A 46,932-nucleotide genomic window follows, 5' to 3' on the forward strand; every position below is an offset into this window, starting at 1 on the left:
GGTTCCGGTTCCGGTTCCGGTTCCGGTTCCGGTTCCGGTTCCGGTTCCGGTTCCGGTTCCGGTTCCGGTTCCGGTTCCGGTTCCAGGGCAGTCTCGCTCCAGGGCGGCGGTGGGGCATCGGACGCCGCAGGCGCTTCGGCCCCCGCAACGTCGGATGGCACCTCCTCGGAAGCGGCCTTTTCGGCGGCTTCATCCACGGGCATGGGGCGGTCATCCACCACCGGCGCCTCGGGCGGAGGCGCCTCGCCGGCCGGGGCCAGCGCTTCGCCCCCGGCAGCCGCCGCCTCCTTAGAACCCGTGTCGCCACGCAATGGCAGCGGCGTCTGCGGCGGCTTCGGCACGCCCTGGGGGCGGAAGGCCAGCATGCGCAGCAGGGTCATCTCCAGCGCCGTGCGCGGCTCCGGCGCGCTGTCCATGTCGGCACGCCCCTGCAGACCGATCTGGTAGTAGAGCTGAACATCCTCGGCGGTGAAGCGCCCAGCGAGCGCCAGCAACTCGTCGCGGTCACCATGGCCGTTGTCGAGCGCCTCGGGAACCATCTGGGCGATCGCCAGACGGTGGAAGACGCCGGTCAGGTCATCCAGCACGCCGGCGAAATCGGGCCCCTGCTCGGCCAGCGACGCGACCTCGCCGAGTACCCGGGCGGCATCCACTTCGGCCAGCGCCTCGGCCAGCGCCAGCAGATGGCGGTGATCGAGGGTGCCGAGCATTGCCGCCACGTCGGCCCGGCGCAGCTGGCCCTGACCGAAGGCGATAGCCTGATCGGTCAAGCTCATGGCGTCGCGCATCGAGCCTTCAGCCGCCTTGCCCAGCAGCCACAGGGCCGGCGCCTCGTAGGTGACCGACTCGGCCTGCAGCACCCGCTCGAGATGCTCGACGATACGCTCGGGCGGCATGTTCTTGAGCGAGAACTGCAGGCAGCGCGACAGCACCGTTACCGGCAGCTTCTGCGGGTCGGTAGTCGCCAGCAGGAACTTGACGTGCGGGGGCGGCTCCTCGAGCGTCTTGAGCAGCGCATTGAAGCTGTGGGTCGAGAGCATGTGCACCTCGTCGATGAGGTACACCTTGTATCTACCCTGGGTAGGCGCGTACTGCACGTTGTCCAGCAGCTCGCGGGTATCCTCGACCTTGGTGCGCGAGGCCGCATCCACCTCGATCAGGTCGACGAACCGCCCCTCGTCGATGTCACGGCACGTATTGCAGGTGCCGCACGGTGATGAGGTCACGCCGCCTTCGCAGTTGAGGCACTTGGCAAGAATCCGCGCCAAGGTGGTCTTGCCGACACCGCGCGTACCGGTGAACAGGTAGGCGTGGTGCAGACGCCCCTGATCGAGCGCGTTGATCAGCGCTCGCTGAACGTGCTCCTGCCCAACCAGTTCATGGAAGGTGCGCGGCCGCCACTTGCGGGCCAGTACCTGATAGCTCATGCAGCACGGAAGTCCTTGCGACTGGGAACCGGGCCGGCACAGAGCGACCCGTTGAGAATGCGTGATATCGCACTCATTCTAGCGATTCCCGACGAGGGCGGAAAGCTGCCGGGGCACGCTTGGCCAGCGCCGGGAGGGAAACATCAGCCGCCTTGCTGCACCCGATCGAGCCAGCCGCCACACTGAGTGCCGACACCGGACCAGTCGTCACCCAGCCGGCATACGAAAAGCACATCGTGATTGTCGATCAGCTGCATCAACGTGCGCCGCAGCTCGGTGGCATCCTGCCCGGTACGGATCAGACACTGGCCGTCCATGGCCCAGCAGTGGTCAAAGCTTTCCAGGCAGTCGTAGAAGGCTCGGTATTCGCTGGCCTGATAAAGATCGTAACTAATGGAAAATATACCCATTGAGGTCAACCTGCGTACAAAAATGGGAAGTTCTTATAACGCAACTTTTACGCGGCTTGGACAATAACGCAGGCACGATAGCATTCGAGCAGACAGGGTCAATGTTTGCGGCGGACACGCCGGAGTGCGGCGATAAACAGGCAGGATAAATAATACGGAGCACAACGGGAGGCGGCCCCATCAGCCACATCCCGGCACACGCATCCACCACTACCGTTGCTCCCTTCCGGGCCTGGCGGGGTTCGCGGCTTCGCGTTGCGGGAGGACCGACGGGGCCACCACAATCGAATCGACGCCATCGCGCCGACACACTCGAGGTAACTCGTTGAATGCGAAATCGTTTCGCCTCATTTGCCTCGAGCGCCGCAGCACTATAACAGCGCCGGGCCGGCCCCGCAAGCCTGGGAAGGTTCACCGATCGGCGCAAGGCTCAAGGCGAATTTCGACTAGGCTGACTAGAGGGAACCAACGCAATCGACCGGTCAAGGAGAAGGACTCATGAAGAAGAACCCCGACAAGGGCTACGTCGCGCTGCTCGGCTGGAGCCTCAATGCTGTCGAGGCCGCCGAGAACTTTGATCGACGTTACGTGGTGGTCGCACCGGACTGGGCCGAGGACTACTGCCAGAAACACGACATCCCCTACCTGTCCTGGAATTTCGAGCGCCTCAACGACCGCTCCATGGAGATCGCCGAGACACTCAAGGAGATGGGCGTCGATGTGGCGATCCCGCTGTTCGAGGAAACCGTGGAATGGGCCGGTGCCATCAATGCCGTGCTGCTCGACAACCCCCGCCTCTACGGCCAGGCCCTGCTCCTGCGTGACAAGGCGCTGATGAAACGCCGTGCCCAGCTCGGCGGCATCCGCGTGGGCATCTTCGAGGAGGCCCACGACAAGGACGATGTCATTCGCTTTCTCAAGCGCGTCAACCAGACGCTGCTCAAGCTCGACGGCGATCCCAACGACCCGATCCACCTCAAGGCCTTCGACAAGGCCGGCTGCCTGGGTCATCGCGTGATTCGCACCCCCGACGAGATCGACACCATCCCCGACGAGGAATTTCCGGTGCTGATGGAGTCCCACCTCGATGGTTGGGAGTTCGCCGTCGAGGCCTGGATCCACAACGGCAAGATCGCCTTTCTCAACATCTCGGAATACGTGACGCTGGGCTATTCGGTCTTTGTTCCCGCCTCGCCGGAACTGGAGCAGTACCGCCCGCAGATCACCGCCCAGATCGAGAAGCTGATCAAGGCCTTCGACATCGAGTTCGGGCTGATCCACCCCGAGTACTTCGTTACCAGCGATGGCGAGATGTACTTCGGCGAAGTCGCCTACCGCCCGCCCGGGTTCAAGGTCTTCGAGCTGCTCGAGCGGGCCTACGGCTTCAATGCCTACCAGGCGACGATCATGGTCTTCGACCCCAGGGCCACCGACGATGAAGTCAAGGCGTTCTTCCCCAAGGAGGTGGTCGACGCCAAGGGCTATGCCGGCTGTTTCGGGGTCTATCCACGCCGCCGCGTGGTCAGCCGCCTGGAGATCCCCGAGGAGACCGAGGATCATCCCTATTTCGAGTCCCACGAACTGACCGCACCGCTCGAGGAAACCGTGACCAAGCGCACGGCCTTCGGCACTCACTGGGGGCTGGTCTACTTCTTCGGCGATGACCCGCACACCCTGCGCGATCTGCTCAAACATCAGGAGGAGCTCGACTTCTATGTATAATCGCGGCACATACTCGGGAACAAGGAGCCCGTGTGACGACGCATCATGATGACCGGACCCCGGATGCCGGGAGGCTGAACGACCTGCTGGCCAAGCTGGACGAGGCGACCGCGATACTCGCCGACGCCCGGGACTTTGCCAAGCCGGGCAAGGTCCGGCGGGTCTTCGACACCGCGCGACGCGTGATGCTGCTCGAGGGGGGCTGTGCCGCCATCGAGCAGCGCGCACGAGCTCTCGAGGAAGCCGGCGTCTTCATCGGCTCCGACTGGGCCCATCCGCAGATCCTGATTCCCTCACTGACGCCGCACTCGCTCAAGAGCAGCGACGCCGACACCGTGGTGCTCGAGGCCTTGAGCGAACTGCGCCTGCTGGCGGTCGCACACGGCACCTACGAGCATTCCCTGATCTCCGCCGAGCAGGCGCACCACTACCTGACCCAGGTCCTGGCGATCAACCTCGAACTGCTGTTCACCGCCCCGAGCGAGGCAGAACGCGAAACCCAGGGTCGGCTGGCGCTGATGACCCGCCGCCTGTTCACCCACCTGGCCGAGGGCATCGGCTATGAACACGTCATCGATCAGCTGATCGACGAGATCTGGCGCATCCTCCAGCAGCGCCCCATCCAGACCGATCCCGTCAAGCGCATGGTGACCCAGATCGCCATCTGCCGCGCCAACCCCGAGATCGACCTCGGCACCAGCGGCCAGGGTGCCGACCGCCTGGTGAGCAGTCTCTTCGGACCTACCCAGGCTTGTCGCGAGGACCCGGGCGTGGCGATCTACGCCGAGCGGCTGCAAGCGATGGACGCCGGCGCCCTGCAGTACGAAGCCACCGGCTTCGCCCGGGCGATGCACGACACGGGGCTGGTCTCGCCCTATCACCCGGTCCTGCTGCGCCACCTGCTCGACCATGGCGACCACCTGCTCGCCGAGGCGCTGGGCCTGTCATCGACCGGCCGCGACTGCCTGCTGTGCTACCGGCAGCTGGTTCAGGCGCTGATCGAGGAAGGCGTGCACCCCGATACTGCCCAGGCGGTCTACGGCCTCGCCCTGACGCTCGAACGCGGCATCCTCTACCAGCCCCCGGTGGCACCGGCGCTGTGGCGCCAGATCGGCCTGCCGCTGACCCCCTGGTCGCAGGAGCGGCTGCGTCTCGCCTACGGCGACGCGGTCTCACCGCGGGCCCGGCTGCTCGAAGGCGTGCTGTGCATGCTGGGGCTGCCGCTGGGTGTCGGTCAGGGCAACAACCCCACCTGCCAGTCGGCGCGCGCGCTGTCGATGTGGGCCTACAACGACCCCGACTATCTGCTGCAGATGGTCGCCTGGGCGGCCCGCGACGACGAGATCATCATGCACTTCGAGGGTCAGCCGATCTCGTCGATGGCAAGCCTTTCCGGCGTGGCCACCACCCTGCCCATGGACCTCGACCCGGTGTCGCTGCTGGTGGTACCGCATCTCGACCGCATCTACGCCGAGATGGGCCGGCGCTGCATCGGCCGTGAAGGCGACCCGCACCGCTGGGTCAATCCGGAATTCCACGGCTGGTGGGCCGGCCGCGGCTTTCGCATCAACGTCGACGTCGAGACCGGCCAGCTCGAGGCGCTCGAGGATTTTCTGCGCCACTTCTACGCCAGCTACCACCCCTACTACAACGGCAACCAGCCGCTGATCCATCCGCAGCCGGCGGGCATCGCGGTGACCGACAGCGCGGCACGCTTCATCGGCTGGCACGCCATCACCCTGCTGCGTGTGACGCTCGATCCGCAGGACGTGATGCGCGCCTACTTCTTCAATCCCAACAACGACAGCGGCCAGGACTGGGGCGACGGCATCAAGGTCAGTACCGCCGGCAACGGCGAACGCTTCGGTGAGGCCTCGCTGCCCTTCGAGCAGTTTGCCTCGCGACTCTACATCTTCCACTACGACCCGCTGGAGCGCGGCGAACTGGCCGACATCACCCAGGAAGAGCTCGACCGGGTCATCGGCTACATCCATCGCAGCTGGGGCGCCGATCGGCTCCCCGCCAACGGCCTCCAGGCCCACCCCGGCTGCTCCTGAGCCTTCTCCTCCGGACCTCTCCCGCCATCAACGGCGTCCTGGGCGAACGCCAACGCAAGCCCCCGCCGGCAAGGCCGGCGGGGGTCTCGAGATCCGCTACGGTAGAGCGTTCAGTCCGGCTGCGCGCCCGCCTTCATGCGACGACGCAGGATCGGGCCCACGATCACCGGCAGGACCAGCCCGGCGATGGCGATCGCCCACAGGGTGATCGACAGCGGGCTGCTCCACAGGATCGTCCAGTCACCGTCGGAGATCTGCATCGCGTGGCGCAGGTTCTTCTCCACCTCCGGCCCCAGCAGCATGCCCAGGATCACCGGCACCAGCGGAATCTCCAGCTTGCGCAGGACATAGCCGGCCACGCCGAACGCCACCATGAAGTACAGGTCGACGGGCGAGTGGCTGATCGAATAGATGCCCACGAAGGCGACCATGGTCACCATCGGCAGCAGGTACATCGGCGGCACCGAGAGCAGCTTGACGAACACCCCGACCAGCGGAATGTTGAGCACCAGCAGCAGGAAGTTGCCGATCAGCAGCGCCGCGATCACCCCCCACACCACGTCGGCGTTCTGGGTGAACATCAGCGGCCCGGGGGTGATGTTGAAGGAGATCAGCATCGCCAGCAGCACCGCGGTGGTGCCGCTGCCCGGCACGCCGAGGGTCAGCATGGGCACCAGCGCGCCGCTCGAGGCCCCGTTGTTGCCGGATTCCGGGGCGGCCACGCCGCGTGAGTCGCCCTCGCCGAAGCGGTTCTTGCTGCCCAGGATCCTCTTCTCCAGCGTATAGCTGATGAAGCTGCCCAGGGAGGCCCCGGCACCCGGCAGGACCCCGGAGATGAAGCCGATCACGCCGCCGCGAAAGGAAGTCGGCAGGATCTCGCGGATGTCCTTCCACTTCAGCGAGAGCTTGTTGACCTTGATCATCTCGCGGCCGGCCCCGGCCTTCTCCTCGATGAACACCAGCAGCTCGGAGACCGCGAACAGGCCGACGATGGCGATGATGAAGTCGACGCCCTCGTAGAGCTCCAGGGTACCGAAGGTGAAGCGCTGCACGCCGGTCGACAGGTCGATGCCCACGGTGGCGATCATCAGCCCCAGGGCGGCGGCGAGAATGGTCTTGACCGGATTCTTGCCGGTGATGCCGCCCAGCGTGGCGAAGGCCAGCACGAACAGCGCGAAGTACTCGGCCGCGCCGAAGGTCAGCGCGAACCTGGCCAGCAGCGGCGCCAGCAGGATCAGGCCCACGGTGGCGATCAGGCTGCCGATGAACGAGGCCACCGCGGAGATCGCCAGCGCTTCGGCGGCACGCCCCTGCCGGGCCATCGGGTAGCCGTCCAGACAGGTCATCATCGCCGGCTCGTCACCGGGGATGTTGAGCAGAATCGACGAGATGCGTCCGCCGTACATGGCGCCGGCATAGACCGCGGTGAGCATGATCAGCGCGGTTTCCGGGCGCAGCCCCAGGGTGAACGCCAGCGGGATCAGGATCGCCACCCCGTTGGCCGGCCCGAGACCGGGCAGCGCACCGATCAGGGTCCCCAGGAAGGCCCCCATCAGCGCGAACATCAGATTGTGCGGCGCCAGCGCGACGCCGAAGCCGTCGATCAGATAATTGAGGGTATCCATCAGCTTCCCTCCACGAAGGCCAGCACGCCCCAGGGCAGCGGCAGCTCCAGCAGGTAATTGAACAGCGCGAAGACCACGATGCCGCCGATCAGGCCGCTCAGATAGGCCCGCAGCGGCGGCGCGCCCATGCGCCAGCACAGGCTGCCGATCGCCAGCATGGTGGCGACGATGAAGCCCACCGGCTCGAGAATCAGGGTATAGGCGATCAGCACCGCCACCGCGATCAGCATCTCCAGGGCCGTGCGCCCCTTCGGCCAGGGATTGCCGGGGTCGGGCCGCACGATCAGATAGAGACTGCAGGCCGCCAGCACCACGGCGAGAATCGTCGGGAAGGTCTTGGGCCCGACGGCCTCGCCGCCGCCGAACGGCTCGGGAAACTGCTGGGCGCCCCAGCCGTACGCGACGGCCAGGGCGAGCATCAGCAGACCGAAGACACGGTCGTTGAGACGCAACATTACTTGATCAGCCCGATTTCTTTGGACAGTGCCTGGATGTCATCGATCTGGGTCTTGACGTACTGCTCGAACTGGCCCTGACCCGGGTGGAACGGCATCAGGCCGTTCTTCTTCATGACATCCTTCCACTCGTCGCTCTTGTAGAGGGTGTCGACGGCGTCGACCCAGTACTGCTTGGCGTCGTCGGAGATCTTGCCCGGCATGTAGAAGCCGCGCCAGTTGGCGCCGATGGCATCGATACCCTGTTCCTTGGCGGTGGGAATGTCCGAGAACTTGCCCGGCAGGCGCTGGTCGGCCAGCACCGCGAGGATGCGCAGGTCGCCGGACTCCATGAAGCCCTGGGCCTCGGAGATGTCGCCGGTGAAGGCATCGACGTGGCCGCCGACCACCTGGGTCATCGCCTCGCCGCCGTTGTTGTACGACAGGTAGGGAATCTTCGGCAGGTTGTCGACGCCGGCCTTGTTGGCGGCGATCAGCACCTTGAGATGATCCCAGCCGCCGTTGGCGCTGCCACCGGCGAACTTGACCGCCTTGGGATTCTTCTTCAGGGCGTCCATCAGTGCCGGTAGATCCTGGTACCTGGAATCCTTGGCCACGGCGATGACCCCGTAGTCCGCCCCCACGGCGCCGATCCAGTTGACGTCGTCGGCGCTCATGCCCGGGAACTGGCCCTGGGCGAGCCGCGTGGTGGTGGCGGTGGACGCCGCGACCAGCAGCTGGTCGTCGTCGGAGCGCTTGCTGACGGTATGGGCGTAGGCCACGCCGCCGCCGGCGCCCGCCATGTTGATGGTCTGCACGCTGCCCGGGGCCAGGTCGAGGTCCTCGAGCACCTTGCCCACGCTGCGGCAGGTGAAGTCCCAGCCGCCGCCCGGATCGGCCGGCGCGATGCAGTCCACCTTGCCGGAGGGCTGGAAGGCCATGGCCAGGCCGGCGCTGAGCGTCAGCGATGCCGCGGCAAGAAACTTGAGAGGCGTTCTCATCGACATTGTTATCGTCCCCTATGAACGGTGTATGGGTTCAGCCGGATCGGCTTGCAGAAACCTGACGCCTCCCTTACAATTCTGTAAGGAAGAACATCGTTCTACAGAATGGAAAGCTAGGCATCTCGAGCGCGGGCGTCAACGCCTGCGCTCGAGGTTGCGACCAAAGTTGAATGCGACCGCAACGCCGGTCATGGAGACAAAGGGCTCGTCATGGCACAGGATCGCGTCGAGGCCGTGGAACGCGCGCTGACCATCCTCGAGGTTTTCGATAACGCTCAGGAACGCTTCTCGCTCGCCGAGCTGGCCACGGCCACCGGGTTCTACAAGAGCACGCTGCTGCGTCTGCTGGGCTCCCTGGAACGTTTCGACTATGTCCAGCGCGACCGCGACGGGCGCTACCGGCTGGGGCACTCCCCCGTGCGCCTGGCCCGGCGCCACCTGCCGCAGCGCCGCCTGGAGGCCTGGATTCGCCCCGCCCTCGAGGCACTGGCGGAAAACAGCGGCGAAACGGCAGCGCTGCTGGCCGTGGAGGGCCGCCATGCCGAGTGCCGTCTGGTGGCCCTGCCCGACAGTGCGCTGCGCCATGATCTGCGCCCCGGCACGCGCTGGCGCACGCCCGCCCCCGGCTCACCGGCGCTGGCCTTCGCCGGGGGGCACATGGTCTGCCGCCCGCTGAATGTGCCCCGTACGGCGGACCAGCCCCTGTGGCTGGCCCTTTCCGGCCCGGCGGGTCGCCTCGACGCCAGCGACGCCGCCAGCCGGCTCGATGCCGCCATCGACGCCCTGTCACGCCGGCCGCTGGACGGCATGCCCCACGACCCGGAGGCCACACCATGAAATTGCTGCTGGTCGAGGACGACACCCTGCTGGCGGAAACCCTCCAGGACGCCCTGGGACTGGCCGGCTACCCCGTCAGCTGCCTCACCGACGGCAACGAGGCCCGCGAGCGGCTCGCCGGCCGGCACGACTTCGCCCTGATCCTGCTCGATCTCAACCTGCCCGGCTGCAGCGGGCTCGAGGTGCTGGCCACCCTGCGCGGCCACGATGCGGACACGCCGGTGCTGATCCTCACCGCCCGGGGCGCCATCGAGGACCGAGTGCGCGGTCTGGATCTGGGCGCCGACGACTATCTGGCCAAGCCGTTCGCCCTGGACGAACTCGAGGCCCGCGTCCGCGCCCTGCTGCGCCGCCGCCATCCACCCGGCGCCCACCTGCAGGTCGGCCCGCTCGCGTTCGACGGTCTGGCCCAGCGCTTCACCCTCGCCGACGAGCCGCTCAACCTGCCGCCCCGTGAACAGCGCCTGCTGGGCTGTCTGATGCGCCATGCCGGCGAGCCGGTCGACAAGGCACAACTGGCCGGCGAAGCCTTCGCCGAAGACACGGTCGGCGACAACGCCATCGAGGTCTACGTGCATCGCCTGCGACGGCGGCTGGCCGACAGCGGCGTCGAACTGCGCACGATACGCGGGCTGGGTTACCTGCTGACCGAATCATGAAAGCCACCGACAGCCTCTACCGACGCCTGATCACCTGGCTGCTGCTGCCGCTGCTGGGGCTGGGTGCGCTGATGCTGATGCAGGCCTACCGCAGCGCCCACGATGCCGCCGACCGCGCCTACGACCGCCTGCTCGAGGCCGCCTCGCTGGCGATCGCCGAGCAGGTCAAGTGGCAGGACGCGCAGCTCTGGCTCGACCTGCCGCCCGCCGCGCTGGAGATGCTGGCCACGGATGCCGAGGAGCGGGTGTTCTACGCGCTCTACGACAACCACGGCCGTTTCATCACCGGCAACGCCGACCTGCCCGCACTCCCCGGTGGCGACGACAGCCTGCGCTTCGCCGATACCCGCTGGCACGACATGACCCTGCGCGTCGGGGTGCGCCCTGCGCGTCTGGACAGCTGGAGCCAGCGGGAACGCTTCGAGGTGCGGGTCGCCCACACCCGTGAGGGCCGGGATCAGTTGACGTGGTCACTGTTCACCGGCAGCGCCTCGCGCATCGCCCTGATGGCGCTGCTGGCGATCGCCGTGGTGCTGCTGGCGATTCGTATCGCCCTGGCGCCGCTGACCCGGCTGCGACGCGCCATCCGCCATCGCGACCCTCGTACCCTGGCGCCCCTTGACCTGCCGCTGCCCCGCGAGCTGGCCGAACTGCGCGAGACCCTCAACGAACTGCTGGCGCGCATGCGCCGCGTACGGGCCAATCAGGAGCGCTTCATCGGTGACGCCTCGCACCAGCTGCGTACCCCGCTGGCCGGATTATCGGCACGGGCCGAACTGGCCCTGCGCCAGCCTGAACCCGCCGCCTGGCGATCGGCGCTGGAAACCATCCAGGCGTCCAGCGCTCGTACTGCCCGGCTGGCGGTTCAGCTGCTGTCGCTGACCCGGCTCAACAACCCCGAGGCCACGCCGGCGCCGGCGACGCTGGATCTGGTCGCCGTGGCCCGCAACGCCACCCGGGATGCCTTCGCCGCCTGTCACCGCGCCGGCATCGCGCTCGACCTCGACGCGCCCGACGCCATCGTCGCCCTGGCCGGCATCGACTGGCAGCTGGAGGAAGCCCTCAATAATCTGATCGACAACGCCCGCCGCTACGGCGCGCACCATGTCACCGTGCGCGTGAAGGCCGACCCGCCCCGCCTTCAGGTCGAGGATGACGGCCCCGGCATCCCCGCCGAGAAGCGCCTGCTGATGCTGCGCCCTTTCCATCGGGGCGCCGAAACCGGCGATGGCTCCGGGCTCGGCCTGGCCATCGTCGACAGCATCGCCCGTGGGCACGGCGCACGCCTCACCCTCGATGACAGCCGGCACGGGCGAGGCCTGTGCGTGACCATGACGTTTCAGGGAGATCGCGAATGAGCCTCGTCGCCGCCCTGCTCGCCACTGTACTGCTGGCCCTCTCGCCGCTCGAGAGCGCCTTCGCCCAGTCGCGGCTCGACTTCCCCGCAAGGGCCGGAAGACCGGGAGAGCCGCTGGTCATCAACGGCGCGCTGGACACGCCGTTGATCGCCCCGCTGCTCGAGGATTTTCATCACCGCAACCCGGATCTCGCCCTGCGCTACAACAACCTGACCACCCTGGCGATCTACCGCGACTTCCTTGACGATGACGTCACGCCGCGCCCCGACGTGGTGCTGTCCTCGGCGATGCCCTGGCAGTACCGGCTGGCCAACGACGGCCATGCCCAGCCGCTGGCCAGCGAGGCGGCACGACGCTGGCCGGCCTGGGCCCGCTGGCGTCATGAACTGTTTGCCTTCACCTTCGAGCCGGTGGTCATCGTCTATCGCCGCGAGCTCGCCGAGCGCTTCGGCGCCGTGACCAGCCATGCCGACCTGGTGGACCTGCTGACCGGGCATCGCCGGGCACTGCGCGGGCGGGTCGTCACCTACGACCCGGCCACCAGCGGTGCCGGTTATACCTATGCCATCGAGGAGGCGCGGCTGTCGCCACGCTACTGGGAGCTGGTGAATGCGCTGGGCGGCGTCGATACCGTGCTGGCCGGCACCACGCGCGACATGCTGGAGGGGCTGGCCGACGGACGCTACCTGATCGGCTACAACCTGCTGGGCAGTTACGCCCGGGACTTCGTCCGCGAGCACCCCGAACTGGAGATCGCCGTTCCGGACGACTACGCCCTGGTCACCCAGCGGCTCGCCTTCATCCCCCGGGACGCTCCCCACCCGATGGCGGCGCGGCGCTTCCTCGACTACCTGCTCGGCGAGGCCGGTCAGCGTGCCATCAGCGAGCTGACCACCCTGGGCGCGATCCATCCCGCGCTGGACGGCCCCGGCACCGCCAACGCGCTGAGGCAACGTCTCGGCGACGCCCTGCGGCCGATCCGCATCGGCCCCGGCCTGCTGGCGACACTCGACCGCCTCAAGCGCGAGGCCCTGCTGACGCGCTGGACACGCGAGTTCCAGCGCGGCACGATCGCCGCCGACACCCGAGACGAGACCTCGCCATGATGCGACTCGACCTGCTGCTTGTCGCCCGGGGCCTGGCGCGTTCGCGCACGCGGGCCCAGCGACTGATCCGCCACGGCCGCGTCAGCGCCACCGACGCTCCCGAACGGCCGCTGACCCGCCCCGGCGAAAAGTGGCCCGAAGACACCGCCTTCACGATCACCGACGACCCCGAGGAGCGCTACGTCTCCCGGGCGGGGCTCAAGCTGGAAGCGCTGCTCGATACCCTCGCCCTGGATCTGAGCGACTGTCTGGTGCTGGATGTCGGCCAGTCCACCGGCGGCTTTACCGACTGCGCGCTGAAGCGCGGCGCCCGACACGTGATCGGCATCGAGGTGGGCCACGATCAGCTCGATGTCGCCCTGCGCGAGGATCCGCGCGTCACCTGCCTCGAGGGGCTCAATGCCCGGGCCATGAGTGACGATCCGCGCCTGCGCGAGGCGCTCGCGGCCCATGATGCGCGCTGCCCGCGGGTGGCGGTGATGGATGTCTCCTTCATCTCGCAGACCCGGATCCTGCCCGAGCTCGCCCACGTGCTGCCGTCGGGCGCGCATCTGCTGTCGCTGGTCAAGCCGCAGTTCGAGGTCGGGCCCGGCCGGGTCGACGCCCGGGGCATCGTCACCGATCCCGCGCTGCACGCCGAGGTCGAAGCCGTCATTCGCGCCTGTGCCGCCGAGCACGGCTTTCGCGTCGATACCTGGCGGGACAGCCCGATCCGCGGCGGCGACGGCAACCGCGAGTTCCTGCTGCACGCCCGGCGCACCTGAACCGGGCAGCACGACTCAGCGGTCGGCGTCCCCCGCCTCGATGCCTGCCGCGCCGGGGTCGCTCTGCTTCGGCTGGGGGCCCGACGCCGGTGGCACGGCACGGCTCTCGACCTTCGCCTCGGCGCCGTCGGCGCGATGCAGCCAGACATCCAGCTGGTTGAAGGCGATCTCGATGCCGTGCTCGGCGAACAGCTCACCGACCCGGCCGTTGATCTCGTCGGTGGCCAGCAGACGATCTCCGAGCGTGTTGACGAAGATGCGCAGCTCGAAGTCCAGAGTGCTCGCCCCGTAGGCCATGAAGAACACCTGCGGCTCGGGATCGCCCAGCACCCGCGGGTTTTCATCGGCGGCCCGGCGCAGCAGTTCGTGGACACGCCGGTGATCGGAGCCGTAGGCCACGCCGAAGGTCAGTACCACCCGGGTGATGGTGTCCGACAGCGACCAGTTGATCAGCTGGTCGGTGACGAAGGTCTTGTTGGGAATGATGATTTCCTTGCGGTCGAAATCGGTCACGGTGGTGGCGCGAATGCGGATACGGCTGACGGTACCGTGCAGATTGCCCAGCGTGATGGTGTCGCCGATGCGTACCGGCCGCTCGAAGAGGATGATCAGCCCCGAGATGAAGTTGGCGAAGATCTCCTGCAGGCCGAACCCCAGCCCCACGCCGAGCGCGGCGACCAGCCACTGCAGCTTGTCCCAGGAAACGCCCAGCGTGCCCAGCGAAGCCACCACCCCGGTGCCGACGATGGCATAGGACAGCAGCGAGGAGATCGCATAGGCACTGCCCTGCTTGAGCGACAGCCGCGAGAGCACCATCACTTCCAGCAGGCCGGGCAGGTTGCGTGCCATGACAAAGGTCAGGATGAGGGTGAACAGCCCCACCAGCAGGTCGGCCACGGTAATCGGCGTGGTGGTCAACGCATCGCCCTGGCCCTGCTCGGTGGTCCAGACTGCCACGTTGTCCAGATAGGCCAGCGCGGTGAGCAGGTCGGCCCAGACCAGGTACAGCACCAGCGTGAAGCCTAGGAACAGGATCAGCTTGGACAGACGCAGCGACTGCTGGTTGACCTGATCCAGATCCAGCGGCGGTTCTTCCACGACCTCCACACCGCCCTCGGCGCCCTCCTGCACCTGGGCGCGGCGTCGGGCCACCGCACGCCGATAGGCCAGGCGCCGCGCGGCCACCGCCAGCCCCCGCACCACGGCCGCCTCGACCAGGATCCAGGCGCCCAGGATATACAGGCTGATCACGAAGCGGTTGATCAGCTGCAGGGCGGTGTACTCATAGCCCATCACGATCAGCCCACCCAGCACCAGACTGATGGCCGCCAGCCCCAGCCCGAGCAGCAGGCGGAATACCTTGGTGCCGAAGAACGGCACATGGGCCAGAATCAGCCGGGCGATGACCCAGCTCATCGCCGCCAGGCCGGCCAGCAGGACCAGCAGTGCCACGGGACGATCCTCCAGTGACAGCCCCCCCTCCTGAGCCAGGGTGCTGACCACCAGCACCGGCATCAGTGCGGCGCCCAGCCACCACAGCAGCCAGCGCAGCCGCGCAGCATACTTCGCCGGCCAGTGAAAGTGCCGGATGGCCACGCCGTCGCTGACCAGCAGCCGTCGGGCCAGCTCGATCACCCCCCAGGCCAGCGCGAGATGCAGACAGGCCCAGCCCAGCAGGGTGCGCGCGCCGTCACCGCCCAGAGTCAATGCGGCACCCAGCCCGGCGAGTACCAGCGGCCAGTGGATCGCCAGCAGCGCGTTGAGGCCGATGGCCCGCGGCGTGTGCATCTGGGTGTCACGCTTGAGCCGGCCGATCTCGTCATTGAGCTGCAGCAGGGAGCGCTTGATCTGCCGGCGACGCAGGACCAGGGCACCGGCCAGCAGTATCGGCACCAGCCCCCACCCGGCACCGGCCTTCAACGGGCCCGACAGGGCGTGGCCGATCTGGCGCCAGGTGACCGGGCCGAGACTCTCGGTCACGGTCGCCGGCAGCTGACGCAGCCAATCCAGACCCAACGGGCTGCGGTTGGCCACCCAGAACAGCTGTTCCTCGATGGTCTTGCGCAGCCCACGGGTGATGGACACCAGCTGCTGCTGATTGAGTTGCAGGTCGATGGCCGCGGTCAGCAGCTCCCCGTAGGCCTGCTCGAGCTCGTCGGCCAGGTCGCGCCGCGACTGGTAGAGCTTCTCGAGCGACTTCAAAAGCGCGGGGGACGGGTCGACCCCGGCCGCCTCGAGACGCTGGCGCGCCAGGCCGGGGATGTCGCGCAGGTCATCGCGCTGGCGGCTCAGCTCGAACTGCTTCAGACGGATGTCCGCGATCTGCTCCTGCAGCCCCTCCATGGCATCGATGTCGGGCAGCTCGCGGCGCTGCTCGCGCAGGATCCGCGACAGCAGCAGGCTGCCGCGGATCGCCTCGATCTGTTCGGTCAGGGTACGCTGCACCTGCCGGACGCGATCCAGCTGAGTGCGCACCCGGACACCCTTGCGTTCATAGGTGTGCCGGCGGTCGATGGCATCGAGCAGCGACTGACTAAGTTCGCGATTGCGGGACTGGGCCTTGACCACCACCGGATGGCCGGCAGCGATCAGCGGATCGCGGCTGGCCGCTTCGGTCACCGCCGCCTCGAGCTGCTGACGACGCCGCTGGTCGAGTACCGCCTGCTGCAGGTTGAGCCGCGCCTCGACGCTGTCGATACGCTGCATCAGGGCATCGCGCCGGCGTTCCGCCAGCGAGTTGAGACGGGTATTGGTGGCCAGCTGGCGGCGGTTCAGGGCCAGCTGGCTCTCGGCCAGCTGCAGTTGCGCCTGGGTCAGCCAGGCCTGCGGGCTGTCATCGGTGGCGGTCTGATCATCGCGCGCCATGCGCAGCTTCTCGATCTTGTCCAGGGCCTCGGAGATCGTGGTCTGCGCCCGCTCCGGCAAGGTCTGGGTCGCGATCAGGCGCGCATTGGTATCGGCCAGCCGGTTCTGCAGGGTCTGAAGCTCGTCCAGGGTCTGGGCGACGTCTTCCTCCAGCTTCTCGCGGGAAAGCGACTCCAGCTGCGTGGTGGACGGCAGCGCCTGACGCTCGCTGTCGCGGGCTTCCCGTTCCAGCCGGGCGATCTCGTCCGGCGCCTGCTCGAGCCGCTTCTCGAGCGCGTTGCGCTCCTTCTCGACCGACTTTATCTTGTCGAGCGTGGTCAATACCGAGCGCAGCACCTCCATGGTGCTCTGCTGGCCCGAATCCGGCTTGTCGACCGCCTCCAGGGTCTGCAGTTGCTGCTCGACGGTGCCCCGCTCCGGCAACTGGACATCGTCCTGCGCCCAGACCGTCAGGCTTGTCAGCCAGCCCGTCACGATCACCCAGAAAAGTGCTCTCCGCCCCCACCTGCTCACGCCTGTCTCTCCTCTGACCGGCCACCTTGCCGCTGAGATTGTGCGGGGCGGCCACCCCCTTGGCAATCCACCGGGAATTGACTTGGCGGCCCGGCATGGTAGAAACGGACCTTTGATAGCTCCTACAGGACGTAACCTATGGCCCTGCCGACCACGCCGAGGGCAATATCGTGGCTGATGCTCTCGCTGACACTCGGCCTGCCGCTGACAGCCCTCGCCCAGAAGGACCCGGCGGCGGACCCTGCCACCGAGGCGGCACTCGAGCAGGCGCAGAACCGCCGTGCGCTGGAGCGCGACTCCAACCGCAACCCGCTGGCGATCACCGTCTATCGGCGCAACTATCTGCTGCCCTGGACCTACAACGCCAACCCCAATCAGAAAGACTTCAACGCCATCACCGACGAGGCCAACGCCGACAACGCCGAGGTCAAGTTCCAGCTGAGCCTGAAGATCAGCGTGCTCGACGACATCTTCGGCGACAACGGTGACCTGTACTTCGCCTATACCCAGCGCAGCTGGTGGCAGGCCTACAATTCCGACGCCTCGGCCCCCTTCCGCGAGACCAACTACGAGCCGGAAGCCTTCCTCAGCTTCGACAACGACCTGTCCTTCCTCGGCTGGACCAACACCCTCAACCGGGTGGGTTTCGCGCATCAGTCCAACGGCCGCTCGCAGCCGCTGTCGCGCAGCTGGAACCGGGTCTATGCCGACCTGCTGTTCCAGCGCGGCGAATGGGCCCTGAGCGTCGCGCCCCACTGGCGAGTGCCCGAAAGCCGGGCCAACGACGACAACCCCGACCTGGAAAACTACATCGGCTACGGCGACGTCACCCTGGTACGCGCCTTCGGCGACCAGGAAGTGTCGATGATGGTGCGCGGCAATCCCGGCAAGCATCACTACGGGGTGCAGCTCGACTACTCCTTTCCGCTGGCCGGCAAGATTCGCGGCTACGTCCAGTACTACGACGGCTACGGAGAAAGTCTGATCGACTACGACAACGACGTGCAGCGTCTCGGTCTCGGCTTCAGCCTCAATACCTTCCTCGCCGGGATCCCGGGAAGTCGTTGAACCGCCAGGACACGCTGCTATGATGAAAGCGTCATTCACCGTCAAAGGAAGACACGACCATGGCCATGCATCCCACCGGGCACCATGATCACGAGGCCAGCACGGCCCAGCTGAAGGAAGACCTGCAGCACCTGTCCCGCACCGTCGAGGAACTCGTCGCCGCGACCGCCGAGGACTCGCGCAGCAACGTCAAGGAGCTACGTGACCGCGCCCAGCAGCGGCTGCATGACACGCGTGCCCGGCTCGAGGCCCGCGGCGAGAAGCTCTACCACGACACCCGGGACGGCATGCTCGATGGCGCCGACGCCTGTGATCGCTATGTCCGCGAGAACCCCTGGACCAGCATCGGCATCGGCGCGGCCGTGGGCGTGGTCGTCGGCCTGCTGCTCGGGCGGCGCTGATGTCGGAGAGCCAGGGACCGGCAGAACGCGTCATTGACGCCGCCCGACGCCTGATCGGCAACCTGGTCGCCACCGGCGAGACGCGTCTGCGTCTCGCGGTGCTCGAGCTCGAGCTCGAGCGCGACCGGCTGCTGACGATTCTGCTGCTGGTCGGCGCCAGCCTGATCCTCTTCCTGTTCGGCGTCGGCATGCTGTTGCTGCTGGTCGTCGTGCTGTACTGGGAGGACCATCGCCTGCTGGCGATCAGCCTCTGCGCGGCTGTCCTGCTGCTGCTGGCCGCCGGACTGGCGCTGCGGGCAAGGCGGTTGGCCAGGCAGCGCCGACTGATGGAATCCACCCTGCATCATCTCGCCCAGGATCGTCAGGCGCTGGAGCCCTCCCGTGAATCATCGTGAACGACTGGCCTATCGCGAGCAGCTCGACGCGCAGATTCTCCAGCAGCGTCTGGACATGGGCATGGCCTTGCGCGACTGGCGCGAGGCCACGGCGCCGATCGATCACGGCTGGCAGAAGCTGATGCGCTGGCGTGCGCCCACTCTCGCCGCCCTGGGGCTGGTATCGTGGCGCACCCTGCGCCGCCCGCGCTCGGCCGGGCGACTTACCCGTCGTCTCATGACCGGCCTGCTGCTGGCCAACCGCCTGCGCGCCGTCTATCGCTCGTTGCACCGCCACTGAGCGACACCGCGCGGCGCTCTCCTGCCTCGTTTCTGACCACCACCACACGCCACAGGATTGCCACGGCGCCGGCCAGGTCGGCGCCGCGGGCATCACGCCCGTTCAGCGGGCATAGAAGGCGCGCATCTCCTGCATTGCCTGACGTACGGCGGGCGAGATCGTTTCCTCCAGCGGATTCAGCTGACGATCCACCACGCGCCAGCCGCCGGTAGTATTGATCACGGTAATGCGATCGTCCTCGATCACGGCATTGTCCAGATAGCTGCTGGAGGTGACCCAGTCATGATCCAGCCCCGGCTTCAGCAGGTCCTGGCCCTGAGCATAATCGGAAACCGGGTTGCTGCACCCCAGTACGTGACGCATCAGCATCGGCACCACGTCCATGTGGCTGGTCGTGCCGCGATGCTCGCCCGGGGTCACGCCGGGGCCGTGAACGATCATCGGCACCTCGGTCTGGGGCGCGGCAAAGTGGCTGTTATGGCCCCAGTAATTGCGACCGAAGTCATTGAACGACTCGCCATGATCGCCGGTGACTATCACCAGGGTGTTCTGCCACTCGCCATGACGCTTCAGATCCTCGATCACGCGACCGATGCGCTGATCCACGTTGTAGACGGCGTTGCGATGCAGGTTGAAATAGGGTTCGGGATCGGTGTCCGGCCCCAGATCCAGATAGTTCATGCCCGAGGCCGAGGGCTGGAAGGGTGTTTCGCCCCCCTTCGGCACGCTGTAGCCATGCGGCGCATCATAGAAGACCATGCCGAACCAGGGACGTTTCGCATCGCCGTCGCGGCGTCGGGCCTGCCAGTCGAGCCAGGCCTGGGTGGTCAGCCGATCCCGTTCGGCGGGGGTGTCACCTCCGGGCGAGGAATGCAGACTGGGCACCGACGAAAAGATCGAACGGTCGAAGCCGACGCTGTCGAGACTCGCCGAGGCGAAAATCCCCAGCCGGTAATCGTTGGCCTGCAACTGCTCGAGCAACAGCGACGGTGTCTGGGAGTTCTGCAGCCGATGGTAGTAGTTGCCGGTCAGACTGTAGAACAGGCTCATGACCCCGGTGCGGGTGCTGTTGCCGCCACTGTAGTGGTTCATGAAACGCAGCGAATCGCCCTTCAGCTCGCTCACCATGACCGGCGTGTTGCGCGGCCCGTACTCATCGTGGCGCCAGGTGTCGACCAGCACCAGCAGCACGTTGGGCGGCGTGTCGCCCGGGCTGCACTGCAACGGCGCCTTAGGCCAGTCGATGTCGTCGGGTGCCTCGTGGGTGATGTCGGCCCGCGCCGCCCGCATGGCGCGCGGGTCGAGCCAGCCATGAGCCTCCATGAAGCTCTTGGCCGTGGCCGGGAACAGCAGCGGAAAGATGTTGACCTGCTGGGTCACGCTGCGCTGGTAGCGGGCATCCGCGACGATGTGAATGGCATGACTGGCCACCAGCGCCAGCAGCAGCACGCCGCTGCCTCGCCATAGTGGCAGCCGGCGCACTCGATCGCAGCCCAATAGCCGCCAGGCCAGCCAGGCCTCGGCCAGCCACACACCGAGCGACACCCCGGCGACGATCAACCAGGTCGAGGTCGTGAAGCTGAAGATCTCGCCGTTCTTGTCGTTGAGGAACAACGACACCATGAAGTGATTGATATGAAAGCGGTACTGGGCGAACACCACGGTGTCCACCAGCATCAGGCACAAGCCGGCCATGGCCAGCAGACTGGCCGGCAGCCACAGCACGCGCCGGGGAAGAACCAGCGCCAGCACGGCCAGAGGCAGCCACACCAGCAGGGTCAAAAAACCGAAGTGCCCGATCCAGGTCACGATCAGATAGGTGACCCCCAGCGGATCGTGCGGCACCTGCAGAAAAGGCGTGTAACGCAGCGCGATCAGCCAGACGGCTACCAGGTTGACCAGCGCGAAAGCCAGCGACCCCCGTAGCCGCTGCCGTAGGGGAGAAGAAGGTGTCGAGTTCATGGACCTGCAACAGCAATGACGTGAAGGAGCGCCAGTATGGCACGTTCAGCCACGCCTGCGCAGGTCTCCCCTGCCCGTGTCAGACGTCCCGCGCCAGGCGAAAGCCGGTAAAGGCCCAGCGTGCCGGCGGCGGGAAGAAATTGCGATAACTGGCCCGCACATGCGCCTGCGGCGTAACACAGGCACCGCCACGCAGCACCATCTGCCCCGACATGAACTTGCCGTTGTACTCGCCCAGGCTCCCGGGCGCGGTGCGAAAACCGGGATAGGGGCGATAGGCACTGCCGGTCCATTCCCAGACATCACCGAACAGCTGACCCGGCCCCTCTCCCGGCGCTGCCGCGGCCACCGGCTGCAGATGGTCGGATTCGGCCAGATTGCCCGCCGGCGCCGCGTCACGGGCGGCAACCTCCCATTCGGCTTCGTCGGGCAACCGCGCCCCGGCCCAGCGAGCATAGGCGTCTGCCTCGAAGAAGCTCACATGACAGACCGGCGCCTCGAGATCCACCGGCCTGAGCCCGCCGAGTGTAATGTGATGCCAGACCCCGCCCTCACGGAACCAGTAAAGCGGTGCCTGCCACCCGGCGTCGTTGACCTGCTGCCAGCCATCGGCGAGCCAGTGGTCGGGGCGGCGGTAGCCGCCATCCTCGATAAAGGCCAGGAACTCGCCATTGGTGACCGGCCTCGCGGCGAGCTCGAAGGCCTCGAGAAAGCGCCGGTGACGAGGGCGTTCGTTGTCGAACGAGAACCCGGTGTCCGTGTCCGCCACGCCGATCACCTGCACCCCGGCCGGGTAGGCATGCCAGGCGAGCGGCGCCGCCTCGACCGAGGGCGGCGGTGCCAGATCGCCACGGTAGGCCGGATTCAGCGGATTCTGGGCGAGAATGTGCTTGATATCCATGAGCAGCAGTTCCTGATGCTGCTGTTCATGGTGCAAGCCCAGTTCAATACGTTCGCGGATGGTGTCGACATGCTCGGCCGGCGGTGCCTGCAGCAGCCGCTCCATGGCCTGGTCCACATGAGCGCGATAACGGTATATTTCCGCCACGGTAGGGCGTGAAATCACCCCGCGCCGCGGGCGTGGGAACGGCTGGCCATGCGTCTCGTAGTAGGAATTGAACAGGCGGTCGTAGGCCAGGTCGAAGGGCCGGTAGCCGTTCAGGAACGGGATCAGCAGGAACGTCTCGAAAAACCAGCTGACATGCGCCAGATGCCACTTGGGCGGGCTGACGTCGGGCATGCTCTGGACGACGTAGTCTTCGGCATGCAACGGTGCACAGATCGTCTCGCTGGCCAGGCGCGTCTTTCGATAGCGCGGCCCCCACGCGCCGGCCAGGTCGCAGGGGGCGTCATCGACGTGCGACATGAAGGAAGAGGACATGCTGCGGCTCCTGAAAATTCCGGTGTCATCCTTGGCTGCTCGTCCTCAGCGTAGGCAGCCATGCCGGACCTTCAAGGCTCTCTTGTCATTTCACAGGGCTTTTACAACGCCAGGCCACAGGCGACGCCCGACGACCAGGCCCACTGGAAGTTGTGGCCGCCCAGCTCACCGGTCACATCCAGCACCTCCCCGATGAAGCGCAGCTGTGGAAGCCCGTCGACGGCAAAGGTCTTCGACGAGATCGCGCCGGTATCCACCCCGCCCAGCGTCACCTCAGCGGTGCGCCAGCCTTCAGTGCCGGCCGGCTTGATCGTCCAGTGGTTGAGACGCTCTCCCCAGCGCTGCAGGCGGGCATTGCTGCACTCGGCGAGCACGCCGTCATCCTCGTACCATTCCACCAGCGCCTGCGACAGGCGCCTGGGCAGCTGCTGGCCCAGCCAGGTCGACAGATGGCGGCGCGGGGTCGACTCGCGCGCCTCGCGCAATGCCGCCACGGCGTCCAGCCCGGGCAGCAGGTCGATCTCCAGGGCGTCCCCCGGCTGCCAGTAGCTGGAAATCTGCAGCATCGCCGGCCCCGACAGGCCGCGATGCGTGAACAGCAACGGCTCGCGGTAACGTCCGTCGCGACACCGCACCTCCACCTCGCAGGACACGCCGGACAGGGCGGCGGCCCGAGCCTTCCACTGCGAGGTCAGGGTGAAGGGCACCAGCGCGGCACGCAGATCGGTCACCGCCAGACCGAACTGACGCGCCACATCGTGCCCGAAGCCGCTGGCGCCCATCGTGGGAATCGACAGCCCGCCGGTGGCGATGACCACCGCGCCCGTGTCGATCGGGCCGTGGCTCGTGGTCAGGCGCATGCCCTCACCGTGGCGCTCGATACGCGCGATCGACGTCGCCAGCTGGAGCGTCACGCCGGCCCAGTCGCATTCGGTCAGCAGCATGTCGAGAATCGGCCGTGAGGAGTCGGCACAGAATAGTTGCCCGGGGGCCTTCTCGACCGGTTCGATACCATGACGCTCGACCAGCTCGAGGAAATGCTCGGGGCGATAGCGCTTGAGCGCCGAGATACAGAAGTGCGGGTTGGCGGAAAAGAAATGCTGTGGCCCGGTCGCCAGGTTGGTGAAGTTGCATCGGCCACCCCCCGACATCAGGATCTTCCGGCCGGGCTTGCCGGCATGATCGAGCACCAGCACGCGCCGGCCGGCGTAACCGGCGGTCAGCGCACACATCAGGCCGGCGGCGCCGGCGCCGATGACCACCACATCGGGATTGGACTTCATCCTCACGGGCTCCGGGACGACAATGGAGGCGGCATTCTACCAATCCCGCTCCCATGAGCCAGGCCGTCGCCCCGGATTCTCTGCTAGGCTCAGAATACGGCTCTCATGGAGCCTCTCTCATGCTCGAATGGATCGACGCCCCGGCACCCCACGTACTGGCCATGCGCCTCGGCGGCCGGCTCGATGCGGACGAACTGCAGACCATCATCGATGCCATCGAAGCCGCCAAGACCCATCACCCTAGAGTCAGTCTTTACCTGGATCTCGATGCGTTACGCAGCATGACCCCCACGGCCCTGCTGCGCGATATCGGTTACGGACTTACCCAGGTCGGCCAGCTGGACCATTTTCACCACGTGGCCATCGTCTCGGACCAGCACTGGCTGAGGCCGGTGGCGGCACTGGAAAGCCGCCTGTTCGCGCCGCTGACGGTACGGGTGTTTACCAACCACCAGCATCAAGCGGCCATGGACTGGGCCAGCGAATTGCCGAATCACCCGGCTCCGGCCGCCTCGGACCGACGAGCCGGGTGATTCGCGACACCACTCGGCTCAGGCGATGCAACGCTCCGCCAGCACTGGGGAAAGCGGCGAGTATTCACCGGGCACGCTCTCGGCGAGCAACCGGCATTCGGCACGCTTCTGGGCGACGATGTCCTTGAGCAGGGGCTGCCAGGCGGTCACCGCATTGAGGCCGAACCAGAAGCGGTAGCACGACAAGGACTGCTCGGCCCTCTGTAGCGCCTCCCGAATGAGCTGCGAGGCCATGCCTTCATCGGTAACGAAGAAGTGGCTGCAAGCGGGTGCCTCGGCCAGTACCCGGGAGTTGGCCTTCAGCGTCGCTCGCTCCACCAGCTGCATGCGCTCTGCCGTGCTTGCCAGCGCCTTGACGCGCTCGCGACACTCGCCGGCGAGAATATCGAAGAGTCGGCTCACGGCCGGCTGATAAGCCAGAAAGCGCAGCGACAACTGGTAATAGTGAGCGCCCTCTTCCGCCTCATGCGCAATGGCCCGGAGGCTCCCCTCCTCGGGCAGCAGCACAGTCTTCTTGGTGTCGAGTGCGACCAGCATGGCACTCCCCCCTGTAATAAAGTGGCGTGTGACACCGTGCGGCTTTGACCCGCCGACCGGCATTCTGATTGTTTTGTTGCGTCTTGCGGCGCACTGTAGTCAGCGAGGCTTCAATAAACTTTGATGGAGGTCATGCGTGTGCCGATAGCCTAAAAAAGACCAGCAAACTCACCTGATCTTGATGGCGAATACCAGCCTTTTTCCCCTCTGAACCCTCTTCCATACTCACAATGCATACCCGGTATCGGGAGGGGGAAATGACGACACACAGCCGCATCCCGCCAATGGCGCGCCAGGCCAATGCTCGTTGCCAGACATGCGGCCTCAGTTCACTCTGTACACCGTCGACACTGACGTTTCAGGAGATGGAACAGTTCGAGTCGCTGACCCGGCAATCCCCACCGCTGCACAAGCGTCAGGTACTGTTCCAGCAGGGCGCCACCTTCTCCAGCTTCTTCATTGTTCGTTCGGGCAGCCTCAAGCAGTCGTCGCGCTTGCCCTCGGGCGAGGATCAGGTCACCCAGTTCTTCCTGCCCGGCGAGTGGGTCGGCCTCGACGGGGTCGGCGACCAGCGCTATCCGGGCAGTGTGGTCGCGTTGGAAACCACCACGGTCTGCGAGGTGCCCTTCAAGCGTCTGGAAGGCCAACACCCGTTGGTCATCGAGATGCGCAATCACCTCTTTCACGCCATGAGCCGGGAGATGCACCACGAGCGCATGCTGGTACGCCTGTTGCTGCGCCGTACCTCCGATGTGCGACTGGCCAGCTTCTTCTTGGCCATGTCCGCACGCTTCCGGCGACGCGGTTACTCTCCCTACTGCTTCCGGCTGGCCATGTCCCGGGGCGATATCGGTAATTATCTGGGTCTGGCGGTGGAAACGGTGAGCCGGCTTCTGAGCCGCTTCCAGCAGCAGCAGCTGATGGATACCCGCGGCCGTGAGTTCCAGATTCTCGATCTCGAGGGACTGCGGCGACTTGCCGAAGGCGAGGGTCGACAGGCCTCGCTCGGCTGAGTCGGGCGGCGACCGACTTGCTCCAACGATGCGTACCGCGAGTATGGCGTATCAGGACTCGCGCCCTGACCTACCGGAGACCGGCATGACGCTCAGCCCCCCGCTTGTCTTCAGCCTGACGGCCGACAGCGACTTTGCCGGCCACGTTGCCGGGCACGCGGGCGCCGAGCACGGTAGTCACGAGGAGCGTGCTTTCGAGGATGGTGAGCACAAGATACGGCCGACCATGAGCGTGCGCGAGCGTGACGTCTACCTCGTGCAGTCACTCTACGGCAGCCCGGAGCAGGCCGTCAGCGACAAGCTGATACGGGTGTTGTTCCTGCTCGGGGCGCTCAGGGACGCCGGCGCAGCGCGCCTCACCATGGTCGCCCCCTACCTGGGCTATTCGCGCAAGGACCGCCGCACCAAGCCGCGCGATCCGGTCACCACTCGCTATATCGCTCAGCTGTTCGAGGCCATGACCATAGACCGCTTCGTCACGCTCGACGTGCATAACGTGGCCGCCTTCCAGAACGCCTTCCGCTGCCCGAATGACATGCTCGAGACCCGACACGCCCTCATCGACGCCTGGCTCGGCCACAATCCTTCTCCCGAGCGGCTATGCGTGGCTTCCCCGGACGTCGGCGGCGTCAAGCGCGCCGATGCCTTCCGGGAGTCGCTCGAGCGACGGCTCGACCAAGAGATTCCGCTGGCCTTCATGGAGAAGAAGCGCAGCGAGGGACGGGTGACCGGCAAGCTCGTCGCCGGCGATGTCGAGGGGCGCACCGTGCTGGTCGTCGATGACCTGATCGCCAGCGGCACCACCATGACCCGTGCAGCCAGAGCCTTTCTCGAGCACGGGGCGGCGCAGGTTCACGCCCTGGCCACCCACGGGCTCTTTTCGGAACACTCCGACACGATCCTCGCGACCGACGACCTGAGCCGTCTCATGGTCAGCAACACCGTGCCGCCGTTTCGCCTCCGGGACTCGGCGGTGAGAGACAAGCTCGACGTGATCGATGTCACACCGCTACTCGGCGAGGCGATCCGTCGCCTGCACACGGGCGGGTCGCTGATCGAGCTCGCCGAAGGCGGCATGGCCTGACGTTTCGGCACCCTCCGACTCAAGGTAAGGCAATTCCCCGGTCGAGTCCGGTTTCGGCCAGATACTCCTCGGCCAAGACGAGATAGCCGTCAGCCTTGCATCGCCAATGCTGCGGATCACGACAATCCTCGTCGAGCAGATGCCAGGCGGCCAGCAGGGCACGCAGGAATGCACGGTAGGCTTGATAGAAGGCCACCAGCCTTGGCGGACAGCCATCACCGCTGAGCGATGCGTAACAGTCGAGAATCACGTCCCCCACCCAGGCGGCTCCTTTACGCCGGCACTCCATGGCCAGAAAGCCGAGTTCATCGAGCGGGTCGAGGCGACGCAGGTCACGATCGAATTCCAGGCAGTCGATGATCTGGGGCGGGTCGATCAGACAGATGTGCTGCGGGCGCAGGTCGCCATGCGCCTCGACGATTCGACCGGCAACCACGCGCGCCTCGAAGAGGTCGGGATGGCGGCTCAGAAACGCCTGAAGCCCGGCTTCAAGGCAACGCACGCGGTGGTGATCCATTCCCAAGCGGGCGTCACACAGCGAGTCGGCATGCTCGCCAAGGGTACGCCGAAAATACCCCCGATACTCGGCACCGGTCAGCGGCTCGGGCTCGGCATGCCGATACAGCGCGACCAGCCGCTCGACCACCGGCTCCAGGTCGGCACATGAGATACGTCCGGTGGCAATGCGACGGTCCAGCATCTCCTCGCGGGGAAGGCGTCGCATCTCGACCAGCCAGTCCTGTACCGCATCCCCGGGAGCCGGTTCCCGACACAACCGCACGTCGCCGGTGCCATTGCGTACCAGTGCCACCACTCCCAGATAGGTCGGCGCGGCCAGACGGCGATTGAGCGTGACTTCGGCCAGGCAATTGGCGCGCCGAGCCGCGAGGGTGGTGAAGTCGACATGATCCCAGACGACCGGTTTCTTCAGCTTGTAGACACGTTGTGGGGTGAGAAACACCCAGGACACATGGGTTTCCACCACCTCGACGGGCGAAGCGATACCGTAACTGGCCGGGTTGGAAAGAAATGCACGCTTGGCATCCAGCGTCAGTGGCGCCGGCTGTACGAGCCGTGGCATCGGCGATGGCCCCCTGCGGCGCCGGAACGGCGGAACCGACAATCGGTTCCTTCACCATAGCAGACCGGCCATGCCCGCTTGCAAAGCGCAGCGGCCTGCTTTTGACTGTCCCGCATTGCCGACAGGAGCCCACCGATGCACGACCCGTCACTGCTGAGTCGCCTTCCCTTCCGCTATGCCCCCTACACCTTCAGCCTGATCGGCCTGGTCGTCTCGCTGGCACTCTGGCCTGCCGCACCGGGATGGGGCTGGGCGGCCCTGTTCCTTGGGGCTCTGGCCGCGCTGGGTACCTACGACCTGTGCCAGAAGCGCCACACCGTGAGCCGCAACTACCCGATCCTCGCCCACTTTCGCTATTGGCTGGAGTCGATCGGCCCTGAAATCCGCCAGTACTTCATCGAGTCGGATACCGACGCCCGGCCATTCTCCCGCGAGCAACGCTCCCTGGTCTATCGGCGCGCCAAGAACGTCTCGGACAAGAAGGCCTTCGGTTCGATACAGAATCTCTACGCCGAGGGCTACGAGTGGATGAGCCCCTCGTTACGACCGGCGACGATCGACGATCATGACTTCCGCCTGGTGATCGGCGCCGACTGCGCCCAGCCCTATTCGGCCAGCGTGTTCAACATTTCGGCGATGAGTTTCGGGGCGCTTTCGGCCAATGCCATCGGCGCCCTGAACAAGGGCGCGAAGCAGGGCGGCTTCTATCACGACACCGGCGAGGGCGCGATCTCGCCCTACCACCGCTACGGTGGCGATCTCGTCTGGGAAATCGGCTCGGGCTACTTCGGCTGTCGCAACGAGGATGGCAGCTTCAGCGAATCACGCTTCGTCGAGAACGCCACCCTCGAGTCGGTCAAGATGATCGAGATCAAGCTCTCGCAGGGCGCCAAGCCGGGCCACGGCGGGATTCTCCCGGCCGCCAAGGTGACGCCGGAAATCGCCGCCACCCGCGGGGTTCCACAGGGCAGGGATGTGGTCTCGCCGGCCGGCCACAGCGCCTTCACCACACCGCTGGAAATGATGGCCTTCATCGAACGCCTGCGACACCTGTCCGGCGGCAAGCCGGTGGGCATCAAGCTGGCCATCGGCCACCCCTGGGAGTGGTTCGGGCTGGTCAAGGCGATGCTGGAAAGCGATACCCGCCCGGACTTCATCGTCGTCGACGGGGGTGAAGGCGGCACCGGCGCCGCCCCGCTGGAGTTCATCAACCGGCTGGGCATGCCACTGACCGAAGCGCTGCTGCTGGTCCACAACACCCTGGTCGGCGCCGGGCTCCGCGAGCGTATCCGTGTCGGCGCCTCGGGCAAGATCATTTCGGCCTTCGACGTGGCCCGCACGATCGCCCTGGGGGCCGACTGGTGCAATGCCGCGCGCGGCTTCATGTTCGCGCTGGGCTGCATTCAGTCAATGTCCTGCCATACCGACCGCTGCCCCAGTGGCGTGGCGACCCAGAACCCGCGCCGCGGCCGCAAGCTGGATGTCGCCGACAAGTCGCAACGCGTCGCCCGGTTCCACGAGAACACCCTGAAGGCGCTGGCCGAGATGCTGGCCGCCGCGGGCCTGACGCATCCCGAACAACTCGGCCCCGAACACGTCCTGCGCCGGGCCTCGCGCACCGAGGTTCAGACACTGGATACCCTCTACGCCTACCTCGAGCCGGGCGAACTGCTGAGTGGAACGCCGGACCATCATGTCTTCCGCCACTTCTGGGAAAGCGCCCGCGCCGATGCCTTTCATCCGCCGCAGGAGCTGCTCGAGCGGCGCCAGACCAAGCTGCGCTGAGTGCGCCCTCTAGGCAAGGGCGCGCTGTACCAGCGCCTGCGCCTCCTCAGGCAGCTCGATCATCATCGCCAGTTCACGGCCGCGCGGCGACATCTTGGCCCAGGTCTTGCGCAGAATGCGCAGGATCTTGTCCTCGTCGTGACGCGTCGCGAACTCGGCGAGCTCGTTGTCGAGAAAGACCAGGCAGGCGGTGTCCTCCAGCGCCTGGGTTTCGGGATCGCGCCGCAGCCCTTCCTTGCGGATCAGGCGCGCCACCCGCTCGCCGGTCGCCTCGTCATAGCCGACATCGCGCAGGACCTCGGCCGCCATGTCTGCCTGTCGGCGCCCCAGGTCGCGGCGCCAGGCCAGGTACCCGGGACGATCACGCGGATAGTCGTCCCGGGGGATCTGCCAACGCTGAAGATGCTGGGCACGCACCGCCAGGCGCAGCGCCTCGGATGCCTCGGGTGCCACCCGCTCCAGCCAGGCGCTCATGCAGTGGGCGTAATGCAGTTCGTGGGGCAGGGTTTCGCCGCCAACCTGCACGCTGCGGGGGTCCTCGGCGTGCAGGGCATCGAGGCACTCGATGGCGCGAGCAAGGCGCGTGTCGGTCGGGGTCATGGCGGTTTCCTCTGCAGCGTTGCGTAGCCCCTCACCTTACGGCAAGCGCCGTGGGTAGTACCATGATGCCTTGCCATGCCAGGCATGGTGGCCAGGACGGCCACCCGACACACGGAAAGGAGATTCCATGTCGCAAAGTCTGTTGTTCATCGTGGCCGGCAGCGCCCTGGTGCTGCTGGCAATCTACGATGCCGCCCGCACCACCCTCTCGGCTTCGAGTTCCGGTCCCGTCACCAATCGCCTGATCAGTCTCATCTGGCGATGGCTGCTCTGGCAGCATCGGCGCCGACGCAACCATGCCCTGCTTGCGGCCGCCGGCCCCTGCATTGCCGGCGCCCTGATGCTGAGCTGGATCGTCATTGCCTGGACGGGCTGGTGGTTGCTATTCAGCAGCGAACCGCTCGCGGTGGTCAATGCCACTTCACGGGTCGCCGCCTCGCTGGGCGAGCGCGCCTACTTCACCGGCTACACGCTCACCACCCTGGGCTACGGCGACTTCGTGCCCGCCAACGCCTTGTGGCGCTTCTTGAGCGTGGTCGCCGCCAGCAACGGCCTGATCCTCTTCACCCTGGCCGTGACCTACATCGTGCCGGTGGTGTCGGCGGTCACCCACAAGCGCCAGTTGGCCCTGACGATCAGCGCGATCGGCCGCACGCCCTGCCGGATCGCCGCCGCTACCGCCGGTGACGGCGATTACCGGAGTCTGGCCAACCAGCTGCAGCAGGTGCAGGGCGACATCGCCAGCCTGGGCCAGCAGCATCTGGCCTACCCGGTCCTGCACTATTTCCACAGCCGGCACGCGGATCATGCCCTGCCGGTCGCTCTGGCCCGGCTTTATCAGGCTCTGGTGGTTCTGCAGCACGCCTGCCCCGCCCTGCCCGCGACGGTGCGCTTTCAGTTGGCGACCACACAGGCCCTGATCGATGGTTTCCTCGCCACGCTGGACAGCGCCTTCATCCATCCGGCCTCGCGTTCCCCGCGGCTTCCGTCGCTCGATGACTTCGCGACTCTGCCGGGTATCACGCACGACGATGAAGCCTGGCGGCGGATGCACGCGACGCTGGGCAACCAGCGTCTGCTGCTCGCCTATATCGAAAAGGATGGCTGGGCCTGGCACGACGTGTGGGGAGACGGGCTTGCCCGTGAGTAAGCGCGCCCGCGATTCAGGGTACTCAACGACAACAGGCACCCCGCGGGGTGCCTGTTGCGTCTCGTCGGGCAACGGCCCGAACGGTCGTGCCATCCGGCATCATTCCACCGGGGTCAAGGCACGCCAGTCCTTGCGATTGGCGAGGAACTCCGGCCGCGGCCGGTTGCCGCAGTACGGGTCGTGCAGCGTATTCTCGACGCTGTTGTAGACGAAGAACAGGTTGCTGCGCGGCCAGCAGGACATGTTGATGTTGGAGCCGTGCATGGTGTTGCACTCGAACATCACCAGCGAGCCGGCCGGTCCCTTGGGCGCCTCGATGTCGCCCTCGATCATCAGATCACGCAGGCTGGCCTCGTCCGGAACACCGATCTCCTGGCTTTTCAGCGATTCCTTGTAGTTGTCCTCCGGCGTGCGACCCACACAGGGCACGAACTGCCGGTGGGAACCGGGGATCAGCATCAGCGGGCCATTGAACTCGCCATTGTCGGTCAGGATGATCGAGCAGCTCAGCGAGCGCATGCGCGGCATGCCATCCTCACTGTGCCAGGTCTCGAAGTCCGAGTGCCAGTCGAAGCCCTTGCCCTTGAAGCCGGGCTTGTAGTTGATGCGTGACTGGTGGATATAAACCTCGCTGCCGAGAATCTGCTGCACCATTGCCAGCAGGCGCGGATCCCGGGTCAGCCGGCTGAAGTGCTCGGAGACCTCGTGAATGCCGAAGACCGAGCGGATTTCCTGCTTGCCCGGCTCAAGGATAGTGCCCTCGGAAAGCTTGAGGTCCTCGTCATCCTCGTAATCGCGCAGTTCCTGCAGGAAGGCGTCCATTTCCTCCTGACCGAAGAACCCCTCGAAGGACAGAAATCCTTTTCTGTCGAACTCATCGAGTTGTGCTTCGCTGAGGGGACCATTGGCACGCTGCTCGTCGGCGCTGTGTACCACGGGATCGATACGCTCGAACATGCCCAGCTTTCGTTCGAGACGGGTCGGGAAAAGATCCTGGGTCTCTTTCATCGCAAACTCCTCCTTTAGTCTGCCATCGAAGGGTCAAGATTGACCGATTCCGCCTCAACGTAGTCGCCAAGGCGTGCCTTCACAAACCCATGATGTGATGTTTCGTTACGGCTTCGAGAACGTGACGATCAAGCGGCACCAAAGCCAGCGCGAGCGGCTTCGCGGGGATTGCGGGGATAGAAGCGTGCCGGCAGACGCTCGATATGCGAGAAGCTCCGAGTGTCCTTGTAGGGCATCTTCATGTAGCCGGACACGCCCAGCCCGCGGATCAGCGGCACGGCACTCACCTCGTAGGGCAGCGTCATGCCCGCCGGGGGCCGAAACGGTGCCTCGGGGTCGGTGCGGTCGATGTGTCGCGTGTCGCGGGCATTGAACAGGCAGCTCTTGAAGATGCCGCGGCGGTAGATCGCCCGCGCCAGCGTGACCATGTTGTTGACCGCGGCAACGAAGGCACGCTTGAGCGACGGGTCGTGCAGGTCGAGGACGCTGTCGATGTACACGCCGTCGCTCGCCCAGCGCACCGCCAGCCCACCCACCACAGGATACTTGCCGAGCCGGCTGACTGCGGCGAGAAAGGCCTTTTCGGTCTCGCCCATGCCTTGCATGAAGGTCCGGTAATAGCGATCGAGCTGGACGTCGTTGACCGCCCGCAAGGTGTCGGTGGCGACCGCCTCGCGCAGGAACGCCTTGCGCGAGCTGTAGACCACGGTATCGATCTCGCCGCGCCCGGACCGGGTCCAGACCGGGATCTGCGCCGACTCGGCCGGCTCGGGCAGGTCGACCATGACCAGTCGCGCCAGGCGCGGCATCGCAGCGAGGAAGTAGTCGCCGGCACGGCGGCGATGTTGCGGGTCGGCGTCGAGCATGCCGTCCAGCACCCGGGCGAACTCGACGGGCAGGCCGAGCGACGTTGCCGGGATCGCGCGCCGGCCGAAGCGACACGACTGCGCCGAGGCCAGTGCATAGAGGGTGGCGGCCACACCCTGCTCATCGAAGCGCGGCGACGACAGGCCGCCGTTCAACTGCTCGTCGCCGATGAAATAGACATCGCCCAGCCGGGCATTGGTGTGCTGCAGGTCGCCGGACATCAGCTCCATGACACTATTGGAGACGAACTGGCCCCTGGCATCGAGCTGGGCGAACACCGAGGAGCCCCAGTCGATCAGCGCCACGCGCTCGGTGCGCGGGTCGAAGACCAGGTTGGAGGGCTTGATGTCGCCGTGAACCACCGGCTTGCCGTGCGGCCCGGCTTCGCGTCGCAGGCTACGCAGGATGTCGGCGAGCTGGGCGGCGATATGCACCACCAGGCGCGGCGGCAGGCGGCCGTGACGCAGCGAATACTCCTCGAGATTGTTCCCCGGCGCGCGCTCCATGACCAGGATCGACTGGCGGCGAATGCGCTGGAAGGCGACCAGCCTGGGCACTCGCGGATGATCGACCTGCTCGAGCATGAACGCCTCTTCCTCCAGGCGGTCCTGAAGGTGCTGCGGCAGGGTGATCCGCGAGAACTTGAAGACATGGCGCTCGCCGTGCGCCGAGACACCGGCGAAGACGAAACCGTAGGCGCCCTTGCCGACCAGCTCGATGTCGCGATAGCCGAGCTGCTCGAGCTGGGTGCGGCACAGCGCGACCCAGTCCTTGAGCTTGCGGGCATCGTCGTGACTGAGCAGATAGATCGACTGCTCTTCGGGGATGTAGAACTGTTCGAGCGTATCCCGGGCCATGCCGCCCTCTTCGCCATGTTCACGTCATGTCGAGCAACATCGTCTGCGGCGCCTCGAGGTAGTCCTTCCAGCGATTGCAGAAGCGCGAGATGGTGCCACCGTCGATGATCCGGTGGTCGCCCGACCAGGTGATGGTCATGATCGCGCGCGACACCACCTTGCCGTCGGCATCGAAGCGCGGCAGGGTCTGGACCCGCCCCAGGGCGACGATCGCCACCTCCGGCGGGTTGATGATCGGCGCCGCATAGGTGCCGCCCAGCGCCCCGATGTTGGAGATGCTGATGGTGCCGCCCTGCAGGTCGGCCTGACTCACCCGGCCCTCGCGGGCGGCCTCGGTCAGCCGCGCCACCTCGTCGGCAATCTCGCGCACGCTGAGCCGCTCGACGCGCTTGACGTTGGGCACCAGCAGCCCCGCCCGGCTGTCCACCGCCATGCCCACATTGCAGTGCGGCTGATAGTGGATCTCGCTGCCGTCGTCGCTGAGCCGACTGTTGAGGATCGGATAGGCCGTCACCGCCAGGCCCAGCGCTTTCATGATCAACGGCATCAGCGTCAGCCGGGTGCCGTCGCGCTCGGCCATCGGCTTGAGCCGTTCGCGCAGCGCCAGCAGCTCGGTGACGTCGATCTCGTCACCGTAACTGAAGTGGGGAATGGTCGCCGATGCCTCGCTCATGCGCCGGGCCATCGCCGCACGCACTCCGCGCAGCGGCTCGACACGTACCTCGCCATCCGCCGCCTGCCCGGCCGTGGCGCGTTCGGGCGTGCTCGACGCCGCCGGCGTCGAGGCCGCCGTCTTGTCATCACGCGCTTTCTCGAAGGCGAGAATATCTTCCTTGAGCACCCGGCCGTGCTTGCCGGAGCCCGGCACGTCCACGAGGCTCACGCCCAGCTCGCGTACCAGGCGCCGCACCGCCGGGCTGGCGGGGATCCGCCCGTAGGGCCCCTGGCCCGTGCCGGCGGTGCGGCATCCCCGGAGGCTTTCGGCAGACGCCGTGTCGGTCGGGCCGCGCTCGGTCGGGCCGCGGTGAGACGACTTGTGACGGGGTGATGGAGCCGCCGCGTCGGCCTGCCGGTCACGGGGCACATAGGCAAACAGCGGCGCATGAACGCGGGCACTTTCCCGGGGCTGGTAGTAGAGCCGTGTGACGCGCCCGGCCCTGGGCGCGGTAATCTCGACCAGCGCCTTGTCGGTCATCACGTCGACCACCGGCTGGTCCTCCTCGATCTCGTCGCCCTCGCGGATGCGCCATTCGACCACCTCGCACTCGACGATGCCCTCGCCGATATCCGGCAGGATGAAGTCCTCGCTCGTCGCGTCTTCACCCTCGGGGCTGCCCGTGTCACTCGCGGCCGCAGACGACTCGGCCGCTGCAACAGCCGCGCCCGATTCGTCCGTGGTTTGATCCGCCGGCTCGTCACGGTCGACAGCTCCCTGACTGGCACCCTCCTCCAGTGGCTCGACGGCGAACAGTGGCGAGTGCACCCGGGCTGTCTCGCCCTCGCGGTGATAGAGCCGGGTCACGCGCCCCGCATGAGGGGCGGGAATCTCGACCAGCGCCTTGTCGGTCATCACCTCGGCGACCGGCTGATCCTCCTCGATGACGTCACCTTCCTGAATCAGCCACTTGACCAGCTCGCACTCGACGATGCCTTCGCCGATGTCCGGCAGAATGAAATCGCTCATGTCTTCTCTCCCGAACTCGCCGCTCAATAATCGATGGTGGCCTTGATCGCCTCGAAGACCTTCAGGTGGTCCGGCAGATACTCTTTCTCCAGCGTCAGCGGGAAGGGCGTGTCCAGGCCGGTCACCCGGGCGATGGGCGATTCCAGGTAGAGAAAGCAGCAGCTCTGGATGGTGGCGGCGATCTCGGCGGCGAAACCACCGGTCAACGGCGCCTCGTGGCTGATCACCAGGCGGCCGGTCTTGAGCACGGATTCGGTCACGGTCTCGACGTCCCAGGGCAGGATGCTGCGCAGGTCGATGATCTCGCAGGAGATACCTTCCTTTTCGGCGATTTCTGCCGCCCTGTCGAGGACCTCCATCTGTGCTCCCCAGGCCAGCAGCGTGATGTCCGTGCCCTCCCGGGTGATTTCCGCCTCGCCCAGCGGCAGCTCGTAGTCCTCGTCCGGCACCTCGCCCACCGCGGCGCGATACAGCCGCTTGGGCTCGAGAAACAGCACCGGATCGGGGGTACGGATCGCGGCCAGCAGCAGGCCCTTGGCCTGGTGCGGGTTGCGCGGCACGACGACCCGCAGCCCCGGCGTGTGGGCAAAATAGGCCTCCGGGGACTGCGAATGATAGTGGCCGCCGGCGATGCCGCCGCCGTAGGGTGTGCGGATGGTCAGCCCGCCAACGTCGAACAGATTGCCGGAGCGGTAACGGAACTTGGCGGTCTCGTTGACGATCTGGTCGAAGGCCGGAAAGATGTAGTCAGCGAACTGGATCTCCGCCACCGGCACCGCCCCCTGCGCCGCCAGCCCGTTGGCGAAGCCGATGATCCCCTGCTCGACCAGCGGGGTATTGAAGCAGCGATCGCGACCGTACTTTTCCTGAAGGTGGCTGGTGGCGCGGAACACACCGCCGAACACGCCGACGTCCTCGCCGAAGCAGACCACCTTGTCGTTGGCGGCCATCGCCGTGTCCAGGGCGTTGTTGATGGCCTGGAGCAGATTCATCTCAGCCATGGTCACGCCCTCCTGTCGCCTTGTCCCGATCCAGATAGGGTGCGCTCTTTGGGTAGGCATCCGGATACTTGCGAATGTGCGACTCGAGCGCGGCGAGTTGCTCGGCCAGTGCCGGGGTCACCTGCGCGTAGACGTCGGTCACCAGCGTCTCGAGGGCCGGCGGCCGGCGCTTCTCGGCGGCCTTCATCGCCTCCAGCACCTCGCGGCGCCGGGTTTCCTGCTCGTGCTTTTCTTCATCATCGCTCCACCAGCCCTGCGCCTCGAGCCAGCGCCGCATGCGCAGGATCGGGTCCTTCTCACGCCAGGCATCCTCTTCCTTGCGGCTGCGATAGCCCGATGGATCGTCCGAGGAAGAGTGCGCCGCGAGCCGGTAGGTCATCGCCTCGATCAGCACCGGCTGGTTGTCCTCCACCGCCAGCTTGCGCGCCGCCCGGGTCGCCTGATGGACGGCCAGCACGTCGTTGCCGTCGACGCGGATCACCTTCATGCGGTACCCGAAGGCCCGTGGGGCGATACCGTCGGCATGGAACTGTTCGTGGGCGGGTGTCGAGATCGCATAGCCGTTGTTGCGGCACAGGAAGACCACCGGCACCTGCAGCACCGAAGCCATGTTGAGCGCGGCATGGAAGTCGCCTTCCGAGGCCGCCCCCTCGCCGAACACGGTCAGCGTGCAGAGACCCTCACCGGCCAGTTTCTGGCCATAGGCGTAGCCGGTCGCCTGGGGAATCTGGGTGGCCAGCGGCGAGGAGATGGTCAGGTAGTTGAGCGTCTTCGAGCCGTAGTGAATCGGCATCTGCCGGCCCTTGCCATGGTCGTGCTCGTTGCCGAACAGCTGGTCCATGAATTCGTCGAGGCCGAAGCCGCGGTAGGCCAGGGCGCCCTGCTCGCGATACTGGGCCATGATCATGTCGCCGGGATCGAGCGCCGCGGTGCTGCCGACCACGGTACCCTCCTCGCCGGTGGACTGCATGTAGAAGCTCAGCCGCCCCTGGCGCTGGGCGGCCATCATCCGCTCGTCGAGCACCCGGGTGAACAGCATGGCGCGATAGATGCGCAATGCCGTCTCGCGCTCGAACTCGGGCGCGGCGGCCTGCGGATGCAGCGTCCCGTCCTGCCGGAGCAGCTCGAACCGGGGAATATGAAATTCATCGCCGTTCAGGAAGGTCGGTTCATGAACGACACCCGCGGCTGTTGTTGTACTCATGCTCGTCGCTCCTTGTCGTATCCCGGATCACGGGACACGCGAGTCACATCACAGAACCGGAACCGAGCGCCTCGTGAGCGAGCTCCGGATGGCAGTCGGCCGGGGCGGTGATCGCTGCCGTGCAACGCCCCTCCCCGTCACTGTAGTCGGCGGCACCGTCGAGGGGTGGGACGTGCGCCGACGCAATGCGGCCGGCTTTCAACGCTTGGCCGACCCGCGCTTATTGACGTTTACGTAACATAGAACATGCCATTCGCCGCGTCAGTCAGGCGACGTGCGACGTTAGTCGATCGGGAGCGGTTTTCTACACTGGGAGACAGGACGGCGATACATCGCAGGAAGGACCCGCACAAGGAGAGACCTCATGGCCATGAACGTGGCACAGAAGCTGATCGGCGCCCATCTGACACAGGGCCGCATGACCCCGGGAGAACCGATCGCCCTGACCATCGACCAGACGCTGACCCAGGACGCGACCGGCACGATGGTGATGCTGGAACTCGAGGCGATGGGACTCGCCCGGGTACGAACCGAGGTGTCGGCGCAGTATGTCGATCACAACCTGATCCAGGAGGACAACAGGAACCCCGACGATCACCGCTTCCTGCAGAGCGCCGCCGCCCGGCTCGGGGTGTGGTTCTCGCGGGCCGGCAACGGAGTCAGCCACCCCACCCACCAGCAGCATTTCGGCAGGCCCGGCAGGACGTTGCTGGGCTCGGACAGCCACACGCCCGCCGCCGGCTCGATGGGCATGCTGGCGATCGGCGCCGGCGGCATCGACGTGGCGATGGCCATGGCCGGCGAGCCCTTTCACCTCAAGATGCCCGAGATCTGGGGGGTCAAGCTCACCAATGCCCTGCCCGACTGGGTCAGCGCCAAGGACGTGATCCTGGAGATGCTCAGGCGACACGGCGTCGACGGCGGCACCGGACGGATCATCGAGTACTACGGCCCGGGGCTCGCCAGCCTCTCGGCGATGGATCGCCACGTGATTGCCAACATGGGCGCCGAGCTGGGCGCCACCACCAGCGTGTTCCCCGCCGACGAGGCGGTAAAACGCTTCCTCGAGGCAGTGGGCCGCCCCGATGACTTCGCCCCCCTCGAGGCCGACGACGGAGCCGACTATGACGTTCACGAGACCATCGACCTGTCGAACGTGGTGCCGCTGATCGCCAGGCCCTCGAGCCCCGGGAATGTAGTACCGGTCCGCGAGATCGCCGGCGAAAGCCTCTCCCAGGCCTATATCGGCTCGTCGGCCAATCCCGGCTATCGCGACTTCGCCATCGCCGCGGCGATGGTCAAGGGCCGCCAGGTCAGTGACTGGGTGTCGTTCGACCTCAACCCCACCTCGCGCTCGATCCTCGAGACCCTGACCCGCGACGGTCACGTGCTCAACCTGCTGGGCGCCGGCGCCCGCCTCCACCAGGCCGGCTGCAACGGCTGCATCGGCATGGGCCAGGCACCGGCCAACGACACCAACAGCCTGCGGACCACGCCGCGCAACTTTCCCGGCCGCTCCGGCACGCGCGAGGACCGCGTCTTCCTGTGCAGCCCGGAAACCGCCACCGCCTCGGCGCTCAGGGGCGAGATCACCGATCCCCGCGACCTTGATTTCGATTACCCCAGGGTCAGCGATCCGATCGACCCGATCCTCAATACCCGCGACCTGATGCCGCCCCTGCCGGCATCGGAGTCCTCGCGGGTCCAGCTGATCAAGGGACCCAACATCGCCTCGCTGCCGGAGTTCGAGCCGATCGGCGACGACCTCGAGCTGACCATCCTGCTCAAGATGGCCGACGACATCTCCACCGACGAAATCATGCCCGCCGGCAACGAGGTGCTGCCCTACCGCAGCAACATCCCGCGAATCTCGGATTTTTGCTTCGGGCCCGTCGACGCAGATTACGTCGGCAACGCCCACGACAGCGGTGATCACGCGCTGATCGCCGGGGGCAACTACGGCCAGGGCTCGAGCCGCGAACACGCCGCCATCGCGCCACGCTATCTGGGCCTGCGGGTAGTGGTAGCCAAAAGCTTCGCGCGCATCCACTGGCAGAACCTGGTCAACTTCGGCGTGCTGCCGCTGCGTTTCGACAGCGACGCCGATTACGACGCGCTGGAGACCGGCCAGACGCTGCGCTTCTCGGGGCTGCACAAGGCTCTCCAGGACGGCGATACCCTGACCGCCGAGACGCCCCAGGGCAAGATCACCCTGCGCCACGATCTGACGCCGCGACAGGTCGAGGTGCTGCTCGACGGCGGGCTGATCAACTGGATGAAACGCCACCACGATATCTGATCGAACCGGCGGTCGGCGCTCCGATGGCCGGCGCTCCGATGGCCGGCGCTCCGGCGGTCGGCGACCCGGTGCACCGACGACGTCACCCCGGCCGGGGGAGCAGCAGGGCGTCGTCGATCGCGATGAACTCCGACGCCGAGTGCTTCAACGCCTCGGCGGTGAGTTCCGCCACGCCGTAAACCTCGACCGGGATGGCGAAACGCTCGGCGAGCCGGTCCGCCAGCAGAGCAAAATCACCGTCACCCGAAACCAGCACCAGGCGTTCGACCTCCGTGGCGAGTTCGACGGCGTCGAGGGTGATTCCCACGTCCCAGTCGCCCTTGGCGGAGCCATCGCGACGCTGGATGAACGGCTTGAGCTTCACCGTGAAGCCGATGCCGCGGAGGATGTCCTGAAAGCGGCGCTGCTGGTCGTCGCCGCGGTCCACGGCATAGGCCAGCGCCTGGACGACTTGGCGGCCAGCGGAGGCCCGGCGCCAGAACGCCCGGTAATCGAAGTGCCGGCCGAAGGCCTGACGGGTGGTGTAGTAGACGTTCTGCACGTCAACCAGGATCGCAATGCGCTCCACGGCTCGGCTCCGGTGTCGAGGAAAAGGGGTCAGCCAGGCAACAGCGGCGAATGGCCGTCATCTTCATGGGCCCAGACCCGAAACGCTGCCAGGCGATTGGGCCCGAAGGTGTTGGCGATCGGCACATCGGCGGCGTCCCGCCCCCGGGCGATCAGGACACGGCCGATCCGACGATCGTTGTTGCGCGGATCGAAAGTGTACCAGCCACCGTCGAGATAGGCCTCGAACCAGGCATGGAAGTCCATCGGCGCGTGCGGTGGCAAGACGTCGACGTCGCTGAGATAACCGGTGCAGTAGCGTGCCGGAATGTTCATCGCCCGGCACAGGGTCACCGCCAGATGGGCGAAGTCGCGACACACCCCACCCCGCTCGTGATAGACCTCCCAGGCCGACTTGGTCGCCCGTGCATACGGATAGCCGAAGCTGATGTGATGATGCACGAAATCGCAGATGGCCTGTACGCGCTGCCAACCGGAAGGGCCACTGCCGAACCGTTGCCAGGCGATATCGGAGAGCCGATCGGTTTCACAGTAGCGGCTACCGATCAGATACAGCAGCGTTTCGGACGGCAGCTGTTCCACCGGCAGCTGCCCGGCGTCGGGATGCACCGGGTCGGGCAGGCCGGGATCGTCGATCACCGCATCGGCGGCGATCACGGTACGCCCGGGCGGAGCCACCAGACGCACGCACCAGTTGCCGAACGAGTCGCGATAGGGCTCGGTCGGCAGGGAGGGCACCGTGATCAGGTAATCCGGCGCCACCAGATCGGAAACCCGCGAGTAGTGCACGTGAGTCAACACGATCATCGGTACCGCCTGCGGGCACTCGTAGACGATTTCGTAGCCGATCCTCAGACGCATCTCTGCCCCTCCCTCGCCACGCCTGTGTTGAGGGTAGCCGCTTATGACAGTGGATACGTCAGGCGTCGTCCCAGACACGCCGGGCGATCTCGACGACCCGGCCGAGCTTGGCCCACTGCTCGTCCTCGCTGAGGTGATTGCCCTCCTCCGTGGACGCGAAGCCGCACTGCGGGCTCAGGCAGAGCTGGTCCCGGGCGACGAAGCGCTGCGCCTCGCCGATGCGCCGCTCGATCGCCTCCACCGGCTCGAGCTCGCCGCTCTTGGTGGTGATCAGCCCCAGCACCGCCTGCTTGTGGCCCTCCGGCAAAAAGCGCAGCGGCTCGAAGCCACCGGCCCGGTCGGTATCGTACTCGAGGAAGTAGGCATCGACGTCGACCTTGCCGAACAGGGTCTCGGCGACCGGCTCGTAGCCGCCTTCACTGATCCAGGTCGAACGGAAGTTGCCGCGGCAGACGTGCAGGCTGACGTGGAGATCGTCGGGCCGGCCGGCCAGGGCATGGTTGAGTACCTCGGCGTAGATGGCCTCCAGGCGCTCGGGGTCGTCGCCGCGCTCGCGAGCGGCCTGACGCTGCTCGGCCGAACACAGATAGGCCCAGACGGTGTCATCGAGCTGCAGATAGCGACAGCCGGCGGCATGAAACGCCTGGACGGCGTCACGATAGGTGTCGGCCAGATCGGCGAAGAAGGCGTCAAGGCTCGGGTAGACGCGCTCATCGATGTTGCGTCGTCCGCCGCGGAAGTGCAGCACGCTGGGACTGGGAATGGTCATCTTGGCCGTCGATGCACTCACCGTGTCGGCCAGGAAGCGGAAATGATCGAGCATCGGATGGTCGGCCGGGAAGCCGAGCCGATCCACGACCCGAACGCCGCGCGCCCGGGTGCTCACACCCTGAAACTGGATGCCCTGCTCGGCCTCGAAACCCTCGACGCCGATCAGCCGTTCCAGAAAGTCGAAATGCCACCAGGCGCGCCGGAATTCACCGTCGGTCACCGCGCCGAGGCCCAGCGCCTCCTGACGGGCAACGACACGGCGGATCTCGTCATTCTCGACGTCCCGCAGCGCGATGGCGTCGATCTCGCCGGCCTGATGACGGTGGCGGGCCTGCTTGAGCGTTTCGCTGCGCAGCAGACTGCCGACCGTGTCGGCACGAAAGGTAGAAACAGGCATGGTACGGCTCCCTCGATCTGTGAGGGCCGCACTATGCCGAATGCATCATGAGGTGGCTAACGGAGTCTGTTCAGGTTGCCATGAACAATATTCAAGATGGCCTCAATGCACCGTCTCGGGAACCGAGGCTTCCTCACGCTCGCCTTCCCAAAGGGTCGTGCGCGTGATCGCGTGATCGATCATCTCGCGGGCCACCTCGAAGCGGCTTTGCCGCAGCAGCTCCGCGGCCTCTTCCGAGAAACGGATACGCAGCAGGGGTTCGCCCTCCCCTTCGGCGGGGCGCAGAATGACCTCGCCATCGGCGAGCTCGACGATTTCCAGTACAGCGGTCTCTGACACGTTCACCTCGATATGTCCCGTCATGACAACAAAAAACGACCACAGCGCATGGCCATGGTCGTCATTGTCTTTGCCCCAGCTTACCACTCCCGCGGCGCGGACGTCACCATTCGAAGCTGGTTTCCCGCAGGCGCGCCAGCTCGGCCTTGAACGCCTGAATGCCGGCGCTCAGGTCATCCCCCAGGGGACGACGATCGGCGATGGCGATCAGTGAGGCATCGGCCTCGCGGCGGGCTACCCCCTCGGCCGATTCAAGAGCGTCCAGCTGTGCGCAAAGATGCCCGAGCCAGCTTTGCGGATCCTCGCGCAACTCCCTGAGGCGATGCAGCTCGGCCACATTCTCGCCCTGCGCCCCCAGCAGCTCGCGCCAGTCGTGGTGCGCCAAGGCGGCATGTTCGGTCAGTTCACGCAGTGCCGCATCCAGGGCCAGGCCGAGCAGCGCCAGCGCCCCTTCCTCGCGCGCCATGCGGCGTGCCGGTGCATGCTCGTCGTCACCCTCGGGCATGCCGAGCAGCAGCTCGGCCTGATAGAGCAGCTGGTTGGTACGTCCCCGTGGTGTCATTTGCGCTTGTCCTCGATCTGCCAGCGCCCATCCTCGTAGGTCGCCTTCCAGCCGGACGCCTTGCCGTCCTTTTCGGTCATCACGTACTGGCTCTTGGTCTTGCGCGAGAAGCGGATCTGCGCCGGGCGGCCGTCCGGATCCTCGTCGGGCGCCTCGAGCAGGAAATGATACTTCTCGGGCAGCGCCTCGGCGTGCGCACGGATCTCCTTGACCAGTGGCGCGCGCGTCTCGCGGTTCTTGGGAAACTGGCTCGCCGCCAGGAACAGTCCGCTCGCTCCGTCGCGCAGCACGTAGTGATCCTCGACCTTCTGGCAGGCCAGCTCCGGCATCGGGATCGGATCCATCTTGGGCGGCGCGACCTCACCGTTCCGGAGCAACTTGCGGGTATTCTTGCAGTTCTCGTTGGTGCAACCGAAGTACTTGCCGAAGCGCCCGGACTTGAGCTGCATGTCGGCGCCGCACTTGTCGCACTCGATGGTCGGCCCCTCGTAGCCCTTGATCTTGAACTTGCCGGTCTCGATCTCGTAGCCGGCGCAGTCGGGACTGTTGCCGCAGATATGCAGCTTGCGGGTCTCGTCGATCAGGTAGCTGTCCATCGCCGTGCCGCACTCGGGGCAGCGGTGCTTGGCGCGCAGCGCATCGGTCTCGGCATCCTCGTCGGCATCGGCGGCCACCGCCTCCTCGCCGGGGATCAGATCGATGGTGGTCTTGCAGCGCTCCTTGGGCGGCAGGTTGTAGCCCGAGCAGCCCAGGAACACCCCGGTGGAGGCGGTGCGGATCTGCATCTTGCGCCCGCACTTGGGACAGTCGATGTCGGTGGGCACCGGCTGGTTGGGGCGCATGCCGTCCTCGGCCTCGGCCCGCTCGAGCTGCTGCTTGAAGTGCGCATAGAAGTCGTCGAGCAGTCCCTTCCAGTTGCGCTGCCCCTCGGCGACCTCGTCGAGGTTGTCCTCCATGCGCGCGGTGAAGCCGTAGTCCATCAGGTCGTCGAAGGATTCGGCCAGGCGGTCGGTGACGATGTCGCCGAGCTTCTCGGCATAGAAGCGCCGGTTCTCGAGCTTGACGTAGCCGCGATCCTGGATGGTCGAGATGATCGAGGCATAGGTCGAGGGTCGGCCGATGCCGCGCTTCTCGAGTTCCTTGACCAGGCTCGCCTCGGTGAAGCGCGCCGGCGGCTTGGTGAAGTGCTGCTGCGGGTCGAGCGTCACCAGCTGCAGCGCGGTGCCTTCGGCCAGGTCGGGCAGCGTCTGGTCCTCGTCCTTCTTGCCGGCGGGCTTCATCACCCGGGTGTAGCCGTCGAACTTGAGCACGCGGCCGCGGGCACGCAGCTCGTAGCCGTCGACCTCGACGGTCAAGGTGGTCGACAGGTATTCGGCGGGCGTCATCTGGCAGGCCACGAACTGACGCCAGATCAGCTCGTAGAGGCGTTCGGCGTCACGCTCCATGCCGTTCAGATCGGCGGTGGTGCGGGTCACCTCGGAGGGGCGGATCGCCTCGTGGGCCTCCTGGGCGCCCTCCTTGCTGCTGTAGCGGTTGGGTGACTCCGGCAGGTAACGCTGACCGAACTCGCTGCCGATGTAGTCGCGAACGCCATTCACCGCTTCCTGGGAAAGGTTGGTGGAGTCGGTCCGCATGTAGGTGATGTAGCCCGCCTCGTAGAGCCGCTGGGCGAGCGTCATGGTCTTCTTGACCGAGAAGCCCAGCCGACCGCTGGCCGCCTGCTGCAGCGTCGAGGTGATGAACGGCGCGTTGGGCTTCGAGCGGGTCGGCTTCTGCTCGCGGGCGGTGATCGACAGGTCTGCCGTGCGCAGCGCGGCGATACGCTCCAGAGTCTCGGCCTCGGAGGTAGGCCGGAACGGCTTGCCGTCCTGGCGGACCAGCTCGAAGCGCACGGTCTCGTCGCCGCCGGCCGGGCTCAGGTCGGCATGCACGTCCCAGAACTCCTCGGGCACGAAGGCGCGGATCTCGCGCTCGCGCTCGACGATCAGGCGCACCGCTACCGACTGGACACGCCCTGCCGATAGACCGCGCGCCACCTTGCTCCACAACAGCGGGGACAGCATGAAGCCCACCACCCGGTCCAGGAAGCGGCGCGTCTGCTGGGCCTCCACCCGGGGCATGTTGAGAGTGCCCGGCTCCTTGAAGGCCTCCTGGATGGCATTCTTGGTGATCTCGTTGAATACGACTCGCTTGTAGCGATCGTCATCACCGCCGATGGTCTCGCGCAGGTGCCAGGCGATCGCCTCCCCCTCGCGGTCAAGGTCGGTGGCGAGATAGATGGCGTCCGCCTTCCTGGCCAGCCGGGCCAGTTCCTCGACCACCTTTTCCTTGCCCGGCAGGACTTCGTAGCGCGCCTCCCAGCCATGCTCGGGGTCGACCCCCATGCGGCGAATCAGCTGCGTCCAGGCCTTCTGCTTCTTGTAGGCCGCCTTTTCGTCCGGCGACATCTTGCGGGTCGCGGCAGCCTGACGCGCACGTTCCTTGGGGTCGGAAGCCGTCTTGCCCGAGCCGCTGGTCGGCAGGTCGCGGATGTGGCCAACGCTCGACTTCACGATGTACTCGTTACCGAGGTACTTGTTGATCGTCTTGGCCTTGGCCGGCGACTCGACGATGACCAGTGACTTGCCCATAGTGCTCCACTTTCGACTGGCCGACTCCCGTCTCCGGAAGCCGGCAAGGTGTCCGTAGCCGACGGCTCCGGGCCGCCGGCGGAAAAATGCGCCTACCCTACCCCAGCCACCTGCTTCGCGCCAGTCACGGGCCGGGGCCGGCCGAGCCGCCTGCCGCCGGGCCGGCCTTCATGACACTAGCCATGACCCGAGTCCCCGCGCAAGCTTCGCCGGCCACCGGTCCGTGCGTTGACAGCTTTGTTTTCGGGGCTGACATCGTGCTGTAGTATTATGTAGTAAAATGACTACATGAAAGCGTGGCGGGCAGGCCCGGCAGACGGCACATGCCTTTATCGGCCTCCGGCGACTTTTCTCGCCCCCGAGGATTTGCCACGTTTATTCACGTATCGATGAAGCGGCCAACCAAGGAGACCCTCATGCCGGAAGCATTGCACGGCCACGCCCCCATCCGTCGCACCAAGATCGTCGCCACCCTGGGCCCCGCCAGCGACCGCGAGGGCGTGCTCGACGCGATGATCACCGCCGGCGTCGACGTGGTACGCCTCAACTTC

41 protein-coding genes and 1 other RNA gene are annotated in these 46,932 nt (G+C 66.4%); 18 read left to right on the plus strand and 24 right to left on the minus strand.

Features of this window, described 5'->3' with window-relative positions; translation table 11 throughout:
- The 3 genes from dnaX to ffs all read right to left on the minus strand — a co-directional run.
- Window positions 1-1,427: DNA polymerase III subunit gamma/tau (gene dnaX, locus ACTCB7_RS11890; protein ID WP_463006835.1), on the minus strand; the 1,427-nt coding region annotated here is incomplete at its 3' end.
- A gap of 143 nt (window positions 1,428-1,570) precedes the next feature.
- Window positions 1,571-1,837, minus strand: a complete 267-nt coding sequence (locus ACTCB7_RS11895) for a hypothetical protein (RefSeq protein WP_224414617.1) — start codon at window positions 1,835-1,837, stop codon at window positions 1,571-1,573.
- Window positions 1,838-2,012: 175 nt separating this feature from the next.
- Window positions 2,013-2,109: signal recognition particle sRNA small type (gene ffs / locus ACTCB7_RS11900), an RNA gene on the minus strand.
- Between the two features lie 226 nt (window positions 2,110-2,335).
- Between ffs and ACTCB7_RS11905 the strand changes: the two genes are divergently transcribed.
- Together ACTCB7_RS11905 and ACTCB7_RS11910 are read left to right on the plus strand one after the other, a co-directional pair.
- Entirely contained in the window at window positions 2,336-3,559 is a 1,224-nt protein-coding gene (locus ACTCB7_RS11905; RefSeq protein WP_224414616.1) for an ATP-grasp domain-containing protein, read from the plus strand.
- Between the two features lie 32 nt (window positions 3,560-3,591).
- On the plus strand, window positions 3,592-5,616 hold the full coding sequence (locus ACTCB7_RS11910; RefSeq protein WP_463006836.1) for a hypothetical protein: 2,025 nt from the start codon (window positions 3,592-3,594) through the stop codon (window positions 5,614-5,616).
- A 110-nt stretch (window positions 5,617-5,726) separates the two neighbouring features.
- Here the strand turns inward: ACTCB7_RS11910 and ACTCB7_RS11915 are convergent, their stop codons facing one another.
- Genes ACTCB7_RS11915 through ACTCB7_RS11925 form a run of 3 tightly spaced genes read right to left on the minus strand, consistent with a single transcriptional unit; the run spans window position 5,727 to window position 8,682 of the window.
- Window positions 5,727-7,241, minus strand: coding sequence for a tripartite tricarboxylate transporter permease (locus tag ACTCB7_RS11915; RefSeq protein WP_463006837.1), 1,515 nt, complete (start codon window positions 7,239-7,241; stop codon window positions 5,727-5,729).
- Complete coding sequence (locus tag ACTCB7_RS11920) at window positions 7,241-7,693, minus strand: tripartite tricarboxylate transporter TctB family protein (RefSeq protein ID WP_463006865.1); 453 nt, start codon at window positions 7,691-7,693, stop codon at window positions 7,241-7,243. Before ACTCB7_RS11920 ends, ACTCB7_RS11915 begins: the two co-directional genes overlap by 1 nt.
- Window positions 7,694-7,695: 2 nt before the next feature.
- On the minus strand, window positions 7,696-8,682 hold the full coding sequence (locus ACTCB7_RS11925) for a Bug family tripartite tricarboxylate transporter substrate binding protein (protein WP_463006838.1): 987 nt from the start codon (window positions 8,680-8,682) through the stop codon (window positions 7,696-7,698).
- 207 nt (window positions 8,683-8,889) lie between these two features.
- Here ACTCB7_RS11925 and ACTCB7_RS11930 point away from each other — a divergent pair, with 207 nt between their 5' ends.
- Genes ACTCB7_RS11930 through ACTCB7_RS11950 form a run of 5 tightly spaced genes read left to right on the plus strand, consistent with a single transcriptional unit; the run spans window position 8,890 to window position 13,403 of the window.
- A complete protein-coding gene (locus ACTCB7_RS11930; protein WP_463006839.1) occupies window positions 8,890-9,516 on the plus strand; it encodes an IclR family transcriptional regulator in 627 nt (208 codons plus the stop codon).
- On the plus strand, window positions 9,513-10,175 hold the full coding sequence (locus ACTCB7_RS11935; RefSeq protein WP_224414611.1) for a response regulator transcription factor: 663 nt from the start codon (window positions 9,513-9,515) through the stop codon (window positions 10,173-10,175). Before ACTCB7_RS11930 ends, ACTCB7_RS11935 begins: the two co-directional genes overlap by 4 nt.
- A complete protein-coding gene (locus tag ACTCB7_RS11940; protein ID WP_463006840.1) occupies window positions 10,172-11,533 on the plus strand; it encodes a sensor histidine kinase in 1,362 nt (453 codons plus the stop codon). Before ACTCB7_RS11935 ends, ACTCB7_RS11940 begins: the two co-directional genes overlap by 4 nt.
- Window positions 11,530-12,639 carry an ABC transporter substrate-binding protein gene (locus ACTCB7_RS11945; RefSeq protein WP_463006841.1) on the plus strand — a complete coding sequence of 370 codons (1,110 nt, stop codon included), beginning with the start codon at window positions 11,530-11,532 and terminating at the stop codon, window positions 12,637-12,639. Before ACTCB7_RS11940 ends, ACTCB7_RS11945 begins: the two co-directional genes overlap by 4 nt.
- The gene (locus tag ACTCB7_RS11950) at window positions 12,636-13,403 is read left to right on the plus strand and encodes a TlyA family RNA methyltransferase (RefSeq protein ID WP_463006842.1); all 768 of its coding nucleotides are present in this window, start codon (window positions 12,636-12,638) and stop codon (window positions 13,401-13,403) included. The genes ACTCB7_RS11945 and ACTCB7_RS11950 overlap by 4 nt, the downstream gene beginning before the upstream one ends.
- A 15-nt stretch (window positions 13,404-13,418) precedes the next feature.
- Here the strand turns inward: ACTCB7_RS11950 and mscK are convergent, their stop codons facing one another.
- The gene (gene mscK / locus ACTCB7_RS11955) at window positions 13,419-16,781 is read right to left on the minus strand and encodes a mechanosensitive channel MscK (protein WP_463006843.1); all 3,363 of its coding nucleotides are present in this window, start codon (window positions 16,779-16,781) and stop codon (window positions 13,419-13,421) included.
- A 138-nt stretch (window positions 16,782-16,919) separates the two neighbouring features.
- Here mscK and ACTCB7_RS11960 point away from each other — a divergent pair, with 138 nt between their 5' ends.
- The 4 genes from ACTCB7_RS11960 to ACTCB7_RS11975 are packed head-to-tail and all read left to right on the plus strand — an operon-like array spanning window position 16,920 to window position 18,925.
- Window positions 16,920-17,849 (plus strand): phospholipase A, encoded by a 930-nt coding sequence (locus ACTCB7_RS11960; protein ID WP_463006844.1) that lies wholly within the window; start codon window positions 16,920-16,922, stop codon window positions 17,847-17,849.
- A gap of 59 nt (window positions 17,850-17,908) precedes the next feature.
- Complete coding sequence (locus ACTCB7_RS11965; protein ID WP_463006845.1) at window positions 17,909-18,250, plus strand: ElaB/YgaM/YqjD family protein; 342 nt, start codon at window positions 17,909-17,911, stop codon at window positions 18,248-18,250.
- Window positions 18,250-18,645 (plus strand): phage holin family protein, encoded by a 396-nt coding sequence (locus ACTCB7_RS11970; protein WP_463006846.1) that lies wholly within the window; start codon window positions 18,250-18,252, stop codon window positions 18,643-18,645. Before ACTCB7_RS11965 ends, ACTCB7_RS11970 begins: the two co-directional genes overlap by 1 nt.
- Complete coding sequence (locus ACTCB7_RS11975; RefSeq protein ID WP_463006847.1) at window positions 18,632-18,925, plus strand: YqjK-like family protein; 294 nt, start codon at window positions 18,632-18,634, stop codon at window positions 18,923-18,925. The genes ACTCB7_RS11970 and ACTCB7_RS11975 overlap by 14 nt, the downstream gene beginning before the upstream one ends.
- Before the next feature lie 102 nt (window positions 18,926-19,027).
- On the opposite strand, the gene ACTCB7_RS11980 is transcribed toward ACTCB7_RS11975, so the two are convergent.
- The 3 genes from ACTCB7_RS11980 to ACTCB7_RS11990 form a co-directional block, all read right to left on the minus strand.
- Window positions 19,028-20,887: a DUF3413 domain-containing protein gene (locus tag ACTCB7_RS11980; protein ID WP_463006848.1), complete on the minus strand. Its 1,860-nt coding sequence runs from the start codon at window positions 20,885-20,887 to the stop codon at window positions 19,028-19,030.
- A 79-nt stretch (window positions 20,888-20,966) separates the two neighbouring features.
- Window positions 20,967-22,268, minus strand: a complete 1,302-nt coding sequence (egtB, locus tag ACTCB7_RS11985; RefSeq protein WP_240464699.1) for an ergothioneine biosynthesis protein EgtB — start codon at window positions 22,266-22,268, stop codon at window positions 20,967-20,969.
- A gap of 101 nt (window positions 22,269-22,369) precedes the next feature.
- Window positions 22,370-23,551: a BaiN/RdsA family NAD(P)/FAD-dependent oxidoreductase gene (locus tag ACTCB7_RS11990; RefSeq protein ID WP_463006849.1), complete on the minus strand. Its 1,182-nt coding sequence runs from the start codon at window positions 23,549-23,551 to the stop codon at window positions 22,370-22,372.
- Between the two features lie 119 nt (window positions 23,552-23,670).
- On the opposite strand from ACTCB7_RS11990, the gene ACTCB7_RS11995 reads away from it, so the two are divergent.
- Entirely contained in the window at window positions 23,671-24,084 is a 414-nt protein-coding gene (locus ACTCB7_RS11995) for a SpoIIAA family protein (protein WP_463006850.1), read from the plus strand.
- Between the two features lie 18 nt (window positions 24,085-24,102).
- Here the strand turns inward: ACTCB7_RS11995 and ACTCB7_RS12000 are convergent, their stop codons facing one another.
- Window positions 24,103-24,621: a hypothetical protein gene (locus ACTCB7_RS12000; RefSeq protein ID WP_463006851.1), complete on the minus strand. Its 519-nt coding sequence runs from the start codon at window positions 24,619-24,621 to the stop codon at window positions 24,103-24,105.
- A 257-nt stretch (window positions 24,622-24,878) separates the two neighbouring features.
- On the opposite strand from ACTCB7_RS12000, the gene ACTCB7_RS12005 reads away from it, so the two are divergent.
- Both ACTCB7_RS12005 and ACTCB7_RS12010 read left to right on the plus strand, forming a co-directional pair.
- Window positions 24,879-25,634, plus strand: coding sequence for a helix-turn-helix domain-containing protein (locus tag ACTCB7_RS12005; protein WP_163649035.1), 756 nt, complete (start codon window positions 24,879-24,881; stop codon window positions 25,632-25,634).
- A gap of 85 nt (window positions 25,635-25,719) precedes the next feature.
- Window positions 25,720-26,718: a ribose-phosphate diphosphokinase gene (locus ACTCB7_RS12010; protein WP_463006852.1), complete on the plus strand. Its 999-nt coding sequence runs from the start codon at window positions 25,720-25,722 to the stop codon at window positions 26,716-26,718.
- A gap of 19 nt (window positions 26,719-26,737) precedes the next feature.
- On the opposite strand, the gene ACTCB7_RS12015 is transcribed toward ACTCB7_RS12010, so the two are convergent.
- A complete protein-coding gene (locus ACTCB7_RS12015; protein ID WP_463006853.1) occupies window positions 26,738-27,799 on the minus strand; it encodes a hypothetical protein in 1,062 nt (353 codons plus the stop codon).
- Window positions 27,800-27,934: 135 nt separating this feature from the next.
- Here ACTCB7_RS12015 and ACTCB7_RS12020 point away from each other — a divergent pair, with 135 nt between their 5' ends.
- Entirely contained in the window at window positions 27,935-29,584 is a 1,650-nt protein-coding gene (locus tag ACTCB7_RS12020) for an FMN-binding glutamate synthase family protein (RefSeq protein WP_163649040.1), read from the plus strand.
- Between the two features lie 9 nt (window positions 29,585-29,593).
- Here the strand turns inward: ACTCB7_RS12020 and ACTCB7_RS12025 are convergent, their stop codons facing one another.
- On the minus strand, window positions 29,594-30,184 hold the full coding sequence (locus ACTCB7_RS12025; RefSeq protein WP_163649041.1) for a DUF4202 domain-containing protein: 591 nt from the start codon (window positions 30,182-30,184) through the stop codon (window positions 29,594-29,596).
- Window positions 30,185-30,311: 127 nt separating this feature from the next.
- Between ACTCB7_RS12025 and ACTCB7_RS12030 the strand changes: the two genes are divergently transcribed.
- Complete coding sequence (locus ACTCB7_RS12030; RefSeq protein WP_163649042.1) at window positions 30,312-31,334, plus strand: potassium channel family protein; 1,023 nt, start codon at window positions 30,312-30,314, stop codon at window positions 31,332-31,334.
- A gap of 99 nt (window positions 31,335-31,433) precedes the next feature.
- Here the strand turns inward: ACTCB7_RS12030 and thpD are convergent, their stop codons facing one another.
- From thpD to ACTCB7_RS12055, 5 genes are all read right to left on the minus strand, one after another.
- Complete coding sequence (thpD, locus tag ACTCB7_RS12035) at window positions 31,434-32,342, minus strand: ectoine hydroxylase (RefSeq protein ID WP_163649043.1); 909 nt, start codon at window positions 32,340-32,342, stop codon at window positions 31,434-31,436.
- Between the two features lie 128 nt (window positions 32,343-32,470).
- The gene (locus tag ACTCB7_RS12040) at window positions 32,471-34,066 is read right to left on the minus strand and encodes a protein kinase domain-containing protein (protein WP_463006854.1); all 1,596 of its coding nucleotides are present in this window, start codon (window positions 34,064-34,066) and stop codon (window positions 32,471-32,473) included.
- Between the two features lie 19 nt (window positions 34,067-34,085).
- Entirely contained in the window at window positions 34,086-35,750 is a 1,665-nt protein-coding gene (locus ACTCB7_RS12045; protein ID WP_463006855.1) for a dihydrolipoyllysine-residue acetyltransferase, read from the minus strand.
- Window positions 35,751-35,773: 23 nt separating this feature from the next.
- Window positions 35,774-36,751, minus strand: coding sequence for an alpha-ketoacid dehydrogenase subunit beta (locus tag ACTCB7_RS12050; RefSeq protein ID WP_463006856.1), 978 nt, complete (start codon window positions 36,749-36,751; stop codon window positions 35,774-35,776).
- Entirely contained in the window at window positions 36,744-37,955 is a 1,212-nt protein-coding gene (locus tag ACTCB7_RS12055) for a thiamine pyrophosphate-dependent dehydrogenase E1 component subunit alpha (RefSeq protein ID WP_463006857.1), read from the minus strand. The genes ACTCB7_RS12050 and ACTCB7_RS12055 overlap by 8 nt, the downstream gene beginning before the upstream one ends.
- A 364-nt stretch (window positions 37,956-38,319) precedes the next feature.
- On the opposite strand from ACTCB7_RS12055, the gene ACTCB7_RS12060 reads away from it, so the two are divergent.
- Window positions 38,320-40,254: an aconitate hydratase gene (locus ACTCB7_RS12060; RefSeq protein WP_463006858.1), complete on the plus strand. Its 1,935-nt coding sequence runs from the start codon at window positions 38,320-38,322 to the stop codon at window positions 40,252-40,254.
- 82 nt (window positions 40,255-40,336) lie between these two features.
- On the opposite strand, the gene ACTCB7_RS12065 is transcribed toward ACTCB7_RS12060, so the two are convergent.
- From ACTCB7_RS12065 to topA, 6 genes are all read right to left on the minus strand, one after another.
- Window positions 40,337-40,822, minus strand: coding sequence for a LabA-like NYN domain-containing protein (locus ACTCB7_RS12065; RefSeq protein WP_463006859.1), 486 nt, complete (start codon window positions 40,820-40,822; stop codon window positions 40,337-40,339).
- A 29-nt stretch (window positions 40,823-40,851) separates the two neighbouring features.
- Entirely contained in the window at window positions 40,852-41,682 is an 831-nt protein-coding gene (locus ACTCB7_RS12070; protein WP_463006860.1) for a transglutaminase-like domain-containing protein, read from the minus strand.
- 58 nt (window positions 41,683-41,740) lie between these two features.
- The gene (locus ACTCB7_RS12075; protein ID WP_463006861.1) at window positions 41,741-42,850 is read right to left on the minus strand and encodes a cobalamin-independent methionine synthase II family protein; all 1,110 of its coding nucleotides are present in this window, start codon (window positions 42,848-42,850) and stop codon (window positions 41,741-41,743) included.
- Between the two features lie 102 nt (window positions 42,851-42,952).
- Entirely contained in the window at window positions 42,953-43,189 is a 237-nt protein-coding gene (locus tag ACTCB7_RS12080; protein ID WP_463006862.1) for a hypothetical protein, read from the minus strand.
- A gap of 103 nt (window positions 43,190-43,292) precedes the next feature.
- Window positions 43,293-43,751 carry a DUF6586 family protein gene (locus ACTCB7_RS12085; RefSeq protein ID WP_463006863.1) on the minus strand — a complete coding sequence of 153 codons (459 nt, stop codon included), beginning with the start codon at window positions 43,749-43,751 and terminating at the stop codon, window positions 43,293-43,295.
- Entirely contained in the window at window positions 43,748-46,381 is a 2,634-nt protein-coding gene (gene topA / locus ACTCB7_RS12090; RefSeq protein ID WP_463006864.1) for a type I DNA topoisomerase, read from the minus strand. Before topA ends, ACTCB7_RS12085 begins: the two co-directional genes overlap by 4 nt.
- 416 nt (window positions 46,382-46,797) lie before the next feature.
- Here topA and ACTCB7_RS12095 point away from each other — a divergent pair.
- Window positions 46,798-46,932, plus strand: a 135-nt coding sequence (locus ACTCB7_RS12095; RefSeq protein ID WP_463006866.1) for a pyruvate kinase, incomplete at its 3' end; no start/stop codon positions are given.

This window comes from Modicisalibacter sp. (genome assembly GCF_055145905.1).

Excerpts from the sequence above, each read along its gene's own strand:
- ACTCB7_RS11950 (WP_463006842.1), top strand. The coding sequence starts at position 12,636 with ATGATGCGACTCGACCTGCTGCTTGTCGCCCGGGGCCTGGCGCGTTCG.
- ACTCB7_RS11980 (WP_463006848.1), bottom strand. The coding sequence starts at position 20,887 with ATGAACTCGACACCTTCTTCTCCCCTACGGCAGCGGCTACGGGGGTCG.
- ACTCB7_RS11940 (WP_463006840.1), top strand. The coding sequence starts at position 10,172 with ATGAAAGCCACCGACAGCCTCTACCGACGCCTGATCACCTGGCTGCTG.
- ACTCB7_RS12005 (WP_163649035.1), top strand. The coding sequence starts at position 24,879 with ATGACGACACACAGCCGCATCCCGCCAATGGCGCGCCAGGCCAATGCT.
- ACTCB7_RS12085 (WP_463006863.1), bottom strand. The coding sequence starts at position 43,751 with ATGACACCACGGGGACGTACCAACCAGCTGCTCTATCAGGCCGAGCTG.
- ACTCB7_RS12000 (WP_463006851.1), bottom strand. The coding sequence starts at position 24,621 with ATGCTGGTCGCACTCGACACCAAGAAGACTGTGCTGCTGCCCGAGGAG.
- ACTCB7_RS11935 (WP_224414611.1), top strand. The coding sequence starts at position 9,513 with ATGAAATTGCTGCTGGTCGAGGACGACACCCTGCTGGCGGAAACCCTC.
- ACTCB7_RS12060 (WP_463006858.1), top strand. The coding sequence starts at position 38,320 with ATGGCCATGAACGTGGCACAGAAGCTGATCGGCGCCCATCTGACACAG.
- ACTCB7_RS12055 (WP_463006857.1), bottom strand. The coding sequence starts at position 37,955 with ATGAGTACAACAACAGCCGCGGGTGTCGTTCATGAACCGACCTTCCTG.
- ACTCB7_RS11960 (WP_463006844.1), top strand. The coding sequence starts at position 16,920 with ATGGCCCTGCCGACCACGCCGAGGGCAATATCGTGGCTGATGCTCTCG.
- ACTCB7_RS11970 (WP_463006846.1), top strand. The coding sequence starts at position 18,250 with ATGTCGGAGAGCCAGGGACCGGCAGAACGCGTCATTGACGCCGCCCGA.
- ACTCB7_RS12050 (WP_463006856.1), bottom strand. The coding sequence starts at position 36,751 with ATGGCTGAGATGAATCTGCTCCAGGCCATCAACAACGCCCTGGACACG.
- ACTCB7_RS11925 (WP_463006838.1), bottom strand. The coding sequence starts at position 8,682 with ATGTCGATGAGAACGCCTCTCAAGTTTCTTGCCGCGGCATCGCTGACG.
- ACTCB7_RS12045 (WP_463006855.1), bottom strand. The coding sequence starts at position 35,750 with ATGAGCGATTTCATTCTGCCGGACATCGGCGAAGGCATCGTCGAGTGC.
- ACTCB7_RS12030 (WP_163649042.1), top strand. The coding sequence starts at position 30,312 with ATGTCGCAAAGTCTGTTGTTCATCGTGGCCGGCAGCGCCCTGGTGCTG.
- egtB (WP_240464699.1), bottom strand. The coding sequence starts at position 22,268 with ATGTCCTCTTCCTTCATGTCGCACGTCGATGACGCCCCCTGCGACCTG.
- ACTCB7_RS11905 (WP_224414616.1), top strand. The coding sequence starts at position 2,336 with ATGAAGAAGAACCCCGACAAGGGCTACGTCGCGCTGCTCGGCTGGAGC.
- ACTCB7_RS11995 (WP_463006850.1), top strand. The coding sequence starts at position 23,671 with ATGCTCGAATGGATCGACGCCCCGGCACCCCACGTACTGGCCATGCGC.
- thpD (WP_163649043.1), bottom strand. The coding sequence starts at position 32,342 with ATGAAAGAGACCCAGGATCTTTTCCCGACCCGTCTCGAACGAAAGCTG.
- ACTCB7_RS12075 (WP_463006861.1), bottom strand. The coding sequence starts at position 42,850 with ATGCCTGTTTCTACCTTTCGTGCCGACACGGTCGGCAGTCTGCTGCGC.
- topA (WP_463006864.1), bottom strand. The coding sequence starts at position 46,381 with ATGGGCAAGTCACTGGTCATCGTCGAGTCGCCGGCCAAGGCCAAGACG.
- ACTCB7_RS12020 (WP_163649040.1), top strand. The coding sequence starts at position 27,935 with ATGCACGACCCGTCACTGCTGAGTCGCCTTCCCTTCCGCTATGCCCCC.
- ACTCB7_RS12010 (WP_463006852.1), top strand. The coding sequence starts at position 25,720 with ATGACGCTCAGCCCCCCGCTTGTCTTCAGCCTGACGGCCGACAGCGAC.
- ACTCB7_RS11915 (WP_463006837.1), bottom strand. The coding sequence starts at position 7,241 with ATGGATACCCTCAATTATCTGATCGACGGCTTCGGCGTCGCGCTGGCG.
- ACTCB7_RS12070 (WP_463006860.1), bottom strand. The coding sequence starts at position 41,682 with ATGCGTCTGAGGATCGGCTACGAAATCGTCTACGAGTGCCCGCAGGCG.
- ACTCB7_RS11895 (WP_224414617.1), bottom strand. The coding sequence starts at position 1,837 with ATGGGTATATTTTCCATTAGTTACGATCTTTATCAGGCCAGCGAATAC.
- ACTCB7_RS12015 (WP_463006853.1), bottom strand. The coding sequence starts at position 27,799 with ATGCCACGGCTCGTACAGCCGGCGCCACTGACGCTGGATGCCAAGCGT.
- ACTCB7_RS12025 (WP_163649041.1), bottom strand. The coding sequence starts at position 30,184 with ATGACCCCGACCGACACGCGCCTTGCTCGCGCCATCGAGTGCCTCGAT.
- ACTCB7_RS12040 (WP_463006854.1), bottom strand. The coding sequence starts at position 34,066 with ATGGCCCGGGATACGCTCGAACAGTTCTACATCCCCGAAGAGCAGTCG.
- ACTCB7_RS11930 (WP_463006839.1), top strand. The coding sequence starts at position 8,890 with ATGGCACAGGATCGCGTCGAGGCCGTGGAACGCGCGCTGACCATCCTC.
- ACTCB7_RS11965 (WP_463006845.1), top strand. The coding sequence starts at position 17,909 with ATGGCCATGCATCCCACCGGGCACCATGATCACGAGGCCAGCACGGCC.
- ACTCB7_RS11990 (WP_463006849.1), bottom strand. The coding sequence starts at position 23,551 with ATGAAGTCCAATCCCGATGTGGTGGTCATCGGCGCCGGCGCCGCCGGC.
- ACTCB7_RS11945 (WP_463006841.1), top strand. The coding sequence starts at position 11,530 with ATGAGCCTCGTCGCCGCCCTGCTCGCCACTGTACTGCTGGCCCTCTCG.